The sequence below is a fragment of the Arthrobacter sp. Cza30 genome (assembly GCF_059090765.1).
The window spans coordinates 1-55,571 of the sequence record NZ_JBNHGA010000007.1 but is presented as its reverse complement, the minus strand read 5'-3'; the positions used below and the strand labels follow the sequence as shown (position 1 = coordinate 55,571).

Below are 55,571 nucleotides of genomic sequence, written 5' to 3'. Positions count from 1 at the left end.
CGGACGGATGGGCAGCGAGGCCGTCGCGGCCATCCAGGGTGCCCCAGACCTGGAGCTGGTGGCCGCGCTGAAGCGTGGCGACGCGCTGGAAGAGCTGGTGGCCGCGGGGACGCAGGTCGTGGTGGACCTGACCACCCCGGACAACACCGAGGCCAACGTCCGCTTCGCCGTCGAGCACGGCATGCACGCGGTGGTCGGCACCACCGGCTGGGACCAGGCCAGGCGCGACTCGCTGGCTGAGCTGCTGGAACAGCATCCCGGAACGGGCGTGCTGATTGCCCCCAACTTCGCGCTCGGTTCCGTGCTGGCCTCGGCCTTCGCCGCCACCGCCGCCAAGTACTTCGAATCGGTGGAGATCATCGAACTGCACCACCCGGACAAGGTGGATGCGCCCTCCGGCACCGCGGTCCGCACGGCGCAGCTGGTGGCCGCCGCCCGCACGGACGCAGGCGTTCCCGCGGGCCCCGACGCCACCACCACGGCGCTGGATGGGGCCCGCGGCGCCGACGTGGACGGCGTGCGCGTGCACAGCGTGAGGCTGCGCGGCCTGGTGGCGCACCAGGAGGTGCTGCTCGGCGGGCCGGGCGAACAGCTGACCATCCGGCACGATTCATTCGACCGCGCCTCCTTCATGCCCGGCGTCCTGCTGGGCGTCCGGACCGTCGGCGGGCGGCCCGGACTGACCTACGGACTAGACGGGTACTTGGAACTTTCATGAGCAACGCCGAACACACGGGTCCCGCAGCGGACGGCGGCAACGGCCGCATCGGCTGGTATGCCCGGCACGGAGCCAAGATCTGGGTCGGCGTGATCATCGTCCTGCTGGTGGGCTACCTGGGCGCCACGCTGCAGCGGGCCTGGCTGATGCTCAGCGAACCCGACCCCGTGGCCAAGGGCCTGGGCATCGCGCTGGTGGTCCTGCCGGTCATCGGGGCCTGGGCGCTCAGCCGCGAATTGCTGTTCGGCGCGCGGATGTCCAGGCTGGCCCGGACCCTCGAGGCCGAAAACGGGCTGCCCGTGGACGACCTGCCGCGCACGCCCGGCGGGCGCATCGTGCGGGAGGCGGCCGACCGGGAGTTCCTGGTGTACCAGGCCGAGGCCGAAGCCGCGCCGGAGGATTGGCGGAGCTGGTTCCGCCTCTCGTGCGCCTATGACGCCGCGGGAGACCGCAAGCGCGCCCGCGAGTCGATGCGCCACGCCATCAGCCTCAGCCGTTCCTGAACGGTTCAGCGGCCCCGGCTGCCCGCCGGCCGCAGCGCCTCCCGGGTCAGCCGCGCCGCGGTGGAGGTCACCAGCTCGAACGGTCCCCGCCACCCCAGGGCCAGGAAGGCCATGCCCACCGCCACCGCCGCCGCTGCCTGCCACAGGTAGGTTGGCAGTTCCGGTGTAGCCGGCGGCAACGCGCTGAGCACCCAGACATGCGCGGAGTAGAGCGTCAGCGTCATCGCCCCGGCGCCCGCGAGCGGCATCAGCAGCCACGGCAGCCGGGACGTCAGCAGCAGGCACACCGCCAGGACCACGGCCGAGGTGCCCACCGTGTGCAGCAGGTCAAAGGTCGTTCCGGCATGCGGCGACGAGCCGCCCAGCCACCACCACGAGCCGCGCTGCTCGATCCAGCTCATGTTCACCTGGTACACGAGATCGAAGTCCGGCCGCCGCGCCGCCTCGGTCGCCGCGACCTCCGCATACCCGCCGAGCCGCTCCATCAGGAACCAGGAACCGGCCTTGGCGGCCACGGCCAGCACGGCGCCCGCCGCCAGCAGCCCCAGTTGCACGCCGGTGCGCTGCAGTTCCAGTCGCCCGATCAGCAGGCCCGCCAGCAGATAGCCCAGCCACTGCACCACGGGATAGTAGCCGGTGAGGAAAACATCGCTGAGCAGCGTGGCCGGCGTCAGCAGGTCGTAGACCATGGGGTTGTGGCCCAGCTCGGCCGGCTGCACCGCCGCTTCCGCCCAAGGCCGCAGCAGGTGGGCCAGCACCGGCGAGACGACGATCCAGCCGGCCGCCCACAGCGCCAGCACGCCGCGGCGCAACTGCAGGAACGGCAGCGCACACAGGAACAGCACGCCGTAATGGACCAGGATCACCGCGACGTTTACTTCCAGCGCGCCCAGCATCATGCCGACCGTGGCAATGAGCAGCGCCCGCACGGCAATGCCCCCGCGGTCCGCGGCAAGGCTCCCGCCCCGGTGGCCGCGGCTGCCGCCGGTGAGCAGCGCCAGCCCGACCCCGGCCAGGACCGCGAACAGCGCCGAAGAGCGCCCGGAGAGGACCAGGCCCACGAAGTTCGGCTGCGGGTCCGTGCCGGCGGTCCACGGCGCAAAGATGTGGGTCGCCATCATGCCCAGCAAGGCGATGCCGCGGGCGGCATCGATCCCGGCAATCCGCGGGCGGGTGGAACCTGGGCGCATGCACCGATAATCTCACAGCCGGCGTGGCGGCGGCCGTGAGACCAGCGGCCGGCACACGATACCGTGAGGGAATGAACAGGTTGGAGAACGCGGCTGCCGCACCCGTGGAGCGGCCATGATGGGATTTGCCGTCAACGGGGACGACGGCGTGCGGCTGGCCTTCGAGGACACGGGCACCGGGGAGCCGCTGCTGCTGGTCCATGGAACCGCCCTGTCCAAGGCCACCTGGCGGGGGCTGGGCTACCAGCGTGCCCTCAAGCCGCGGCACCGGGTGATCTCGCTGGACATGCGCGGGCACGGCCGCAGCGACAAACCGCACGACGAGGGCGCCTACACGATGGAGCGTTTCATGGGCGACGTCGAAGCGGTGCTGGACGCCTGCGGCCTGGACAGCGTGAACTACTTCGGCTATTCCTTCGGCGCGCGGGTAGGACTCGCGATGGCGGTTTACCGACGGCAGCGCCTGCGTTCGCTCACCATGCTGGGCGGAACGCACCGGAGCATGGCCGGCCAGGTCGGCAAGCTCTTCTTCCCCGACTACCTGGACGCGCTGGAGACGGGCGGGATGGAAGAGTTCCTCCGCCGCTGGAACGAGCGCCGCGCCGTGCCGGTGGACGCGGCCACCCGGCAGGCCTTTTTGGCCAACGACCCGGCGGCGCTTGCCGCCTACTTCCGCGCCGGCGAAGAGCTGCCCGGCCTCGATCCCCGCCAGGTCCAGCGGATCCGCTTACCCGTCCTGCTGATCGCCGGCAGCGAGGACCACCCACGCGCCGCGGAGTCGCGCCAGGCCGCCGCCTTGCTGCCGGACGGACACTTTGCCGAGCTGCCGGGCCTGGACCACGCCGGCTGCCTCGCCGCCCAGGACGAAGTGACCGCCTTGCTGACCGGTTTCCTGGGCCGCCTCCCTGCGCCCCGCTGACACGCCCGCCGGCCCCGGGCGCTGACGGCGGGCGGGAGCCGCCGCGCGTGACGTGAAACTCTGTGTCGCGCCTTGTACGCCATTGCCGATAGGGCCGACGGACACGGTAACGTTTTCCCTATGGTTGAGTCTGACGTTCGTGAGTATCCCTTTGGCACCATGGTCACCGCAATGGTCACCCCCTTTACCGAGGAGGGCGAGGTTGACTACGGGAAGGCAGCGGAACTGGCGGACAAGCTGGTCCAGGACGGATGCGACGGGCTCGTCGTCACCGGCACCACCGGCGAGACCTCGACGCTCACCGACGACGAGAACGAGGGCATGTTCCGGGCCGTCGTTGAGGCAGTGGGGGGACGGGCCAAGGTGATTGCCGGGTCCACCACCAACGACACCCGCCACTCGGTCAGTCTCTCCCGGCGCGCCGCCAGCGCCGGCGTGGACGGACTGCTCATCACCGCCCCCTATTACAACAAGCCGAGCCAGGCCGGCGTGCAGGCCCACATCGAGACCATCGCTTCGGCCATCGGCCTGCCCGTCATGGTCTATGACATCCCCGGCCGCGCCGGCATCAACATCGAGACGGAAACCCTGATCCGGCTGGCCGAGCATCCACTCGTCGTCGCGCTCAAGGACGCCAAGGCGGACTACGCCGCGACCACCCGCGTCCTGGCCGCCACGGACCTCGACGTCTACGCGGGCGACGACGGCCTGACCCTGCCGCTGATGGCGGCCGGCGCGGTCGGCGTGGTCAGCGTGACCGCGCACGTGGCCACCCGCCAGTTCCGGGAGCTCGTCGACGCCGCACTGGCGGGGGACTTCGCCACCGCACGCCGGCTGCACTTCGAACTGGACCCGATCATCCGGGCGGTGATGACACACATCCAGGGTGCGGTCGCCGCCAAGCAGATCTTGAAGTGGCAGGGCGTCCTGCCCAATTCGGTGGTCCGGCTCCCGCTGGTGGAACCGACGGAGGCCGAGCTCGCGCCGATCCGCGCCGACCTGGCCGAGGCCGGCCTGGCGCTGGGGGTCTGACCGCCCGATGAGCGAATCCACCATCACCCAGTTGCGCACGCCGCCGCTGCTTGAACCGGGGACGCTCCGGATCGTTCCGCTCGGCGGGCTCGGGGAAATCGGCCGCAACATGGCGGTCTTCGAGATCGACTCCAGGCTGCTGGTGGTTGACTGCGGCGTGCTGTTCCCGGAAGAGCACCAGCCGGGGGTGGATCTGATCCTGCCGGACTTCTCGTACATCGAGGACCGGCTCGACGACGTCGTCGGGGTGGTCCTGACCCACGGGCACGAAGACCACATCGGCGCCGTCCCGTACCTGCTGCGGATGCGGCAGGACATCCCGCTGATCGGTTCCCAGCTGACCCTGGCCCTGGTCGAGGCGAAGCTGGCCGAGCACCGGATCAAACCGCAGACCCTCACCGTCGCGGAGGGCCAGGTCGAGCAGTTCGGTCCCTTCGAGTGCGAATTCGTGGCGGTCAACCACTCGATCCCGGACGCCCTGGCGGTCTTCATCCGCACCGCGGCCGGCACCGTGCTGCACACCGGCGACTTCAAGATGGACCAGTTGCCGCTGGACGGCCGGATCACGGACCTGCGCGCGTTCGCCCGGCTGGGGGAGGAGGGCGTGGATCTCTTCATGGCCGACTCCACGAACGCCGACGTCCCCGGCTTCACGACGGCCGAGAAGGAAATCGGCCCGGTGCTGGAGCGCCTGTTCGGCCAGGTGCAAAAACGCATCATCGTCGCCTCCTTCGCGTCCCACGTGCACCGCGTGCAGCAGGTGCTCGACGCCGCCGCGGCCCACGGCCGGCATGTGGCGTTCGTCGGCCGCTCGATGGTGCGGAACATGGGCATCGCCGCCAAACTGGGCTACCTGAACGTTCCCGAGGGCATCCTCGTGGACCTGAAAAACGTTGAGGACTTCCCGGACGACCGGATCGTGCTGATGTCCACCGGATCGCAAGGCGAGCCGATGGCGGCGCTGTCGCGGATGGCCAACGGCGACCACCGCGTGCAGGTCGGTGCGGGGGACACCGTGATCCTGGCGTCGTCGTTGATCCCGGGCAACGAGAACGCCGTCTTCCGGGTGATCAACGGCCTGCTCAAGCTGGGCGCCGACGTCATCCACAAGGGCAACGCCAAGGTCCACGTGTCCGGCCACGCCGCGGCCGGGGAGCTGCTGTACTGCTACAACATCCTGCGGCCCAAAAACGCCCTGCCGGTGCACGGCGAGACCCGCCACCTGATTGCGAACGGGCGGCTGGCCGAGCAAACCGGCGTGCCCGCCGGGAACGTGCTGCTGGCGGACGACGGGTCGGTGGTCGACCTGAAGGACGGCACGGCCCGGATCGTCGGCCAGGTCGAATGCGGCTACGTGTATGTGGACGGATCCAGCATCGGTGAAATCACCGACGCCGACCTCAAGGACCGCCGGATCCTGGGCGAGGAGGGCTTCATCTCCGTCATCACCGTGGTGAACCGCAGCACCGGCCAGATCGTCTCCGGTCCCGAAATCCATGCGCGCGGGTTCGCCGAGGACGATTCGGTGTTCGACGACATCAAACCCAGGATCATCGCCGCCCTCGAAGACGCCGTGGTTAACAACATGGACCACACGACCTACCAGCTGCAGCAGGTGGTGCGCCGGGTGATCGGCACGTGGGTGAACAAACGGCACCGCCGCCGGCCGATGATCGTTCCCGTGGTCCTGGAGGCCTGATCCCGCACCCGGCGCAGCCGATCCGCAGGCGCCAAATCCCGCGGATCACGCCGGGCAGCCGGTAACCTAGCCACTATGGCGACTCGTACTTCCCCTGCCCGAAAAGGCACCCAGCAGTCGCGCGGTAAGGCTACAGGCACCACTGCGCGCTCCTCCTCGGGGCGTTCCAGCAAGACCAAGGTGCTCGAGGTGCAGCCCCAGGAAGAGCAACTGCCGCTGCTGGCCCGGCTGATCCAGGGGCTGTGGATGGCCGTGGCGCGTCCGGTGGCCGCGGGCGTCCGGAAGCTGGGCCCCGATGTGCGGCCCGACCCCGCACTGCGCCGCGACGGCACCGGCTTCTTCCTGCTGCTGCTGGCCGGCTGCGTGGCCACCGTCGAGTGGTGGGCGCTCGACGGCTGGTTTGGAGACGCCGTGCACGCCATGGCCGGCGGGACCTTCGGCTGGATGGCTTTGGTGTTGCCCGTGCTGCTGCTGATCATGGCCGTGCGCCTGATGCGCTGCCCGGAGGACTCTCCCGCCAACAGCCGCATCTCCATCGGCCTCATCCTGGCGCTGGCGTCCGGTTCCGGGCTGGCCCACGTGATCGGCGGCCAGCCCGCCCTCGCCGACGGCTTCGATGCCCTGTGGGCGGCCGGCGGCATGGCCGGGTTCCTGCTTGCCGCGCCGCTGGCAGCGGTCAACACCTGGCTGGCGGTGGCCTTCTACGCACTGCTGGCCTTCACCAGCATCCTGATCGTGACCGCCACGCCGTTCCGCCACATACCGATGCGCCTCCGGATGCTCTACGAGCACCTGATGGGCCAGGACCCGTCGGCGGAAGCCGGGTACCGGCCGGCCGCCGACGGGCATGACCAGAGCTACCTCTACGCCGACGACGCCCCGGCCAAGGAACCCAAGCCGCGGCGCAAGCTGTTCGGAAAGCGCAAGGCCGAAGAGGCGGACGGCGGCGACGACGAGGGTTTCTTCTTCGACGAGGCGTTCGAAACGCCGGTGATCGAGGACGGCGAGCCGGAGGAAGAAGCCGGAACGGAGCAGGCGGCGCCGGCCGTGCCGCCGGGCGTTCGCAGGCCCACCCAGGCCGAGCTCGCCGTCGAAAAAATCAAGCGCAACCAGGGGCTGGTACCCGAAGGCGCCACCGAAGCGCTGCCGGTGCTGCCTGCCGCCGCGCCGGCGACCGCGGCACCCATCGTCCCGTCCACCCCGGTCCAGCCGCAGCCGCCGACCACCCCGATCCCGCAGCGCACCGAGCAGTTGCAGCTGGCCGGCGACGTCGCCTACACGCTGCCGCCCTCGGATTTCCTGCCGCCGGGCCCGCCCTCGAAGGAACGCTCAGAGGCGAACGACGCCGTCGTCAAGGCGCTGACCGAGACCCTGGACCAGTTCAAGGTGGACGCGAAGGTCACCGGCTTCTCCCGCGGCCCGACGGTGACCCGGTACGAAATCGAGCTGGCGCCGGGCACCAAAGTCGAACGTGTCACCGCGCTGTCCAAGAACATCTCCTACGCCGTGGCCAGCTCGGACGTGCGCATCCTCTCGCCGATTCCCGGCAAATCGGCCATCGGCATCGAGATCCCGAACACCGACCGGGAAACGGTCTCCCTGGGCGACGTGCTCAGGTCGAACAACGCCCGCAAGACCGAGCACCCCATGGTCATGGGCGTGGGCAAGGACGTGGAGGGCGGCTTCGTGCTGGCCAACCTGGCCAAGATGCCGCACCTGCTCGTCGCGGGCGCTACCGGCGCGGGCAAGTCTTCGTTCGTGAACTCGATGATCACCTCGATCCTGATGCGCTCGACGCCGGACGAAGTGCGGATGGTCATGGTGGACCCCAAGCGCGTGGAACTGACCGCGTACGAGGGCGTGCCGCACCTGATCACGCCGATCATCACCAATCCGAAGAAGGCAGCCGAGGCGCTGCAGTGGGTGGTCCGGGAGATGGACACCCGCTACGACGACCTCGCCAACTTCGGCTACAAGCACATCGACGATTTCAACAAGGCCGTGCGCAACGGGAAGGTTGTGCCGCCGGCCGGGTCCAAGCGCGTGATCAAGCCCTACCCGTACCTGCTCGTGATCGTGGACGAGCTCGCCGACCTGATGATGGTCGCCCCGCGGGACGTCGAGGACTCCATCGTCCGCATCACCCAGCTCGCCCGCGCCGCCGGCATCCACCTGGTGCTGGCCACCCAGCGGCCGTCGGTGGACGTGGTGACCGGCCTGATCAAGGCCAACGTGCCGTCGCGGATGGCGTTCGCCACCTCGTCGGTGACCGACTCCCGCGTGGTGCTCGACCAGCCCGGCGCGGAGAAGCTCATCGGCCAGGGCGACGCCTTGTTCCTGCCGATGGGCGCCAACAAGCCCATCCGGGTCCAGGGCGCCTGGGTCTCCGAATCGGAAATCCACAAGGTCGTGGAACACGTCAAGGGACAGCTGCAGGCCGTCTACCGGGACGACGTCGCCGTCGAGGCGCCGAAGAAGCAGATCGACGACGACATCGGCGACGACCTGGACGTGCTGCTGCAGGCGACCGAACTCGTGGTCACCACGCAGTTCGGCTCGACGTCGATGCTGCAGCGGAAGCTGCGCGTGGGCTTCGCCAAGGCCGGCCGCCTGATGGACCTGCTGGAGTCCAGGGGCGTGGTCGGCCCGTCCGAGGGCTCGAAGGCACGCGACGTGCTGGTCAAGCCGGACGACCTGGCTTCGACGCTTGCCGCCATCCGTGGCGATGAGCCGCCGGCGGCCGCCCCGGGCGCGGCGGGCGAGGCTGATTCGCTGACGGAGGCGCTGGCGGAGAACGCCAACGCGAACCACGGATTCGACGGCCCGCGTGACCTGGTCGCCGAAGACCTGGACTCGCGGCCGCAGGCGGAGGACTACCACGACGGCGACGATTCAGGGTCCGAGGACGCCTGGAGCCTGACCGGGCGCTGACGTGCGTGCCGCGTACCCGCCGGCGGCGGCCGAAGGGCCACGGCGGGCGGGTAGCCTTGAAACCGTGACTGATTCAGTGTCCCGGCCCGTGCCCCTGCTCAATATCGCCAACGTCCTCACCACCGTGCGGATCCTGCTGGTCCCGTTTTTCATCTGGTTCCTGCTGGCGGACGCCGGGGCAGGGCAGGTGTTCCGCTGGCTGGCGGTGGCGGTTTTTGCCGTCGCAATCTACACCGACAAGCTTGACGGCGACCTGGCCCGGTCCCGGGGCCTGATCACCAACTTCGGCAAGATAGCCGACCCGATCGCCGACAAACTCCTGATTGGTGCGGCCCTGATCCTCCTGTCGGTGCTGGGCGACCTGCCGTGGTGGATCACCGTCGTCATCCTGGTCCGGGAGCTGGGCATCACCTTGCTGCGTTTCGTCGTCATCCGCTACGGCGTCATGCCGGCCTCGCGCGGCGGCAAGTTGAAGACCGTGCTGCAAACCCTGGCGATCTTCCTGTACCTCCTGCCGCTGGAGGCGTGGCTCGGGTCCTGGGCCGTCTGGGTCGCCTTTGCCGTCATGGCGGTCGCCGTCGTCGTGACCGTGGCAACCGGCATCGACTACGTGGTCAAGGCAGTGGCGCTGCGCCGCGCCGCCCTCGCGAAGCCGCAGGGCCGGCCGTGACCACGCCCGCCTCCGTGGTCGTAGGAGCCGCCATCGCGCGGAAGGTGACCTTGGCCACGGCCGAATCACTGACGGCGGGAATGGTGGCGGCGGAGCTGGCCACCGTTCCGGGAGCTTCGGGCACGCTCCGCGGCGGCGTGGTGTCCTACCAGAGCCTGATCAAGACGGCGGTGCTCGGCGTCGACGCGGGCCTGCTCGAGCGCGAGGGCGCGGTCACGGAAGCGGTTGCCTGCCAGATGGCCGACGGCGCCAGGCGCGTGTTGCAGGCCGAGATCGCGGTGTCCACGACCGGGGTGGCGGGACCGGAACCGCACGGTGGACGGGAGGCGGGAACCGTGTGGATCGGTGTAGCGTCTCCGGAAGGCACGCGCGCCGTCGAATACCGCTTCGAGGGGGACCGCGCCCGCATCCGGCGGCTGGCGTGCGAAGCGGCCATCGAACAACTGGGCCTCGCGATCGACGCGGCCCCCGGTCCCGCCGGCACCGGAGATTCGGGCCCGGGAACAAAAACTTTGATTCAGTAGTTATCAAAGGGTGTCAGCAACTGTTACGTTGTTGGCCTAGGCTTGGAAGACAGCGGCGCGAGCCGCACACCTCATGAGGGAGCAAGGCGATACAGATGGTAAAGCAGCCCGTGTCCGTAAACGGTGTAGTCCGTTGGCGTGATGTGGGATTGGCCGAAGAACCGCGTACGGAGCAGAAGGAGCGCAAGATGGTGGTGCTACGACACGAGATTGGCGACGTCCTCCGCGATGTCCGGCAGCGTCAGGGACGCACCCTTCGAGAAGTGTCGCACAGCGCCCGCGTCTCCCTCGGATACCTGAGCGAAGTCGAACGCGGCCAGAAGGAAGCATCGTCGGAACTCCTGTCCTCGATCTGCTCGGCTTTGGACGTTCCCCTGTCGCACATGCTCCGGGAAGTCAGCGACCGGGTCGCGGACGCCGAGGGCGTCGTCATTCCCGACACCGTTCCGCAGGAACTGTCCCGGGAGTTTGTCGGGGCCATTCCGGACGAGCTGCCCGACGAGCTGCGCGGACTGGCTTCCGCCCGCTACTGACCCGAAAACGTGAACCGGCCGGTTCCGCCCCGTGGCGGACCGGCCGGTTTTTGTTGTGCCAGCCGTTGCCCGGCCGCGCCTGCCCGTCCCGGGAGGCTGCGGTTAGTGGACGGGCGGCTCGTTGGCGTACGAAGCGTTCAGCCGGTCCAGCAGCTGTCCCAGCGTGGACAGGTCCTCGACGGACCAGTCGCCAAGGCGCTCGTGGAAGGCGACTTTGCGGGCGGCCTGTGCCTCGGCCAGCTTTTCCAGCCCGGCCGGAGTCAAGGTGATGGATTGGGCCCGTCCGTCCAGTGGATCCGCCTCCTTGCCAACCAGTCCCAACTGCTCAAGCATGGCGATCTGGCGGCTCACGGAGGGTTTGCCGACGCCGATGGCGGCCGCCAGTTCGGTCAGCCGCATGGAGCGCTCCCGCTGCAGGATCAACAGCAGTCCGTAGGCGGCAGGCTCCATGTCCGGGTGGACGTTTCGTGCCACCCGGTGCGAATTCGCCCTGGCCCGGCGCCAGAGCAGGCTCAGCTGCCGTTCCAGTGCTTCGATGGCCGCATCGAACCCTGCATCTGCGCTGCCTGTGGCGTGGTCTGTCATGGGCTCATTGTAATGAGCAGCATGCACACGCAGGGCAACGGCGGCCTGACGCGCCGACGCGTATTCCGATGGCGCCGAATCTCCGCCCGGTCCGGTTGAGGCCGGACGGACACGTGAGAAGATGGACGCGTGCGAACCAGTGACTTCTGGCGGTTGATGGACGATGAATTCGGTCCCGCATACTCGCATGTCCTGGCGGCCGACCTGGTGCTGGGTCAGCTCGGGGGCCGCACCGCGGCCGAAGCGCTGTCCGCGGGCATCCCGCCCAAAACCGTGTGGCTAGCCCTCTGCGACGTCCAGGACGTTCCGCCCGAGCGGCGCTGGGGCAAGGACCGTGAGCCGCGCGGCTGAACAGACACGCCGCGCCAAATGCCGATATGTTCGAAAGTGTGTTCGGATCCCGCTAAGCTTCTACACAGACCCCCGAGTGGACGGATCATCCACACGCTCCGCTGCCGATCCCATTTTGTCCGAACCGGCGGTTACGGTCGGAAGACGTCAAGAAAAAAAGGCCCGAGGGCCGCAAGAGACTGAGGTGAACAATGGCCGCACCAGCTGACCGCGAGAAGGCACTGGAAGCTGCGCTGGCGCAGATCGACAAGCAGTTCGGCAAGGGGTCGGTGATGCGGCTCGGCGACGACACGCGCGCCCCCATCGAAACGATCTCCACCAGTTCGATCACCTTGGACGCGGCGCTGGGCATCGGCGGCCTGCCGCGGGGCCGCGTGGTGGAAATCTACGGTCCGGAATCTTCCGGTAAGACCACCGTGGCGCTTCATGCCGTGGCCAGCGCGCAGAAGAACGGCGGCATCGCAGCCTTCATCGACGCCGAGCACGCCCTGGACCCCGAATATGCCAAGAAGCTTGGCGTTGACACCGACGCCTTGCTGGTATCGCAGCCGGATACCGGTGAGCAGGCCTTGGAAATCATGGACATGCTGATTGGCTCCGGCTCGCTGGACATCATCGTGATCGACTCCGTCGCGGCCCTCGTGCCCCGCGCGGAAATCGAGGGCGAAATGGGTGACAGCCACGTGGGGCTCCAGGCGCGCCTCATGAGCCAGGCCCTGCGAAAGATTACCGGGCGGCTCAACCAGTCCAAGACCACGGCCATCTTCATCAACCAGCTGCGCGAAAAGATCGGCGTGTTCTTCGGCAGCCCGGAGACCACCACCGGCGGTAAGGCGCTGAAGTTCTATGCCTCCGTGCGCATCGACGTCCGCCGCATCGAGACCCTGAAAGACGGCGCCAACCCGGTGGGCAACCGCACCCGCGCCAAAATTGTCAAGAACAAGATGGCTCCGCCCTTCAAGCAGGCAGAGTTCGACATCCTGTACGGCCATGGCATTTCCCGCGAGGGCAGCCTGATCGACATGGGCGTGGAACATTCGCTGGTCAAGAAGTCGGGCGCCTGGTTCACCTACGACGGCGACCAGCTGGGCCAAGGCAAGGAAAACGCCCGTAAGTTCCTGATCGACAACCCGGACCTGGCCGACGAGCTGGAACGCAAAATCCGGCAGAAGCTCGGGATCGACCCCGTTCCGGACAGCGGAGAAGAAGGCGGGCCGAAGCTCAAGGCAGTCGACGGATTCTAGGTGGCCCGCAGGAACGGTCCGGCCGCCGGGCCAACGCCGGGCAGCCCGGCCGACCTGGCGCCCGAGGCGGATCCCCACGCGGTGGCACGTTCGATTGTGCTGGGCGCGCTGACGCGGTCCCCGAAAAGCCGCGCGCAGCTGGCCGCAAAGCTGGCTGAGCGCGGCGTCCCGGACGACGTCGCCGAGGCGGTGCTCGACCGATTCGAAGAAGTCAATCTCATCGACGACGCCGAGTTCGCCGAAATGTGGGTGCGCAGCCGCTCCCAGACCCGTTCCTTGGCACGCGCTGCCCTCAGGCGGGAACTCGCGGAGAAGGGGATCACCGGCGACATCGCCGAGCAGGCACTTGACCAGCTTTCGCCCGACGACGAGCTGGACGCCGCGCGGGAACTCGTTCGCCGCAAGATCCGTCCCGACTGGGAACTGAACGACCGGTCGGCCAGGGACAAGCATCTGCGGCGGTTGGTTTCGATGCTGGCCCGGAAGGGCTATCCGCCCTCCCTGGCCTACCGGGTCGCGGACGAGGAACTCGGCAACGCCGCCGACCAGGGGTACTGAGCCTTCCGTTATGGAATTGTGACTTTCTGAAATTGAACGTATCATTCTGGGACTGTGAGCCCATCGCAGAATGAACGTCGCCAATCCACCCAGCTACGCCGGAGCACCCGCAGGCGGCGCCGCCTTCGGATCGCGGCGGGGCTGACTCTCGGCTCTGTCGCTGCCCTCGGCGCCACCGGGGCAGCGGGTGCCCTTCACGACGGCCAGAGCCCGTCCGCGGCGGCGGGGTTCATCGCAGACCCGGTGAAGCAGCTGATGGGTTGGAGCGACCCGGACGAGGGGCAGCGGCCGGTAACGCGTGCGTCCCAGAGCCAGCAAACGGAACGAGCTTCCACCGACGCGGCCGCGCAAAAGGACGCGCGGGCATCGGAGCCGCGCAAGGCGGACGAAAACGAAACTGCCGCCGGTCAGGCAGCCGCAACCCCTGCAGCAGAGGTTGCGGAGACGGGAGCCTCCGGACCAACGAGTCCAGGCCAACAAGGCGCCGCCGGGGCGCAGCCGGGTGCGGCCCGGGACGGCGCGTCGACGGACCCGGCCGGGAAGGCAGCTGCCGGGCGCGCGGCCGAAGAACAAGCTGCACCGGGCGCAGCCAATCAACGGGCTGCAGCCGGCCCGGACGAAGAACAGGATCCGGCGGCCGGCGCCGCGGCAAACGAGGGGGGCTCCCGGCCGCCTGCTGAAGCACCGACGAACGACCCGGGGCCGGCCGACGACGACGCCGGAGCCGCAATCCCGGCCCCCGGCTGGGGTGCCGGGGAGTTGGCCTGCCTCGAAGAGCTCTGGAACAAGGAATCGGAAGGAAACGCCGGCGTCGAGAAATCGACCGGCGGCGGGTACGTTTTCCGGATCCGGCTCGACCGCGGCCTGGATTACATCGAGTCCCGGTACGGTTCGCCGTGCCTGGCCCTGGACTTCCAGCTAGACAACAGCTGGTACTGATTTACCCGCCCTGCGAATTGTGGCCGGTCTCGCCACAGGCCGTACCCTTGTAACGTGAGTTTGACTGCCCCAGCCCCGCCCATCGAGACGCAGCACGAAGCCCGCACCTACCAAGTGCGCACGTTCGGCTGCCAGATGAACGTACACGATTCCGAGCGGCTTGCCGGGCTCCTCGAAGCAGCCGGCATGGTCGAGTCCCAAGGCGGGCAGGCCGACGTCGTGGTGTTCAATACCTGTGCGGTGCGGGAGAACGCCGACAACAAGCTGTACGGCAACCTCGGCCAGCTCGCCCCCGTGAAGGAACGCAACCCCGGCATGCAGATCGCCGTCGGCGGCTGCCTGGCGCAGAAGGACCGGGAGACGATCCTCCAGAAGGCGCCCTGGGTCGACGTCGTGTTCGGCACCCACAACGTGGGCTCGCTTCCCGCCCTGCTGGAGCGTGCCCGGCACAACAACGAAGCGCAGCTGGAAATCCTCGAGTCGCTCGATGTCTTCCCCTCGACGCTGCCCACCAAGCGCGACGCGGTGTACTCCGGGTGGGTTTCCATCTCGGTCGGTTGCAACAACACCTGCACGTTCTGCATCGTGCCCTCGCTGCGCGGCAAGGAACGCGACCGCCGGCCGGGGGACATCCTGGCGGAGGTCCAGGCCCTGGTCGACGACGGCGCCATCGAGGTCACCCTGCTGGGGCAGAACGTGAACTCCTACGGCGTGGAATTCGGCGACCGCGGCGCCTTCGCGAAGCTGCTGCGCGCCTGCGGCAACATCAGCGGCCTCGAGCGCGTCCGGTTCACCAGCCCGCACCCGGCTGCGTTTACCGACGACGTCATCGACGCCATGGCCGAAACACCCAACGTCATGCCGCAGCTGCACATGCCGCTGCAGTCCGGGTCGGACAAGGTCCTGAAGGACATGCGCCGGTCCTACCGGTCCACCAAGTTCCTCGGCATCCTTGAAAAGGTCCGGGAACGGATTCCGCACGCCGCCATCTCCACCGACATCATCGTCGGATTTCCGGGGGAGACGGAGGAGGACTTCCAAGCCACGTTGGACGTGGTAAAGCGGGCCCGCTTCGCCAGTGCCTTCACCTTCCAGTACTCCAAGCGGCCCGGCACGCCGGCCGCGGAACTGCCGGACCAGCTGCCCAAGGCCGTGGTGCAGGAACGCTACGAGCGCCTGATTGCCCTGCAGGACCGGATTGCTGCCGAAGAGAACGCCAAACAACTGGGCAGCAGGCTCGAGGTCATGGTGACCGCGCAGCAGGGACGCAAGGCGGAGGCAACCCACCGGCTCTCCGGGCGGGCCCGGGACCAGCGGCTGGTGCACTTTTCCGTGCCCGCGGGTGCGCCGGCGCCGCGGCCGGGCGATCTGGTCACGGTGACCGTCACCGAGGCGGCACCGTTCCACCTGATCGCCGACCCGGCCTCCGAAGCGGACTACCAGCTGCGCCGCTCGCGCGCCGGTGATGCGTGGGACCGCTCCCAGGCGGATTCCTGTGCGGTACCGGCCGCCCCGGGCAAGCCCTCCCAGGTGTCGCTGGGCATGCCCGCGCTGCCCGGCCGAACCGCCTGACGGCGATGCCGGTCCACCCACCAGCGCCGGCCGGCCCGGCGGTCATCGCCGTCGTCGGTCCCACCGGCTCCGGAAAATCGGATCTCGCCGTCGCGCTGGCCCGGCGGCTGGGCGGGGAGGTGATCAACGCCGACGCCATGCAGTTTTACCGCGGCATGGATATCGGCACGGCCAAAATGGATCCGGCCGAGCGGCAGGGAATCGAGCACCACCTGCTGGACATCCTCGACGTGACGGAAGAGGCGAGTGTCTCCGCCTACCAACAACAGGCCAGGGAAGCGATCGACGGCGTGCACGGACGGGGGCACCGGGCCATCCTCGTCGGTGGTTCCGGACTGTATGTACGGGCCGCCCTGGATGCGATCGAGTTTCCGGGTACCGATCCGGTCCTGCGCCGCGGCCTGGAAGAGGAGCTGGAAAGGCTCGGCCTCGCAGCGATGCGGGAGCGGCTGCGGCAGGTCGACCCGGTGTCCGGCGGGCGGCTGGCCGACGCCCGCCGGGTCATCCGGGCGCTGGAAGTGCGGCAACTGACCGGGCGTCCGTTCAGCTCCTACATGCCCGAGCGGGAGTATGTCCGCCCGACCGTGCAGATCGGCCTCCGGGTGGACCGCGAGCGGCTCAAGCACCGCCTGGCCGGCCGCGTCCATACGATGGTGGAACGCGGGCTGCTGGAGGAAGTCGCGGCACTGGACCGGCAGGGCCTGCGCCACGGCCGGACCGCCTCGCGCGCGCTCGGCTACGCCCAGTTCCTGAAGGTGCTGGACGGTGAATGGAACCGGGACGAGGCCGCCGAGGACACCATTGCCGCCACCCGCAGGTTCGCCCGGCGCCAGCTGACATGGTTCCGCGCCGATCCAAGGATCCACTGGCTGGACTGGGAGGATCCGCTGGCGGCGGACAAGGCGGCGGCGCACATCGCTAAGCTTGAGCCGTGAACAACCCCATGCCTGATCATCTGTCGGCCCTCGCCGGGCTGCCCTTTGCCAAGGGACACGGCACCGGCAACGACTTTGTGCTCATTGCCGATCCCGATGGGGCCAAGCACCTCGGGGCCGAGGCGGTCGCCGGCCTCTGCCACCGCCACCTCGGCATCGGCGCCGACGGGCTCATCCGTGCGGTCCGGTCCCGGCACCTGCCCGAGGGCCGTGAGCTGCTGGAGAGCGCGCCGGAGGCCGAGTGGTTCATGGACTACTACAATGCCGACGGCTCGACCTCGGAAATGTGCGGCAACGGGGTCCGCGTCTTCGTGCACTTCCTGCTGGCCGAAGGACTCGTCCAGCTGGGGGCGGGGGAATCGCTGACCATCGGGACCCGGGCGGGAACCAAAATCGTCAGCCGGTCAGCCAACGGCTACGCCGTGGACATGGGGCCGTGGGAGTTCATCTATCCGGCGGAGGCTGCCGCCAGGGCGATGGATTCGACGGTCAGCGCAGGCGGTCTCCAGGTGCCGCGGCCGGCACTGTCGGTGAGTCTGGGAAACCCGCACACCGTGGTCGCCCTCGCCGGGCTCGAAGAACTGGCCGCCACCGAGTTGTTCCACGCGCCGGCGGTGGATCCGGTTCCGGAGAACGGAACGAACGTTGAGTTTGTCGTGCCGGCGGAACCCCTCGTCGCCGACGGCGCCGGGCACATCAGCATGCGCGTGCACGAGCGCGGGGTGGGGGAGACCCAGTCCTGCGGGACCGGCGCCTGTGCTGCAGCCGCCGCCATCCGCTACTGGGCGGGTGCTGGCGCGCCGGACGACTGGCAGGTCGGAGTTCCGGGCGGCGTTGTCCGGGTCCGGTTCATCCCCGCAGCCGACGGGCGGGAACATGTGGAGCTGAGTGGCCCCGCCGTGCTCGTGTCCCGAGGCGTGGTGGCCTGACCGAAGCCGCTCAGCCGGCCCGCCGTACGCAGAGCACCCGGAACGTCTTAGCGGTGCTTTCACGGCTGACGGTGTAGTCCGACGGCAGTTCGGCCGCGAGCCAGCGCTGCAGCGAGTCCGACCCGAGGTTCTTCTGGACGACCAGCCAGGCGGTGCCCCCCGGTGCGAGGCGGGGCAGCCACATCAACAACAGTTCGTGAAGCTCGCTCTTGCCGATCCGAATCGGAGGATTGGACCAGATGGTGTGGAACTGCAGGGCCGGGTCAACGTCTTCCGGGCGGCAGGCACGGACATTGGCCAGCCCCAGGGACGCGGCGTTGTCGTTGGTCAGCGCGATGCTGCGTTCATTCACATCCACGGCCAGCACCGTGGCATCGGGGGACTTCAGCCCCATGGTGAGCGCGAGCGGTCCCCACCCGCAGCCGACGTCGAGCAGGTTGCCTTCCGGAGCAGGCGGGGGGACCTCATCCAGAAGCACGGCCGTGCCCTTGTCGAGGCCGTCCGGACTGAAGATGCCTCCAGCTGTTTGCAGCTGCCGCATGCGGCCATCCAGCTCGACGGCGAGGGTGCGGCGAACCTCGGGATTGCCTGGTTGCGCGCTGAAGTAGTGCTCTGTTCCCATAATCGGCCAGATTAGTGCGCCGACCGCGGAATCGGTATCTAGGCCCACCTAAGCAACGTCGGCTCTGATACCGTGGGAGGCATGAAAAACCTGTGATTGCGCCGTAACCTGCTGTCCCCGTTCGCACCCGGACAGCGCGTGCCGATGGTTGAGGCCTTGACCTCCCCGGCCGCCGGGCAATCACCGTTCCCGAAGGCTCTCTCGAGTCCCTTCTGATCCGGTGCCGCAGCCGCCGCAAGGGCTGCGGCGGTCCCCGGCACCCGCTGTTTGCCCTGCCGCCCGGCCGGCGCCGGCAGCCCGCATTTCCCGCCCGGCAGTGCCCGGGCCCATGCCAGGAGGACTTTTGGCGAATCATCCACAAACTGCATCTTCGGGCTCTGCCGGTCGCATCCCGGAGGACTACGATAAGACCACGGACATTTCGAAGGAGAGCATGACCACCAACCACCCCCAGCCGACACCGGAACCGGAAATGACGCCTGATGAGATCCAGGCGGTCATCGACCGTATCCTGGCCCGCGACACCGCGGCGCGAGGCAAACAGGGCGTCGGCGGCAGAGCCCAGGCACTCTCCGAACTTGATGCCGAGCATTCCGAATTCGACGGCGACCAGCAGGATCTCGCAGAACGCCGCGCCCTGCGGCGCGTGGCCGGCCTGTCCACCGAGCTTGAAGACGTCACCGAGGTTGAGTACCGGCAGCTGCGCCTGGAGCGGGTCGTCCTCGCCGGTCTCTGGACCGAAGGCACGGCCGACGACGCGGACAATTCCTTGCGCGAACTGGCAGCGCTGGCGGAGACAGCCGGTTCCGAGGTGCTGGACGGTATTGTCCAGCGCCGGTTAAAGCCGGATCCGGGGACTTTCCTGGGCTCCGGCAAGGCCCAGGAACTACGCGACATTGTGATGTCCACCGGCGCCGACACGGTCATTGTCGACGGCGAGTTGTCGCCGTCGCAGCGCCGCGGTTTGGAAGACATCGTGAAGGTCAAGGTCATTGACCGCACCGCGCTCATCCTGGACATTTTCGCGCAGCATGCCAAGAGCCGCGAAGGCAAGGCCCAGGTAGAGCTGGCCCAGCTTGAGTATCTGCTGCCCAGGCTCCGAGGCTGGGGCGAGTCCATGTCCCGGCAGGCCGGCGGCCGCGTGGGGGCGGCCGGCGGCGGCATCGGTTCCCGCGGGCCCGGTGAGACGAAGATCGAGCTGGACCGCCGGCGCATCCGCACCCGGATGGCGAAGTTGCGCCGGGAGATCACCGCCATGAAGCCCGCACGGGAAACCAAGCGCGCCAACCGCCGCCGCAATGCCGTGCCGTCGGTGGCAATCGCCGGCTACACCAATGCCGGCAAGTCGTCGCTGCTCAACCGCCTGACGGATGCGGGCGTGCTGGTCGAGAACGCGCTCTTCGCCACCCTGGATCCGACCGTCCGCCGGGCGGAAACACCGGACGGCATCGGTTACACGCTCGCCGACACGGTAGGGTTCGTCCGGTCGTTGCCGACGCAGCTGGTGGAAGCCTTCCGCTCCACCCTGGAGGAAGTTGCCGACGCCGACGTCATCCTGCACGTCGTCGACGTCTCGCATCCCGACCCGGAGGGCCAGATCGCCGCAGTGCGCGAGGTGCTGACCGAAATCGAAGCACGGCACATTCCGGAAATCGTCGTCTTGAACAAGGCCGATGCCGCCGATCCCTTCGTGGTCGAGCGACTGCGCCAGCGCGAACCGCGGCACGTCGTGGTCTCGGCGCGGACCGGGCAGGGCATCGATGAGCTGCTTCGGCTCGTCAGCGAGACGATCCCGCGGCCCAGTGTGAAGCTGCAACTGCTGGTGCCCTACGACCGTGGCGAAGTGATTAGCCGCCTGCACAACGAAGACGCCGAGATCCTCTCCATGGAGCATGGCGGGGACGGCACGCGGCTCGACGTGATGGTGCGCGAGGGCCTGGCATCGGAGCTGGAACAGTTCCTCCGGCATGACTGACCTCCAGGTTCCCGCCGGTGAGGCGTTGCGGCTGCTTGATGTCGCCGTTCAGGAGATGGGCGGGCAGCACCGTGCCGGCCAGCACGAGATGGCGGCGAAAGTAGCCGAGGCCTTCGAGCGCCGGCAACACCTGCTGGTGCAGGCGGGCACGGGCACCGGCAAGTCGCTGGCCTACCTGGTGCCGCTCATGGTCCAGGCGCTGGAGGGGGAGAAGCCGGCCATCGTCTCCACCGCAACGTTGGCGCTGCAATCGCAGATCGTCAAGCGGGATCTGCCCCGGCTGTTGGAGGCCGTCGCCGACGAGCTTCCCAGGCCGCTGGACGTCGCTTTGCTCAAGGGCAGGAACAATTACCTCTGCCTGCACAAGCTCGCGGGCGGCTTTCCGGACGAGGACGCGCCGGCGGCACTGTTCAGCCTCGGCGAGGACGCGGTTCCGCATCCTGCTCCGGCCGGCGCAGTGTCCGCTTCCGGCGCCTCGGGCGCGCTGGGCAAGGAAGTCGTGCGCCTGCGCGAGTGGGCACAGGAGACCGAAACCGGGGACCGGGATGAACTGGTGCCCGGTGTCAGCGACCGGGCCTGGCGGCAGGTCTCCGTCGGCTCGATGGAATGCCTGGGCGCCCAGAAGTGTCCCCTGGCCGCCGAGTGCTTCAGCGAACTGGCCCGGGGCCGCGCGGCAGAGGCTGACATCGTGATCACGAACCACGCCATGCTGGCCATCAACGCCTTCGAGGGCGTCGCGGTACTCCCGGACTATGACGTGGTGGTCATCGACGAGGCCCATGAGCTGCAGGACCGGGTCACCAGCGCCGTCGCGGGGCAACTCTCCGCCGCCATGGTGCGTACCGCCGCCTCGACGGCGCGCAAACACACGGGGATCAGCGTGGAGCCTTTGAACTCCGCCGCCGACGCCCTGGAGGACGTCCTGCAGTCGGTGCCGACCGGCTTGTTGGCGGCCGGCCTCCGCGAGGAGCATGAGCTGGTGCTCGCGCAGGTACGGGAAGCGGCCCGCGCGGCGCTCTCCGACTCCAAGCCCGAGGGTGCGGGGGCAGCGGACGGCGGACGGCAGATGGCGCGCTCACGGCTCTCGGCCGTGCTGGAGCTGGCTGAACGGCTGCTGTCCGCACCGGACTCCCGGGAGGTCATCTGGGCGACCCGTCCCAGCACCTATGGCGAGACCGGCGACTACGCCGCGAATGACGACCAGCCGGCAACGCTGAACGTAGCACCGCTCTCGGTGGCGTCCCGGCTGCGTGAGGGCTTGTTCGACGAACATACCGTTGTGCTGACATCGGCGACGTTATCGGTCGGGGGAACCTTCGACGCCGTCGCCGGGTCGCTCGGACTGCTCGGAGCCGGCGCGCCCGCCTATTCCAGCGTGGACGTGGGCAGCCCCTTCGATTACCCCAGGCAGGGCGTGCTCTACGTGGCGTCGCATCTGCCCAAGCCGGGCCGGGGCACCAGCCCGGAACAGCTCGATGAACTCGAGGAGCTGCTGCTGGCCTCGCGCGGCGGCGCCCTGGGCCTGTTCTCCTCGCGGCGTGCGGCAGAAGAAGCCGCGGCCGAAATGCGCGCGCGCACCGACCTGACCATCCTGTGCCAGGGCGAATCGTCGATGGGCGCGCTGGTCCGCCAATTCGCCGAAGAGCCCGACACCTGCCTGTTCGGCACGATGACGCTCTGGCAGGGCGTCGACGTTCCCGGTTCCGCGTGCCGGCTCGTGGTCATCGACCGGATCCCGTTCCCCCGGCCGGATGACCCGCTCACGACTGCCCGCACCCGGTCCGTGGCGCAGTCCGGGGGAAACGGTTTCATGACCGTCTCGGCGACCCACGCGGCCGTGCGACTGGCCCAGGGAGCCGGCAGGCTGATCCGCGCCTCCAACGACCGCGGGGTGGTGGCCGTGTTGGACTCCCGGCTGGCGACAGCGCGCTACGGGAACTTCCTCCGCAGCGCCCTGCCGCCCTTCTGGAGTACCAAGGACGGCGCCACGGCCCGCCAGATCTTGGAAAGGCTGGCGTCGGCCGCAGCCTGAACGTGCTGTGGGGGCACGCCCATCCCGGAGCGAGCGGGGCCCACCCGGCCGGGAACCGCCCGTGCGCGCAGGGATCCCGGGGTGGCGGCAGCGGGGGACCGGAGACGAGGGCGCGTCAGAGGGCCCGCATCACCGAGACAACCTTGCCCATGATGGTTGCGTGGTCGCCCAGAATGGGTTCGTACTGGGTATTCTGCGGCAGCAGCCAGGTGTGGCCGTCGCGCTGCCGGAAGGTCTTGACCGTTGCTTCGTCGTCGAGCAGTGCCGCCACGATGTCGCCGTTCTCGGCCGTGTGCTGCTGGCGCACCACGACCCAGTCGCCGTCACAGATGGCCGCATCGATCATGGAATCGCCCGAGACCCTGAGCATGAACAACTCGCCGTGTCCCACCAGTTGCCGCGGCAGGGGCATGACGTCCTCGACCGCCTGGTCCGCCAGGATAGGCCCGCCCGCTGCGATCCGTCCCACCAGCGGCACCATCGCCGTGTCGGATGACGTGGTCAGCTCGGATACTGCGACGCCGCTGGAGCTGCGCAGCTGTTGCGGTTCATCGACTCCGACGATTTCCACACCCCCGTGCTCGAGTTTCAGCGGGGTCAGGATTTCCATGGCACGGGGACGCTTGGGGTCGCGCCTGATGTAGCCCATCTTCTCGAGCTGGGCCAACTGGTGCGTGACGCTGGACAGGCTTGCCAGACCGACGGTGTCACCGATCTCGCGCATGGACGGAGGGTATCCGTGGGACATGACGGAGCGCTGGATCGTTTCCAGGATCTTCTTCTGCCGCGGCGTCAGGCTGCGTCCCACTTTGACGGGCCGGCCGCGTCGCTTCGCTCCGGCAGTGGTGGTGGTCTCTTCCGACATGTCCGGCCCCGGTCTCCCCGTAGTGGTCCCTGCGCCGGCGCCGTAGCGGAACCGCACATGGGCTGTTGTCTCAACTGTTTTGTCGGTGGCGGCTGATGCACTGCTCTTACTGCCGCTCGACGCTTACAACGCTAGGCGAGGCGGTAGCGAATTTCAAACATTTGTTCGACTGAGTCTCGACAATGTTCGATCACCAGTGCTAAAACTGTAAGAGACGCATTCGAAGATACGTTCGAATGCGGTCGCACAACGATCGAAACCAGCCGAAATAGATCGAATATCGGAAAGGTGGCACCATGTCCGCCCAGCTCGCACCGCAGCCCGCCGGCGTTCGCACCAGCACAGGCCTGCGGCTGACCCGCCGGGGCCGTTTGTTGCTGATCGGCCTGCCGCTGATGCTCGCCGCGGCCGCAGCCCTGACCCTGATCGGTTTCTTCACGGCTCCGGCAATGGCCGCCGCCGGGGGGCTGGGACCGGGGCCGGCGGCAACTGTCACGGTCGGCAGCGGCCAGACACTGTGGGACATAGCAGTGCAGTCCGCCCCGGACCGCAACCCTCACGATGTCATTTTCGAGATCGCGCAATTGAACGGCCTCCAGGGGGACATCGTCCACGCCGGACAGCAGCTGCTGGTCCCGTCGGCGCGCTGAGACCAGCCGTAATATGAGCTGCTTCGGCCCGCCCGATTCCTGCCCCGGGCGGGCCGAAGCTTAAACTGGACCGGTGAGTGAGCAGTTAGAACGCCTGAACCGCCTGCCGTTGCGGGAAAATCTCCGGGGCTTGGAGCCCTATGGTGCGCCCCAGCTGGAGGTTCCCGTCCTCCTGAACGTCAACGAAAACACCCATGGCCTCCCCGATGCTGTCCGCCGGGCCATCGTCTCGGCCGTCAGTGAGGCGGCCGCAGGCCTGAACCGGTACCCGGATCGCGAGTTCACGAAGCTGAGAACGGCGCTTGCCCGCTACTTGGGGCACGGCCTCACCGCAGAGAACATCTGGGCCGCCAACGGATCGAACGAAGTCCTGCAGCAAATCCTCCAGGCCTTCGGCGGCCCCGGCCGCACCCTGCTGAGCTTCCCGCCCACCTATTCCATGTACCCGCTGCTGGCCAGCGGAACGGATACGGATTACGTGGCTGTTCCGCGGGGGGCAGACTTCACGTTGTCCCCGGACGCCGCCGCCGCTGCGGTGGCCGACTCCGCGGCAAATGTGGTCGTTCTATGCTCCCCGAACAACCCGACGGGCACCGCCCTGGGCCTTGACGTCGTGGAGGCGGCGTATGAGGCGGGGGAGGCCTCCAATGCCATCGTGATCGTGGACGAGGCCTACGCCGAGTTCGCCCACGCCGGAACGCCGAGCGCGCTGACGCTGTTGCCGGGGCGGGAGCGACTCATTGTTTCCCGGACCATGAGCAAGGCCTTCGCGCTGGCAGGCGCCAGGGTCGGGTACCTCGCCGCCGCACCGCAGATTACCGATGCGCTGCGTTTGGTCCGCTTGCCCTATCACCTCTCCGCGGTCACCCAGGCAACGGCCCTGGCCGCGTTGGAACATGCTGATGCGCTGCTGGCCAACGTCGAAGACATCAAGGCGCAGCGGGACCGCATTGTCGACGGGCTGGCCGGACTGGGACTTGACCCGGCGCCGTCCGACTCAAACTTCGTGTTTTTCGGTGGGCTGGAGGACCCCCGCTCGGTGTGGCAGGGGCTGCTGGAAGCCGGCGTGCTGATCCGCGACGTCGGGATCCCGGGCCATCTGCGGGTAACCGCCGGCACTGAGGCCGAGACCACAGCCTTCCTCGACGGCATCAAGGCCCTGGTGGCGAGCCCAGTCTCCTAAACTAGTAAGAGCGAACCGGCTCGTGCCGGTCGACCAATTCGTCAAAGGACTCCCATGACCGTGGAAACCACCACCGGACGTACCGCACGCCTCGAACGCATCACCAGCGAGTCGTCCGTGCTGGTTGAACTGGACCTCGACGGCACCGGCCGTTCCGAGATCAGCACCACCGTGCCGTTCTACGACCACATGCTCACCGCCCTGGCAAAGCACTCGCTCGTCGACCTGACCGTGAAGGCCAGCGGGGACACGCACATCGACGCGCACCACACCGTCGAAGATGTCGCCATCACCATCGGCGACGCCCTGAAGGAAGCGCTGGGGAGCAAAGCCGGGATCCGCCGTTTCGGCGAAGCCACGGTGCCCCTGGACGAGGCGCTGGCCCACGCCGTCGTGGACATCTCCGGCAGGCCCTACCTGGTGCATACGGGGGAACCGGCGGGCCAGGAGTACCACCTGATCGGCGGACACTTCACCGGATCGCTGACCCGCCACGTCTTCGAATCGATCACGCTGCACGCCCAGATCTGCCTGCACATGCGCGTGCTGGGCGGCAGGGACCCCCACCACATCGTCGAGGCCCAGTTCAAGGCCTTCGCCCGGGCGCTTCGCGCCGCCGTCGAAGCCGATCCACGTGTCGAGGGCATTCCCTCGACGAAGGGAGCCCTGTGACGGCTGCGCCCAAGGTCACGGTACTGGACTACGGCTCCGGGAACGTCCGCTCGGCAGTCCGGGCGCTGGAGCATGTGGGTGCCGACGTCACGCTGAGCCATGCCTCCGACGACGTCCTCGACGCCGACGGCCTGCTGGTTCCCGGCGTCGGGGCCTTCGCGACGGTCATGAAGGGGCTCAAGTCCGTGGACGCGCTCCGCTGGATTGGGCGGCGGGTGGCCGGCGGCAGGCCCGTGCTGGGCATCTGCGTGGGCCTGCAGGTCATGTTCGAAGAAGGCGTGGAACATGGCGTGCGGTCGCAGGGCATCGGGGAATGGCCGGGAACCGTGGAAGCGCTGCCCGCTGAGGTCGTACCGCACATGGGGTGGAACACCGTGGACGCCGCGGAGGGCAGCCGGCTGTTTGCCGGGATCGAAGACGAGCGCTTCTACTTTGTACACTCCTACGGTGTGCAGCACTGGAACTTCGATGTCACCCAACCCGCGATGACACCGCCGCTGGTGACTTGGTCCACGCACGGCGCCCCGTTCATAGCGGCCGTTGAAAACGGTCCGCTGAGTGCTACCCAGTTCCATCCGGAAAAGTCCGGAGACGCCGGCGCGGAGCTGCTGCGCAACTGGTTGAAGACGCTGAGGTAGTCATGGGCAGCATCCTCCTGATGGGCCTGGCCGGGCTGCTGGCCGGCGGCGCCATCTCGTTCCGACAGCAGCGGCTGCCCAAGTGGTTGGTGATCGTCTTCTGGATCCTGGCCGGCCTGTCGCTGCTGGCTGCCTACTTGCTCACCCTCGGCCCGGCCGAGTAACCACACCCATCCCGCGCCCGCTGACGGCGCGCAGAAAGCGGAAGAACCATGACGAACGAAACCACCATCCTTGAACTTTTGCCCGCAGTCGACGTTGCCGACGGCCAGGCCGTCCGGCTGGTCCAAGGCGAAGCCGGCAGCGAGACCGGCTACGGGGATCCGCTGGACGCTGCGCTGGCGTGGCAGAACGACGGGGCAGAATGGGTGCACCTGGTGGACCTCGACGCGGCGTTCGGCCGGGGCAACAATACGGAAGTGCTGCGCCGCGTCTCCGACGAACTGAAGATCAAGGTGGAGCTGTCCGGCGGCATCCGCGACGACGCGTCATTGGAGCGCGCGCTTGAGTTCGGGGCCGCACGTGTCAATTTGGGCACCGCCGCCCTGGAAAACCCGGAATGGACAGCACGCGCCATTGCCCGGCACGGTGACGCCATCGCCGTCGGCCTCGATGTCCGTGGCACCACGCTCGCGGCCCGCGGCTGGACGCAGGATGGCGGCGACCTCTGGGAGGTGCTGGCCCGCCTCGAAGACGCCGGCTGCTCGAGGTACGTGGTCACCGATGTGACCAAGGACGGGACGCTGCGCGGGCCCAACGTGGATCTGCTCCGGCAGATGTGCGAGCGGACGGACAAGCCGGTGGTTGCCTCGGGCGGAATCTCCAGCCTGGATGACCTGCGGACACTGCGTGAGCTGGTTACGGCCGGCGTCGAGGGAGCGATTGTGGGCAAGGCACTGTACGCGGGCAAGTTCACGCTGCCCGAAGCCCTCGATGTCGCCGGACGGCGCTGAGAGACCAGCATGGGCAAGAAGCAGCTGCCCGCCCATATTGCCGCTGCGCTGGCGGGAGCCGGCGGGGCGGGGGACTCGGCCGGCCAAAGCTGGGCCGGACGGGACCTGAGCGGTGAAGGAAATCCGCTTCATCAGTTCGACCAAGATGACGGCAGCGCGGATCCCGGCTACGAGGCGGCGCTGCAGTGGCTTGCTGCCGGAACCGGCGGCGAAGCGGAAGTAGTGGCTGCCCTGGCGAACGCCCGCGTTTTCGTGCCCATCGTGGCGACGCTGGGAGAAGAGGCCGAGGGCAGCCACGGCCTGACAGCGGATAAACAGGCCGACATGGCCGTAGTGACGTTGCAGGCGCCGGATGGGCGCCGGGCGCTGCCGGTGTTCAGTAACACGGCCGCCCTGGAGGCCTGGCATCCCCAGGCCCGGCCAGTCGCGGTGGAGGCGCCGCGGGCGGCCCTGGCGGCCGTGTCCGAAGACGCCGAACTGATGGTTATGGATCCGGGCGCCGCCCTGACGTTCGTGGTCCGGCGGCCGGCAGTGTGGGCGTTGGCCAAACAGCACGAGTGGGTGCCCTCCTACCGCGATCCGGCGCTGTTGGAGTGGGTGGCCGAGGCCACGGGCGGCGAGGAGGCGGTCATGGCCTCGTTCGTGGAGCCCGGGACCGGGATCGCGGTGCGGGCGGCAGACGGAGCCGTGGTGGCCGGCGGCGGCCACGGCCCGGAACTGCGCCTGGTCCTGCAGGTGCAGGACGGGCTGGGGCGCGAAGAGCTGGCCGCCCTGGCCGGACGGATCCAACAGCGGCTCCAGTCCCGGCAGGAGTTTGCCGAACGGGTGGATTCGCTGGAGCTGAAGTTCACCCGCTGAATCCCGCGTAGCGGCCGCCGCAACCAGAAGCGCAAAGACAAAGGACGACGCCGGTGCGGGGCACCGGCGTCGTCCTTTGTCAGTTCTGGAAGTCCGCGCCGGTCAGTTGACCGGACCCGTGAACTTCTCGCCCGGGCCCTTGCCCGGATCGTCCTGGATTACCGATGCTTCGCGGAAGGCCAGCTGCAGGGAGCGGAGGCCATCGCGCAACGGTCCGGCATGCTGGCTGCCGATTTCCGGCGCGGCAGCGGTGACGAACCCCGCCAGGGCGGTGATCAGCTTGCGGGCTTCGTCCAGGTCCTTGAGCTCTTCGGCGTCTTCTCCGGCGGCCAGGCCGCACTTAACGGCGGCGGCGCTCATCAGATGGACGGCGGCGGTAGTGATGACTTCCACGGCCGGTACTTCGGCGATGTCGCGCATCTGGCCCAGGACTTCCTGTTCCTGGCTGGAGGCAGAACCGGCGTCGGGGGCGAAGCTGTGGCGGTGGCCGTCGGTCTGCGGATTGTTATCTGAGCTGCTCATACTGGTAAGCTTGTCACAGACCAATTGGATCCCGTTACTTATGTGCCTCACGGCACGTGCGGAGCAGGATCCGATCTGCAAGCGGAGTCCTCTCCCACCCGTCGGTATGGCTAGCCAGAGCTGCCGGGTCCAGGTCGGCAGGCTGTAGCCGGAAACCCTCGCGTGAGGCGCCCGGGCCAGCCGGTGAAACTCCAGGGAGTTTCCGCCTGCCGCCACTTCGAGGCCTTCGATTGCGTTTGCAATGGGAGGCCTTCTTTCATTGCAAGCGGCAGCCGATTTTAGTGACAGGAGCCACACATTAGCGAGCCAAGAATCAATGATCGTATCCGCGTTCCCGAGGTGCGGTTAGTCGGACCGAACGGCGAACAGGTTGGGATCGTCCGTATTGAGGATGCCCTGCGCCTGGCCACGGAATCGGATCTTGACCTGGTTGAGGTCGCACCGCAGGCCAAGCCTCCGGTGTGCAAGCTTATGGATTTTGGCAAGTACAAGTATGAGGCTGCGGTCAAGGCCCGCGAGGCGCGCAAGAACCAGACGAACACTGTGCTCAAGGAAATCCGGTTCCGCCTGAAGATCGACAAGCATGACTACGAGACCAAGCGCGGCCACGCCCTGAAGTTCCTCGCGGCCGGCGATAAGGTCAAGGCCATGATCCAGTTCCGCGGCCGCGAACAGCAGCGCCCGGAAATGGGCATCCGCCTTCTGCAGAAGTTTGCCGAGGACGTCGCCGAGGTCGGCGTGATCGAATCGACTCCGCGCATCGACGGCCGCAACATGGTCATGGTGATCGGCCCGACCAAGAACAAGGCCGAAGCCAAGGCAGAGGCCCGGCGGGCCGCCCAGAAGGCTGACGCCAAGGCAACGAACGAGGCCAAGAAGGAGAAGGTGGATACCTCGGCCGACCAGGACCCGCTAACTCAGAGCCTGGGCGACTTGATGCCGGAAGGCCTGGCCGCAATGGCAAGCCAGCCGGAGGAAATCGCCGAAGCACCTGCCCAGGCCGATGCCGCGGCTGAGGTTGAGCCCGAGGTGGAGACCGAGCCCGCGGAGCAGCCGGAAGCCGAGGCTGCTGTTGCGGCCGAGGCGGAGCCCGAGGTTGAGGCGGAGCCCGAGGTTGAGGCCGAGGCCAAGCCTGCTGCCGAGCCGGAAGCCGAGGTTAAGCCGGCAGCTCAGGCCAAGCCGGCCGCTGTAAAGCCGGCCGCTCAGGCCAAGCCGGCAGCTGCAAAGCCGGCGGCCGAGGCCAAGCCGGCGGTTCCGGCGAAGCCCGCGGCACCTGCCACGGAGGCCAAGCCCGCAGCACCCAAGCCCGCCGCCCGGCCCAAGCCGGCAGCGCGGCCTGCAGCACCCAAACCTGCTGGCCGGTCCGGTTCCAAGAACTAAGACCGTACAGAGAGCATCCGGCAACCGCCGGGCACGGTTCTGTGCCCGGCGCCGGTAAACAAGTAAACCGCCGGTGCCCGTTTTGCGGCACCGCACGAGCCGACGGTCGGCAGCGACCCGAGGAGACGTAAGGAGAACGGCAGCCATGCCGAAGCAGAAGACCCACAGTGGCGCCAAGAAGCGCTTCAAGCTCACCGGCAGCGGCAAGCTCAAGCGCCAGCAGGCCAACCGCCGCCACTACCTGGAGCACAAGCCTTCCACGCTGACCCGACGCCTTGCCGGTGACAAGATCGTTGCTCCGGCCGACGTGCGCAACATCAAGAAGATGCTCGGCATCTGATTTTCTCCCCTCCGGTCCGCGCGGTGACGCCGCAAGGGCCATCCAGCTAGTTTTGCCCCCGGCCGCCGATTGCGGCGGCCTAACACCGGGCACCAATCATCAAAAGGAGTACGCACGTGGCACGTGTGAAGCGGGCGGTCAACGCCCACAAGAAGCGCCGGGTCATCCTGGACCGGGCTGCCGGATACCGCGGACAGCGGTCCCGCCTGTACCGCAAGGCCAAGGAACAGCTGCTGCACTCGTTCGTGTACAGCTACGGCGACCGCCGCAAGCGCAAGGGTGATTTCCGCCGCCTGTGGATCCAGCGCATCAACGCTGCGTCCCGCGCCAACGGCCTGACCTACAACCGCCTCATCCAGGGCCTGAAGGCCGCCGAGGTCCAGGTCGACCGCCGCATGCTGGCCGAGCTGGCCGTGTCCGACGCCGGCGCCTTCGCCGCGCTGGTGCAGGTAGCCAAGGACGCCCTGCCGGCCGACACTTCGGCTCCCGCAGAGCGCCAGGCCGCCGCCAAGCCTGCCGCCGCCGCCAAGGCCGCTCCGGCCGCCAAGGCTGCCGCGCCCGCCGCTGAAGCCGGAGAAGTTGCCGGCGCCGTGAAGGCTGTTGACGGCGAGGACGCTCCCGCCGGCTACACCATCAAGGGCAACCAGTCCAAGAAGTACCACGTCCCGGGCTCCACCTGGTACGAGAACACCACTCCCGTGTACTGGTTCGAGTCCGTGGAGGCCGCCAAGGCTGCCGGCTTCGAGCCCGCCGGCGGCGAGGCCCGCCAGAAGGTTGCCGAATAAGCACCGGATGCATCAACGCTTATGTGGCGACGTTATAGTCGCTGTATGAGCACTACCGGGCGCCCGCAAGCCGTCATGTCCAACCCCCGAGCTGATCGGGTCAGGGATGTGGCAAAGCTTGCCGGGCGCTCGGTGCGTTTAAAGCGCCGCCAATTCTTGGCCGAAGGCCCGCAGGCTGTCCGCGAGGCCCTGTCGGCCCACCGCGCGCATCTTGCCGCCGGCAACAGCGGCACCGTAGCCGAGGTCTTCGCCACCGAAGCCTGCCTGGACCGCTCGCCTGAACTAGCCGACCTTGCCGACGGCGTGCCGCTGCGGCTGGCCACCGATGCGGTTCTGGCCGCAATGGCAGACACCGTAAACCCGCAGGGGATCGTGGCCGTCTGCCACTACCTGGACCGGCCGCTGAACGAGGTCCTGCAAAGCAAACCCCTGCTGCTGGCGGTCATGGTCCGGGTGCAGGACCCGGGCAACGCGGGCACCATCCTGCGGGCGGCCGATTCAGCCGGCGCCGATGCCGTGATCCTGACCAACTCCAGCGTGGATATCTACAACCCCAAGGCCGTGCGTTCCACGGCCGGATCGATCTTCCACCTGCCTGTGGTGAACGGTCACGATTTCGGTGACGTGGCGGCGGCCGTACGCGCCGCCGGCGCAACCATGCTCGCAGCCGACGGCTACGGCACCATCGATCTGGACGATTTGCAGGACCGCAGTGCCCTGGCCCGGCTGGGTGAAACCCCCGCAGCCGGGGACGAGGGCGTGGCCGGCCTGCCGGATCTGGCGGCGCCTACCGCCTGGCTCTTCGGCAACGAAGCCCAAGGGCTGTCGTCGGAAGAACTGGCTGCCGCGGACCACCGGGTCGCCGTGCCGGTTTACGGCCAGGCCGAAAGCTTGAACGTCGGCACGGCTGCCACCGTCTGCCTGTACGCCTCCGCGAGGTCCCAGCGTCGACGCGGGCCTGCAGGGTAGCTGGTTAACCGGCCGGCCCGCCGCACGATGCGCCTCAGGCGAGGCTGCGCCGTTTCTCGAGCGCCCCGCTGAGAGCGGCGATGACCAGCCCCAAGGATGCCAGCCCGGCACCGACCAGCGCCGGCGCGGCATATCCCCAGCCCCAGGAGATCACGAGGCCACCCAGGAAGGCGCCGAGGGCATTGGCCATGTTCAACGCCGCATGGTTCAGCGACGCGGCCAGGGTCTGGGCGTTGGGGGAGGCGTCCATCAGGCGCGTCTGCAGGGCCGGGATCAGGCTCGATCCTGCGGCCCCGAGGAGGAACACGAGGGGAATTGCCAGGGCGGCAATGGATGAGGCCGCCCAGAAGAACACCAGGATCACGATGATCGCCGTCATCACCTGGTAGATGGTCCCGATCACGGAGCGGTCCGCCAACCTGCCGCCGATGAAGGTGCCGACGACCATGCCCAGGCCGTAGAGGCCGACAATCAGCGGCAGGGCGGCCGGGGCCAGGCCTGTCACCTCGGTCATGGTGGGGCTGATGTAGGAATACACCGCGAAGAATCCGCCGAAGCCAACCACGCCGATCAACAGAGCCAACCAGACCTGTATACGCTTCAGGGCGCCGAGTTCCCGACGGATGCCGGCCTCCGCATGCGCGGGGGTAAAGGGGACCAGACGCTGGAGCATCAGTATCGTCACCGCGCCGACGATGCCCACGGCCACGAACATCAGCCGCCAGCCGTACTGCTGGCCCAGCCAGGTCACCAACGGTACGCCGACGACGTTGGCCACGGAGAGCCCGAGCATGACCATGGCGACCGCCTGCGCGCGGCGGGTCGGCGAAACCAGCGAGGCAGCCAGAACGGCGGCCACGCCGAAGTAGGCGCCGTGCGGAAGGCCGGAAATGAACCGGGTGACCAGCATGGTGGCGTAGTCGGGCGCGAACACCGACGAGAGGTTCCCGAGCGTGAACAGGACCATCAGCCCCAGGACCATGTGCTTGTGCGGAAGCTTGGCTCCGAGGGCTGCGAGCAGCGGCGCGCCGACCACCACGCCCAGGGCATAGGCGGAAATCAAGTGCCCGCTCTCCGGGATGGAGACGTTCAGGCCGGCCGCCACATTCTGCAGCAGGCCCATGATGGCAAATTCCGTGGTACCGATGCCGAAACCGCCCATGGCCAAGGCGACGATGGCCCACGCCGTCCGGCGGTTTTCGGTCTGCCTCCGTGCGGTGACGAGTGTGGGGGAATTCATGATCGGCTTTCGGTCGGACGGACAACTGGGCGCCGGCACACGCCTGCACGCCATGGCAATACGGGCGGCAGCTGCGGGCACCGGCTGTCACTGTACGGCAACGCGACGGCGCGGCATCCCATTCCGGACCCGTGTGGCCTGTGGTCTGCGGCATAGTCCGGGCCGTGGGAGCCGGGCAAGGCAAGCACCGTAGACTGATCCGCGTGCACACGAGCCTGAAACAGATTGTCGGGGCAGCCATCCTCGACGCCCGCGACGCCCCGAGCAGATTGCTGGCCGCCCGGCGCACCGCACCCGAGGCGCTGGCCGGCCTGTGGGAGTTCCCCGGCGGCAAAGTGGAGCCGGGGGAGAGCTGCGAAGACGCCCTGCGCCGCGAACTCCGCGAAGAGCTTGGGGTCGGAATAGAGCTGGGAGCCGAAGTCCCCGGTCCGCTCCCGCAGGGGTGGCCGCTGAACGAGGCGGCGGCCATGCGCGTATGGTGTGCCTACATCACCGACGGGCAGCCGAAGCCGCTGCAAGACCACGACGAATTGCGCTGGGTCCCGCTGGGGGCGGCAGAAGCTGCTGCCCTGCCGTGGATCCCCGCAGATTTTCCAATCCTCGAAGCCGTGCTCGCCGCTGCAGGCCACACCGCCGGCCGTCCCGCGTAACGGCGCCACCCCGAAGCCCCGCGGAGGCCGAGGCCTTGCCGGCCACTTAGAACAACGTCACCTGTCCCGCTGCGGCCGGGGTGACGGACGGTGCTGCCGGACTTTCCGCCGCTGGCCGCATGGGCACGTCGCGCAGCCGGGCAGCGTTTTCCAATCCGTGCCGGCGCTTGGCTGCCCGGACCCGGTCCGCCAGCCAATGCCGGTAGTCCTTGGCGGCATACGTGCCGCCGTCGTAGAGGCGGCGGTACTTGCCCAAAAGTTGCGGGTATTCCTTGGCCAGCCACTGCAGATACCATTCCCTGGCGCCGGGACGAAGGTGCAGCGCGCCCGCCGTCATGCTGGTGGCCCCGGCTGCAGCCACGGCCGCGCAGAGCTCGTCGAGCGCCTCCTCCGAGTCCGTCAGCCAGGGCAGGATCGGCATGGCCATCACCGAACACGGCAGGCCGGCGTCGCTGAGCTTGGCGATCAGCTCGAGCCGGGCCCGCGGGGTCGGTGTTCCCGGCTCCACCCGGCGCGCCAGTCCGGCGTCGGTCATGGCGAGCGAAATCCCCATGCCGACTTCAACGTCCCCGGCCGCCGCACGCAGCAGCGGCACGTCACGGGCCAGCAAGGTGCCCTTGGTCAGGATCGAAAAGGGGGTTCCTGACCCGGCCAGGGCCTTGATGATCTCCGGCATCAGCTTGTAGCGGCCCTCGGCCCGCTGGTAAGGATCAGTGTTGGTGCCCATGGCCACGTGTTCGCGCTTCCACGACGGCTTGGCAAGCTCGCGGCGGAGCACCTCGCCCACGTTCACCTTGACCACCAACTGGCTGTCAAAATCCAGCCCGGTGTCCAAATCGAGGTAGCTGTGCGTCTTGCGGGCGAAGCAATACACGCACGCATGGCTGCAGCCACGGTAGGGGTTGATGGTCCATTCGAACGGCATCCGCGAGCCGGCGCCTACGCGGTTCAGCGCCGACTTGGCCATGACCTCATGGAATGTGATGCCGGCGAAACCGGGGGTCTGGACGCTCCGGACGAGTCCGGACAACGGGAGCAGTGCGCCTGGTTCCGCTTGCTGGGAGGACCACCTCATGCTTTAAGTAGAACACATCTTCGAACTGCGCGACAGGGCCGGAGGGGAGTTCCGCGGGAAAGCTAGCCGGCCGCCCGCACGGGACGCGAGCCGCGCGGCCCAGGCCCGCGCCGTCCAGGCCCCCGCCGCACCGGCCGCTCCGCGTAGCCGCCCGACTGCAGCCCGGCCAGCCGCTCGAAGACGTTCCGGGACGCCGGGTCGCCGGTCCGCCACCACGACCACGCGGCAGCGAAGCCGTACAGCGGCAGGAACGGCAGGCCCAGGCACCAGGCATATTGGCTGCTGTGGCGGGATTCGTGGCCCAGCAGCACCGGATTGCCGGCCAGCCCGGCCGCAGCGTCGCGGAACAGCACCACGTTGCCCACGGTAAAGGCAGCGGCCTTCGGCAGCCCGGGCCGATAGCCGTGGGCCAGGATCAGGCCATGGGGTCCGGGATGCAGGCTGCAGCGGACCGCGGCGGCGAGGGTCAGCCCCAACAGGGTGGAGCCGTTGAGCAGGTTCCAGGCGGCACGCAGCTTCTCGGACGGCGTCATGGGCCCATCGTAAGCGTTTCGGGTCGGTGCCAGCCCGTGAACTAGACTGGACTGGTTGCCCGTATGCGGGCGGAAACCCTATAACCTATTCCGAGGTCCCCACAGCACATGTCTGACGTGACACCCCCAGCCCAGGAGCCACCCGTGCCGAGCCCCCTCGACGAAGCCGCGGTAGCCGCCGCCGTCGAGCAGGCGGTGATGGCATTCAAGGCTGCCTCCGACCTGGACGGGCTCAAGACTGCCCGGCTCGCCCACGCCGGCGAAAAATCCCCGCTGAGCCTGGCCAACCGCGAAATCGGCAAGCTCGCCAAAGAGGACAAGGCGGCCGCGGGCAAGATCGTGGGTCCAGCCCGCGGGCGCATCAACCAGGCGCTGGCCGCCCGCACCGCCGAACTGGAGGCCGAGCGGGAGGCGCAGATCCTCGTCGAGGAGGCCGTGGACGTTACCGCGGCTCCGCGCCGCCGCCGCGCCGGTGCCCGGCACCCGCTCTCCACGCTGCAGGAACGGGTCAGCGACATCTTCGTCGGCATGGGCTGGGAGATCGCCGAGGGGCCGGAGGTGGAATCCGAGTGGTTCAACTTCGACGCCTTGAACTTCAAGCCGGACCACCCCGCACGGGAGATGCAGGACACCTTCTTCGTGGAACCGCCCGAGGCCCACTTGGTGCTGCGGACCCACACCTCGCCGGTGCAGGTCCGCTCCATGCTGGACCGCGACCTGCCCGTGTACGTGCTGTGCCCGGGCCGGACGTTCCGCACCGATGAACTGGACGCGACCCATACGCCTGTCTTCCACCAGTTCGAAGGCCTGGCCGTGGACAAGGGGCTCACGATGGCCGACCTGCGCGGCACATTGGAGCACTTCTCGCGGCAGATGTTCGGCGCCGAGGCCAAGATCCGCCTGCGCCCGGCCTACTTCCCGTTCACCGAGCCCTCCGCCGAGATGGACATCTGGCATCCGGGCGCCAAGGGCGGCCCCCGCTGGATCGAGTGGGGCGGCTGCGGCATGGTCAACCCCAATGTGCTGCGCGCTGCCGGCATCGATCCGGAGGTCTACTCCGGATTCGCCTTCGGCATGGGGATCGAACGGACCCTCATGTTCCGCAACGACGTCCCGGACATGCACGACATGATCGAAGGCGACATCCGCTTCAGCCAGCACTTCGGGATGGAGATCTAGAACTATGCGTATTCCCCTTTCCTGGCTGCGCGAGTACGCGCAGGTTCCCGCAGACGCCACCGCCGAGGACGTCATGGCCGACCTCGTCAAGGTCGGGCTCGAAGAAGAGGACGTCCACCGTCCGTCCGATTCGATCTCCGGGCCGATCGTGGTGGGACAGGTCCTCGACCTGGTCAAGGAGCCGCAGTCGAACGGCAAGACCATCAACTGGTGCCAAGTGCGTGTGGCGCCGGAAGGCGCCGGCCAGCCGCTCACCGGCGACGGCATCGACCCGTCCGGCGTGCAGGGCATCGTCTGCGGAGCCCACAACTTCGAGGTGGGCGACAAAGTCGTGGTGACGTTGCCCGGCGCCGTGCTGCCGGGGGATTTCCGGATCACCCCCCGCAAGACCTACGGGCACACTTCCGCCGGCATGATCGCCTCCGCCCGAGAGCTCGGCATCGGCGAGGACCACGACGGCATCATCGTGCTGTCCCGGCTGGGCCTCGACCCGGACATCGGCACCGACGCGATGGAACTGCTCGGCCTGACCGACGAGGCAGCCGAGATCAACGTGACGCCGGATCGCGGCTACTGCTTCTCCATCCGGGGCGTGGCCCGTGAATACGCGCTGGCCACCGGCACCGAATTCGTCGACCCGGCCAGCCGCATCGATGTTCCCGAGGCGACCGGCGAGGGCCACCCCGTCCGGCTCGAAGACCGGTCCCCGGTCTACGGCAAGCCCGGCTGCGACCGCTTCGTGGCGCGCACGGTCCGCGGCGTCGACCCGTCGCGGCCCACGCCCCAGTGGATGGCCTCCCGGCTGCGCCTGGCCGGCATGCGCTCCATCTCGCTGGTGGTCGACATCTCCAACTACGTGATGCTGGAACTGGGCCAGCCGCTGCACTTCTACGACGCGGACAAGCTTCAGGGCCCGATCGTGGTCCGCCGGGCCTACCCGGACGAGACCCTGGTGACCCTGGACGGCAAGGAGCGCCGGCTCTCCACCGAGGATCTGCTGATCACGGATGACCGCGGCGCCATCGGCCTGGCCGGCGTGATGGGCGGTGCCGAAACCGAGGTCGGGGACGGAACCGCCAATGTGCTGATTGAGTCCGCCCATTTCGACGACGTCTCCATGGGCCGCACCCGGCGCCGCCACAAGCTGCCGTCCGAGGCATCCAAGCGCAATGAGCGCGGAGTGGACTGGGAAATTGCGGATGAGGCGGCGCAGCGCGCCGTGGACCTGCTGGTCGAACTCGCCGGCGGCACGGCCGACACCACCGCCACGGATGTCGGGGCACGTCCGGCGCCCGTCGAGATCGACCTGCCCGACGGCTTCGCCTCCCGCCTCATCGGCTTCGAGTACACCGCAGGGCAGATCGAATCCGCCCTGACCGGCATCGGCGCTTCCATCGAACGGTACGACGGCGGCCTGCGCGTCACGGCGCCCAGCTGGCGTCCCGACCTGGCCATCAAGGAGGACCTGGTCGAGGAAATCGCCCGGCTGGTGGGCTATGACCGGATTCCGGCCACCCTGCCGGTGGCTCCGCCGGGGCGCGGCCTGTCCCGTGGCCAGCAGCAGCGCCGCCGCGTGCTGCAGTCCCTGGCCGACGCCGGCCTGACCGAGGTGCTCAGCTACCCCTTCGTTTCCACCGGGCATAACGAAACGTTCGGAACTCCCGAGGCCGGCTCCGGGGTTGCCGCCGTCAAGCTGGCGAACCCAATCTCCGCCGAATTCGGGTACCTGCGCACCAGCCTGCTGCCGGGCCTGCTGGAGACCGCACGCCGCAACCATTCCCGCGGCTTCCGCGACCTCGCGTTGTACGAAGGCGGCCTGGTGTTCCTGCCCGGCGACAAGACCGGGTCGCCGGTCCTGCCCCCGCTGGGCGCCAGGCCCTCGGACGAGGTGCTCGAGGAACTGCAGGCCGGGATCCCGGACCAGCCCTGGCACGTGGCCGCGGTCCTGATCGGGCACGAGGCGGCACCGGGCGCAGGGTTCACACCCCGCACCTGGGAATGGTCGGACGCGCTGGACGCCGCACTGACCGTCGGCGACGTCCTCGGCATAGAACTGGTCGTCGCCCAGGGGCAGCACCAGGCCTTCCACCCCGGCCGCACCGCGCAGTTGTCGCTGCGCACCGGCGAGGTCGTCGGCTACGCCGGCGAGCTGCATCCGAAGCTGCTCCAGGACGGGGACCTGCCGGCGCGGACTGCCGCCATGGAACTGAACGGCGAGGCACTCTTTGAGGCCGCCGCTGATGTGATCGTGGCCAAGCACCTGTCCACCTACCCGGTGTCCACCCAGGACGTGGCGCTGGTCGTCGATTCGTCGGTTCCGGCCGAAGCAGTCCGCGAGGCGCTGCGTGAAGGCGCGGGCGAACTGCTGGAAGATGTGGCCCTGTTCGATGTCTATTCGGGCCCCGGGATCGAGCACGGGAAGAAATCGCTGGCCTTCGGGCTCAGGTTCCGGGCGAATGACCGCACGCTGACCGCCGACGAGGCCTCCGCGGCACGGGCCCAGGCCGTGGAGCTGGCCGCAGCCCGCTGCGGTGCCGTTCAGCGGTAACCGGTTACTGCCATGAATGACGACGGCGGGGCCCACCGAAGCAGGTGGGCCCCGCCGTCGTGGGGGAAAGGGAAAAGGAACGCATGAAGGCCCAGGTGATACTGCAGTTGGTGCAGCTGCAAAACGGGTTCCCGGCCGCCAGCGGGCCGGACCGGCGTCCCAGCGTCCGCGCGCACACCCGCGAAGCAGTCCGCCTGCTGGCGGCGCGGGAACTGAACGTCGACCCCGACCGGATGCGGCTCGCCTTCGACTGCCGCCAATGCACGCGGGGCAACGATGGCCGGCATGGCCAGCCGCACCTGCTGCTGGACGGCGCTCCGGCGCCCGCCCGCCTGAGCTACGCCCGCTCGGGCCGCTGGCTGCTGGCCGCACTGTCCTTCCGGCCCGTGCTGCTCGGAGTCGACATCGAAGACGCCTCGGCGGACGCTTTCCGGCCGGAGGACAACATCGACGCCGTCATGCTCACGGAAGCGGAGCGGACCCTGGTGGAACAGGCAGCCGACCCGCGCCTGCTGCGGGCCCGGCTGTGGACCAGGAAAGAGGCCGTGCTGAAATCGACCGGTCATGGCCTGCGGCTGCCGCCGGATACGATCGGCGTCGCCGGTGCGGACGGTGAACCCCAGCTGTCCGGTTGGCCCGGGGAAGCAGGAGACCGTCCCGGGCTGCAACTGCTGGACCTCACGCTGGCAGATGCCGGCGGGGAAGTGCCTCCCGGTCTCGCCGCGGCGCTGGCGGTTGGCGGGTCGGCCGACCCGAAAATCACCTACCGGGAAACTGCGGCCGCCTAGGGCTGAACCGGGAGGGAGGGCAGGCGCTCCGCCCGCCCTCCCGTCCCCCCGAAATTTTCTCCGCCGGCGCCGGGCGCGCCGGCGCCGGCAACCAGCGAGGGCGTCGACGGCAACCCGGGCGGGCTACGGGGTCAGCAGCAGCTTGCCCGTGGTGCGGCGGGCCTGCAGGTCCTCGTGTGCCTGTGCTGCATCGGCCAGCGGATAGGTCCGGCCGATCCGGATGTCCAGGCGGCCCGACAGGACGGCATCGAACAATTCGCTGGAGCGCCAGCGCCGTTCCTGCGGCGTCAGCAGATGGTCGGCCAGCTTGGGGCGGGTGACGAACAGCGATCCGGCGTGGTTGAGCCGCTGCAGGTCGAACGGCGGCACCTGGCCCGACGCGCCGCCGAAGAGCACGAGCATGCCGCGGGTTCGCAGGCTGGCCAGCGAGCCGTCGAAGGTGTCCTTGCCGACGCCGTCGTAGACCACGTCCACCCCCGTCCCGGCGGTCAGTTGGTGCACCTGCCGGGCGAAATCGTCGTAGCGGAGGACCTCATCCGCCCCGGCGCTGCGGGCCAGGTCTTCCTTGTCGTCGGTGGACACCGTGGTGATCACGCGGGCGCCCTTGGCTTTGAGCAGCTGCGTCAGGATCAGGCCTACGCCGCCGGCACCCGCATGGGTGAGTACCGTCTGGCCCGGCTGGACCCTGAAGCTGGAGTTGATGAGGTAATGCGCCGTCATGCCCTGCAGCGGGATGGCGGCCGCCACATCGTCGGCCACGCCGTCCGGCACCGGGAGCGCCGCCTCGGCGGAGACCACGGTGTACTCCGCGTACGTGCGGTCTCCCTCGGCGAAGGCGACGCGGTCGCCGGGGGCGAAGCCGTCGACGCCGGCGCCGACGGCTTCGACCGTGCCGGCGGCCTCGGAGCCGGGCGTGTACGGAAACGGGACGTTGTAGACGCCGCTGCGCTCATAGGTCTCGACGAAGTTCACACCTGCCGCGGCAACTTTGACCAGCAGCTGGCCCGGGCCGGGCCGGGGGGTGTCGACCTCGCGCAGTTGCAGTACTTCCGGACCGCCGGGTGCGGCGGCCACGATCGCCTTGGCCATGTAGGGTCTCCTTAAGGTACTCGGGACAATCGGTGCCGGCGGCGGAATCCGGGCCGCTGAGGGCCTGCCGGCTCAGAACCCATCGTAGGCGCTAACGTCGGTCCGCCCGGCCCGCCTCATCCGCCGGCAGGGCACGCAGGAGGATGCATAAATATCCTCTCCGATGCATAGTCTTGCTGTATGCTGGATGCCATGACAATTAAGGTTGCAGTCTCCGGCGCCAGCGGTTACGCGGGCGGCGAGGTCCTCCGCCTGCTGGCGAACCACCCCGAGGTCTCGGTCGGAGCCGTCACCGCACACAGCAATGCCGGTTCGCGGTTGGGGGAACTGCAGCCGCACCTGCATGCGCTGGCGGACAAAGTCCTGGTCGACACAACCGTCGAGAACCTGGCCGGGCACGACGTGGTGTTCCTGGCGCTGCCGCATGGCGCCAGCGCGGAGATCGCCGCCGCGCTGCCGGCAGACACACTGGTGGTGGATGCGGGCGCGGACCACCGGCTGGTGGACCCGCTGTCCTGGGAGAAGTTCTACGGCACCGCCCACGCCGGCAGCTGGCCCTACGGCCTTCCCGAACTTCCCGGGCACCGGGACAAGCTGCGCGGCGCCCGCCGGATCGCCGTCCCGGGCTGCTATCCCACCAGTTCGCTGCTGGCGCTGGCCCCGGGCTTCGAGGCCGGGCTGCTGGAGCCCGAAGACGTGGTCATTGTCGCCGCGTCCGGCACCTCGGGGGCCGGCAAGTCCGCCAAGGTACACCTGATCGGTTCGGAAGTCATGGGCGGCATGAGCCCCTACGGGGTCGGTGGCGGCCACCGGCACACCCCGGAAATCGAGCAGGGGCTGTCGGCGGCCGCCGGCGAGGCGGTCACGATCTCGTTTACCCCCACCCTCGCGCCGATGAGCCGCGGCATCCTGACCACCGCCACCGCGCGCACCAAGCCCGGTACGGACGCCGAGTCGCTGCGCCGCGCCTGGGCGGCCGCCTACGCGGACGAACCGTTCGTGCACCTGCTGCCCGAGGGCCAGTGGCCGAATACCAAGTCGGTGCAGGGCAGCAACCACGCCGTCCTGCAGCTGGCCTTCGACGAGCACGCGGGCCGCGCCGTCGTCACCTGCGCCATCGACAACCTCACCAAGGGAACGGGCGGCGGCGCCATCCAGTCCATGAACATCGCCCTCGGCCTCGACGAGACCGCCGGCCTGACCCAGCAGGGGATAGCACCGTGAGCGTTACCGCACCACAGGGATTTCGCGCCGCCGCCGCCACCGCCGGCCTGAAAGCCTCCGGCAAGCCCGACGTCGCGCTGGTGGTCAACGACGGACCACAGCGGGCGGCGGCGGCAGTCTTCACCTCGAACCGAGTGGCCGCCGCTCCCGTGCACTGGTCACGGCAGGTGATCGGCGACGGCCGTGCGGACGCGGTGGTGCTAAATTCCGGCGGTGCCAACGCCTGCACCGGGGCCGAGGGCTTCCAGAACACGCACGCCACCGCCGAGAAAACCGCAGCCCTGCTCGGTATTTCCTCGGGCGACGTGGTGGTGTGCTCCACCGGGCTGATCGGCGAGCAGCTGCCGATGGACAAGCTGCTGCCGGGCGTCGAAGCTGCTGCAGCGGCGTTGTCCGACAAGGGCGGCGCCGACGCGGCCGAAGCCATCATGACCACCGATTCCGTTTCCAAGCAGGCCCTGTTCACCGGCGGCGGGTACAGCATCGGCGGAATGGCCAAGGGCGCAGGCATGCTGGCCCCGGGCCTGGCCACCATGCTGGTGGTCATCACCACCGATGCCGAACTCGCACCGCCGGCGCTGCAGGTGGCGCTGCGCGAGGCCACGCGGTTGACATTCGACCGGACGGATTCCGACGGCTGCATGTCCACCAACGACACCGTGGTGCTGCTCGCTTCGGGCGCCTCCGGGGTCATTCCCGCGCTGGACGACTTCACCGCCGCCCTGACCGGCGTCTGCGCGGATCTGGCCCGGCAACTGATTACCGATGCCGAGGGCGCCAGCCACGACATCGCGGTCACGACGATCAACGCCGCTTCCGAGCGGGATGCGGAAACCGTCAGCCGCGCAGTAGCCCGCTCCAATTTGTTCAAGACCGCCATCTTCGGCAAGGACCCGAACTGGGGCCGGGTGCTGTCCGCGGTGGGCACGACCGACGCCGCCTTCGAGCCGGACCAGCTCAACGTCAGCATGAACGGCGTGCAGGTCTGCCGAAACGGCGGCGTGGGCGAACCGCGCGACCTGGTGGACCTGAACGGCCGCGACGTGGCCGTGGTGATCGACCTGAATGCCGGCGGCGAGACCGCGACCATCTGGACCAACGACCTCACGCACGAATACGTGCATGAGAACTCCGCCTACTCTAGCTGAGGACCGAGATGAACACGATGCTGATGGCCCAGGACAAGGCCGCCACGCTGATCGAGGCCCTGCCCTGGATCCAGCGGTTCGCCGGCACCACCATGGTGATCAAGTACGGCGGCAACGCCATGGTCAATGACGAACTGCGGCAGGCGTTCGCCGAAGACATCGTCTTCCTCCACCACGCCGGCATCAAGCCGGTGGTCGTCCACGGCGGCGGACCGCAGATCAACGCCATGCTCTCCCGGCTGGGCATCGAGTCCGAGTTCAAGGGCGGGCTGCGGGTCACCACCCCCGAAGCCATGGACGTGGTGCGCATGGTGCTCACCGGGCAAGTCGGCCGGGAACTGGTGGGCCTGATCAATTCGCACGGGCCGTACGCCGTGGGCCTCTCCGGTGAAGACGGCGGGCTGCTGCAGGCGGTGCGCACCGGCACCGTGGTGGACGGCGAAGACATCGACCTGGGCCTGGTCGGCGAAGTCGTGGGCGTCAACCCGTCCGCCATCCTGGATTTGCTCGACGCCGGGCGCATCCCGGTGATCTCCACCGTGGCGCCGGAAATCGGCGGCGACGGCGAGGGCACCAACCAGGTGCTCAACGTCAACGCCGACACCGCGGCCGCCGCGGTGGCGGACGCCCTGCACGCCTCGCGGCTGGTCATCCTCACCGACGTCGAGGGGCTGTACGCCAACTGGCCGGACAAGTCCTCCCTGATCTCGTCGCTGACGGCGGGGGAGTTGCGCGAGCTGCTGCCGCGGCTGCAGTCCGGCATGATTCCCAAGATGGAAGCCTGCCTGAAGGCGGTCGACGGGGGAGTCGAGCGCGCCGCCGTCGTCGATGGCAGGATGGCGCACTCGATCCTGCTGGAAATCTTTACCGCGGCCGGCATCGGCACCCAGGTCGTCCCGGACAGAGAAGCAGCATGAACACCCCGGATACCGTTTCCCCGACCGCCGGCCTCGCCGGGCTGGAAGCACTGGAAGGCCTGGGCAACCGGCAGTTGCTGGAGAAGTACCGCGGGTCGCTGATGGGGGTCTTCGGAACCCCGCAGCGCGTCCTGGTGCGCGGCAAGGGCTGCATCGTTTGGGACGCGGACGGCAGGGAATACCTGGACCTGCTCGGCGGGATCGCGGTGAACGCGCTCGGCCACGCGGACGAGTTCCTGACCGGGGCCGTGGCCACCCAGTTGTCCACCCTCGGGCACGTCTCGAACTTCTTCACCAGCCCGGCACAGATCGCGCTGGCGGAGCGGTTGCTGCAGCTCGCCGCCGCCCCGGCAGGTTCCAAGGTGTTCTTCGCCAACTCCGGCACCGAAGCCAACGAGGCGGCGTTCAAGCTGGCCCGGCGAAACTCGAGCCCCACCCGGACCAAGATCCTGGCCCTGGAGGGCGCTTTCCACGGCCGGACCATGGGGGCTTTGGCGCTGACCGCCAAGGAGTCCTACCGCGAACCGTTCGAACCGCTGCCCGGCGGCGTGGTCCACCTTCCCTTCGGTGACGAGGAGGCCCTCCGCGCCGCCGTCGACGAGTCCGTGGCCGCCGTCGTGCTGGAACCAATCCAGGGGGAGGTGGGCGTCCGGCCGCTGCCCGCGGGCTACCTGAAGGCGGCCCGCGAAGCCACCGAGGCGGCGGGCGCGCTGCTGATATTGGACGAGGTGCAGACCGGCGTCGGCCGCACCGGCAACTGGTTCGCGTTCCAGGGCGGCGTGGCCGGCGGCGAGCGGATCGTCCCGGACGCCATCACCCTGGCCAAGGGCCTGGGCAGCGGGCTGCCGGTCGGCGCGTTGATCACCTTCGGCGCAACTACTTCCGAACTCCTGACGGCGGGCCAGCACGGAACGACCTTCGGCGGCAACCCGGTGGCGACGGCGGCGGGCCTGGCGACGCTGCAGTCCATCGAATCGCGCGGGCTGCTGGCCCACGCGTCCGGGCTGGGGGAGCGGATGCGCGCGGACCTGGCCGGCCTGGAACACGTCGCCGAGGTCCGCGGCGAGGGCTTGCTGATCGGGATCGACCTGGATGCCGACATCGCCGCTGCCGCGGTGGCTGCCGCCCTGGAAGCCGGCTTCATCATCAACAACCCGGGCCCGCGCACGCTGCGGCTGGCCCCGCCGCTGATCCTGACCGCCGAAGAGGCCGCCCGGTTCACCGCCGCGCTGCCGGACATCCTGACCACCGCGGCTGCCCTGGCCGCCGCTACCAGCAAGGACGCATCATGACCCGCCACTTCCTGAAGGACACCGACCTCAGCCCGGCCGAACAGGCGGAAGTGCTGCAGCTGGCCGCCGACATGAAGCGGTCTCCCTACCGCTACCAGCCGTACGCCGGAGACGGGGCGGGACGTAAGACCGTGGCCGTGATCTTTGACAAGACCTCCACGCGCACCCGGGTGTCCTTCGCCGCCGGGATCGCGGACCTGGGCGGGGTGCCTCTGGTCATCAATCCCGGCGAATCGCAGCTGGGACACAAAGAGTCCGTCTCCGACACCATCAAGGTATTGGAACGGATGGTCTCCACGGTCGTCTGGCGGACCTACGCCCATGCCGCGCTGGAGGAGATGGCGGCGCTGTCCCGTGTGCCGGTCATCAACTCGCTCTCCGACGACTATCACCCCTGCCAGTTGCTGGCCGACCTGCTGACGGTGCAGGAACACAAAGGCAGGCTGGCCGGCCTCACCATGACCTATCTGGGAGATGCGGCCAACAACATGGCCAACTCGTACCTGCTCGCGGGAGCGACGGCCGGGATGCACGTGCGGATCGCCGGACCGGCCGGGCACCTGCCGGCGGCTTCGGTCGTGGCCGAAGCCGAAGCACGCGCCGCCGAAACCGGCGGATCGGTTCTGGTCACCACGGATCCCGCCAAGGCGCTGGCGGAGGCCGACGTCGTCGCCACGGACACGTGGGTCTCGATGGGGCAGGAAGAGGAGAAGGCGGAGCGGCTGGAACTGTTCAAGGACTACGCCGTGGACCAGGCGGCCCTGAAGCTGGCAGCCGACGACGCCGTCGTGCTGCACTGCCTGCCCGCCTACCGCGGCTACGAGATCGCCGCCGAGGTCATCGACGGCCCCCAGTCGGTGGTGTGGGACGAGGCGGAGAACCGGCTGCACGCCCAGAAGGCGCTGATGGCATGGCTGATGGACCGGTCGTCGCTGGCTCCCTTGGCCGGGAGCTGACGGCGGTGAACACGATGCCGGCCACCAAGACCGCCCGCCAGGCAAAGATCACCGCGATCCTCACCGGCGAGTCGGTGCGCTCCCAGGCGGAACTGGCCGCCCGGCTAGCGGACGAGGGAGTCCAGGTAACCCAGGCCACGCTCTCGCGCGACCTGGTGGAACTGGGGGCGGTACGGGTGCGCGGCCAGGACGGCGGGCTGATCTATGCAGTGCCCGGCGAGGGCGGGGAACGCACGCCGCAGAGCGGTGTTACCCAGGAGATCCTGGACGCCCGGCTGGCCAGGCTCTGTGCCGACCTGCTGGTGACCGCCGAGGCCTCCGCAAACCTGGTGGTCCTGCGGACACCGCCGGGGGCGGCCAACTTCCTGGCGCTGGCCATCGACCACTCGGTCATGCCGTCGGTCTTAGGCACGATTGCGGGCGACGACACCGTTCTGCTGGTGACTCGGGATCCGGCCGGCGGAGCTGCGCTCGCTGCACGGTTCCTGCAGTTCGCCGACGAATCCTCGCGCAACGCCTGAACCCCATAACCTAGTCGCAGCAACAGCAGCTGCGGGCGCCGGCGCGGAAGCCGGCGCAACGAGCCATCTCCGCCGGCCGGCACGGCAGGGTGCGGAACCGTCACCAGGGCAACCTGGCGGAAAGGGAAGATACAACGTGACGCAGGAACCGAAGAGCCCCACCGGGCACACCAACGAAGGCGCCCTCTGGGGCGGCCGCTTCGCCGGTGGGCCGGCCGATGCCCTGGCCGCGCTGAGCAAGTCCACGCATTTCGACTGGCGCCTGGCACAGTACGACATCGCAGGTTCCCGCGCACACGCCAAGGTGCTGCACAAGGCCGGGCTGCTCGACGACGCCGAACTGCACGGCATGCTCGCCGCCCTGGACCGGCTCGACGACGACGTGCGGTCGGGCGCGTATGTGGCGGCCGAGTCGGACGAAGACGTGCACGGTTCCCTGGAGCGCGGGCTGATCGAACGGGCCGGCGCCCAGTTGGGCGGAAAACTCCGGGCCGGGCGGTCCCGCAACGACCAGATCGCGACCTTGGGCAGGATGTACCTGCGCGACCACGCTCGGATCATCGCGGGGGGAGTGCTGGCAACCATCGATGCGCTGCTCACCCAGGCCCGCCGGTATCCGGAGGTTGCCATGCCGGGCCGCACCCACCTTCAGCACGCGCAGCCGGTGCTGCTGTCCCATCACCTGCTGGCCCACGCCTGGGCGCTGCTGCGGGACGTCCAGCGGCTGGCGGACTGGGACAAGCGGGCCGCGGTCTCTCCCTACGGCTCCGGGGCCCTGGCCGGTTCGTCGCTCGGCCTGGACCCCAACGCCGTCGCGGCGGACCTCGGTTTTGACTCCGCGGTCTGGAACTCGATCGACGGAACTGCGGCGCGGGACGTCTTTGCCGAATTCAGCTGGGTCGCGGCCATGATCGGCGTGGACCTGTCCCGGATATCGGAAGAAGTCATCCTGTGGGCCACCAAGGAATTCTCCTTCGTGACGCTGGACGATGCCTATTCCACGGGCTCCTCGATCATGCCGCAGAAGAAGAACCCGGACGTCGCGGAATTGGCCCGCGGCAAGGCCGGCCGGCTGATCGGCGACCTGACGGGGCTCCTGGCCACGCTCAAGGGCCTGCCGCTGGCCTACAACCGTGACCTGCAGGAAGACAAGGAACCGGTCTTTGACGCGGCAGACACCCTGGAGCTGCTGCTGCCCGCCGTCGCCGGCATGATCGAAACGCTGGTCTTTAATACCGAGCGGCTGGAAGCGCTGGCCCCGCAAGGGTTCGCGCTGGCTACCGACATCGCCGAATGGCTGGTCCGGCAAGGCATTCCGTTCCGGGAAGCGCACGAGCTGTCCGGTGCCGCCGTGAAACAGGCCGAAAGCCGCGGAGTTGAACTCTGGGACCTGACGGACGAGGAATTCGCGGCCATTTCCCCGCAGCTGACTCCGCAGGTGCGTGAAGTGCTCACGGTTGAAGGTTCGCTGGCCAGCCGCAGTTCGCAGGGCGGCACCGCCCCGGCCGCCGTGGCCGCCCAGATTGCGGCGCTTGAGGCAGCGCTGGACGGCGCACGTGGATACGTCTCCGGCGGCCGCCCCTGAGCCGGCCGCGCCCCGGCACCGGTAAGTTACCGGCCGGTAGCAAATGGTGCTGCGGTAGTTTGTGAAGCGACGGGTCGAGAGCCACTGAGCCGAGGGAGCGAGCATGTCGACGCTGAGCCAGGACGAGGAAAAGCTGGTGCCGGAGGGCCGGATCGAGCGGGTTGACGGGGATTACGTCCTGGCCTTCGACCGACAGTTCGATTACCCGCGCAGCTACATCTGGAGCCTGCTGGCGGAAAAGGACAACGTCGCCAAATGGCTCGGCACGCTCGATGCCGACTGGCAGCTGGGCCATACCTATGAGTTGGATCTGGGCGGTGGCACCACCAGCGGCACGGTCCTGCAGCTGAATCCGCCGCTCAGCCTGCAGATCAGCTGGGAGGACGAGCTGGGGCAGGAAGCGGTCATCGAATGGCGGGTGCTGGAGAGCGACGGCGGTACCTTGCTGCAGTTCCGCTCGCGCGCCGAGGGGCCGGACTTCCTGACCGAAGGCAGCGCGGGCTGGCAAACAATCCTGGACGCACTCGCCGCCGTCGCGGGCGGACGGCCGTCGGACCCGGAGCCCGGTCGATGGGCACGGCTGCGGGAGGCCTATGCCCGCCACTTCCGGCTCTCGCATTCGATGGGCACCGCCCACAGGGATTCGGGGCGCACCAGCCTGCGTTTCGAACGGTTGCTCGACGCCGCCGCAACGGAGGTCTGGGCGGCCCTGACCGAGCCGGATCTGTTCGGCAAGTGGCTGGGCCCCGGCCGGGTGGAGCTGCAGACCGGCGGCGCCGTCGAATTCACCCTGCCGGAACGGACGGTTACCGGGGACGTTGAGTATGTGCTCGCCGGCAGCCGTCTCGACTACACGTGGACCGCTCCGGAGGGCAGCGGAACCGTGCACTGGATGCTGGAACCGGCCGACGGCAAGACCCGCCTGCTGCTGGTGCACAACATCGGCCGGGAGATATCGCCCGAAGCCCTGATGGCCCGCTGGCATGCGCGGCTGGATGCCCTCGCCACGGTCCTGAGCGGCGGCCATGTGCATGATTCGGCGCACCGGCTCGAAGCCCTGACGCGCTTCTACCAGCGGGTGCAGCCGGCCTAGTGGACGCAGCGTTACGTCACTGGCTCGCCCGGCCCGCCGTGGACGTCGCTCCCGGGCTGCTCGGCGCCCGCCTGACACACACCACGCCCGAGGGAACCGTAGCCGTGCGGCTCACCGAGGTTGAGGCCTACATGGGCGAGCACGACCCCGGATCTCATGGCTTCCGCGGCCCGACAAACCGCAACAAGGCGATGTTCGGCCCGCCCGGCCACATCTATGTCTACTTCACCTATGGCATGCACCATTGCGTGAATATCGTGTGCGGCCATGAGGGCCAGGCAACGGGAGCCCTGCTCCGCGCCGGTGAAATCACCCAAGGACTTGACCTTGCCCGAAGCCGGCGCGCTTCGGCCAAAAACGATGCGGAACTGGCTCGGGGCCCGGCCCGGCTGGCCACGGCCCTGGGGCTGACGCTGGCGGACAACGGCAGGGCCCTCACCCAGGGGGAACTGGAACTCGCACGGCCGGCCGTCCGGGCCTCCCATCAGCATGTGCGGAGCGGGCCGCGGGTGGGCGTGAGCGGCGAGGGCGGCACCGCGGCCTACCCGTGGCGTTTCTGGCTCGAGGGGGACCCGACGGTCTCGCAGTACCGGGCCGCGAAGCCGCGCCGGCGCGCCGGCAGCGGGTAGGGTAGACGGGTGAATGAACGTCCCCGCGAATCAGTTGAAGCCATGGTCAACCGTCTCTCGGAAACGGTTCGGGACTATCCGAAGCCAGGGATCATCTTCCGGGACCTTACCCCTGTATTCGCCGACGGCGAGGCGCTGCACGCCTTGGTGCACGCGCTGATCGATCCGTTCGAGGGCCAGTTCGACGCCGTGGCCGGTGTCGAGGCCCGCGGCTTCCTGCTGTCCGCTGCGGCCGCGTATGCCTCCGGCACCGGGGTCATCACCGTGCGCAAGAAAGGCAAACTGCCGCGCAGGACGATTTCCGAAGACTACGCGCTGGAGTACGGCACCGCCACGCTGGAGATCCATGCCGATGAACTGGTGCCGGGTTCGCGCGTCCTGATCCTGGACGATGTGCTGGCCACCGGAGGGACCCTCGGCGCGGCGTGCCGCCTCTTCGAACGGGCAGGGGTGCAGGTTGCCGGATTCGGCGTGGTCCTCGAGCTCTCGGCCCTGCGGGGCAGGTCTGCCCTGACCGGGCACCGCATCCGCTCGCTGGTGCGTGAATAGCCCCCGGCAATTGCGTCCTTGGCGAAAGGGCGCGTGCCCACCCGCCCGCCGTCGTTCCGACGGAAGAAAATTCGGCGCGCCGGTAGTAGAATGGACGGTCTGCCTTTTGGGGAGGGAAAACAAGTATGCCTGAATCGCCTTCGGCCCATGCCGAGCTTGAACTTGAGCGCGCCTACGTAGCGGGGCTGTACCGCCGGCTGGAAGAACTGCGCGCCGAGAAACAGGAACAGTTGGCCCGCGTCCGCAGCAGCGGGGCCGTGGGAAGCATGCAGAACATTTCCGAGCGCGACGCTTTTGCCACCATGTATGAAGACCGGCTGGCGCAACTGAACGCCGTGGACGACCGGTTGGTGTTCGGCAGGCTCGATCTGGACGACGGCGACCGCCGCTACATCGGGCGGATCGGACTCAGCACAGCAGACCTGCAGCAGCTGATGGTGGACTGGCGGGCCCCCGAAGCCGGGGCGTTCTACCAGGCTACGGCCTTCGAACGGCTCGGAGTCCGGCGGCGCCGGCACCTGATTTTGCAGGGGCACCAGGTCAAGGGCATCGAAGACGACGTGCTGGATCCGACCATGCTCTCCGAGGACGGGGTCCTGCAGGGCGAAGGGGCCCTGTTGGCGGCGCTGAATTCGAAGCGGACCGGAGCCATGTCCGACATTGTCGGCACCATCCAGGCCGAACAGGACCGCATCATCAGGGCCCCGATGCCGGGGATCCTCGTGGTGCAGGGCGGTCCCGGTACGGGCAAGACCGCCGTCGCCCTGCACCGGGCGGCCTACCTGTTGTATTCGCACCGCGAACGGCTGAAGTCCGCCGGCGTGCTGCTGGTGGGGCCATCGAACTCTTTCATGAAGTACATCGAGCGGGTGCTTCCCTCGCTGGGCGAGACCGGAGTGGTGATGTCCACCCTGGGCGGGCTGATGCCCGGCGTACGGACCGTGTCCGAGAGCAACCCGGCCGTGGCCGAGATCAAAGGCCGCCTGGCCATGGCCGGCGTCGTGGCCAACGCTGTGGCCAACCGGCAGCGGCTTCCGGCGGAACCGCGCAGGCTCAACGTCGAGGGCACCATGCTGACGCTGACACCGCGCCAAGTGGCACGGGCCCGCGACCGGGCACGGGCGACCGGTAAACCACACAACACGGCCCGGGTCACGTTCGTGAAGATCCTGCTGCGCGAACTGGCGGACCAGTTGGCGGAGGCACTGGAGAAATCGTCCGGACCGGGAAACAACGTGGACCGTGCCTATCTGATCGAAGACGTGCGCACCTCGCGCGATGTCAGGGTGGCGCTCAATCTCTGCTGGATGCCGCTGACCCCGGAACAGCTGGTCAGGGAACTGCTCAGCAAGCCGGCCCATCTGGAGGCGGCCGCTCCCGATCTGACGGAAGCCGAACGCAAGCTGCTGCTGCGCCCCGCGGACGCGCCGTGGACGGAAGCCGATGTGCCGTTGCTGGACGAAGCCGCGGAGCTGCTCGGGGACATGGATGCCTCGGCCGGGCGGGACAAGGCCCAGCGGGATGCCGAGCGGGCCCGCGACGTCGCCAATGCGGAGCAGTCGCTGCGGAACGTCGACCAGATGCTGCGTGATATCGGGATCGACGGTGTGGTCAGCGCCGAGGACCTGGCCGGTTACAACCAGGCGCAGCAGACCCGCTTCACCGCTGCCGAACGGGCCGCCGTTGACCGCACCTGGGCCTTTGGCCACATTGTGGTCGACGAGGCGCAGGAGTTGTCGGCCATGCAGTGGCGGCTGCTGATGCGCCGCTGCCCGCTGAAGTCGTTCACCGTCGTCGGCGATATCGCCCAGACGAGTTCGGCCGCCGGCGCGGAATCGTGGCAGCAGGCACTCGAGCCGTTCGCCGGCGACCGCTGGCAGCTTGAAGAACTCACCGTGAACTACCGCACGCCGTCCCAGATTGCGCAGGCCGCGGTCCGGATGGCCAACGCGGCGGGCCTGGTCGTGACGGCTCCGAAGGCCGTGCGCGACGGCCGCTGGTCGCCGGTCGTGGACCGGGTGCCGGAGGGCCGCATGGTCGAACGGCTTTTGGAGGTCATGCCCGAGGAGCTTGCCGCTGCCGACGGCGGTCTGTTGGCGGTTATTGCCTCCGACCACCGCCTCCGGGACGTCCGGGACGCGCTGACCGCAGCCTATGGTGCGCGGGTGGGCGGCGGTGCCGGGGGGATGGAACAGGACATCAGCGTGCTGGGTCCGCAGGAGGCAAAGGGCCTGGAGTTCGATTCCGTTGTAGTGCTTGAGCCGGGCGAGCTTCTCCACCGGGTCGGCGGCCGCGTCGGAGATCTCTACGTCGCCATGACCCGTCCGACCCAGCGGCTCCGGCTGCTGGCCGAAGGCGACGTCCCCGAGGGCATTGAAGGCTGATAATTTGGTATCCGTGAATAATACGTTTTTCGCTTCCCAACGCAACGACCCTGGTTTTGCCAATGTTTGGCAGGAACTGAAGTGGCGCGGCCTCGTCCATGTTTCGACCGATGAAGCCGAACTGGAGAAGGTGCTGGCGGGGGACCCGATCACGTATTACTGCGGCTTCGACCCCACCGCACCCAGCCTTCACCTGGGCAACCTGGTCCAGCTGCTGACCATGCGCCGGCTCCAGTTGGCGGGGCACAAGCCGCTTGGCCTTGTAGGTGGTTCCACCGGGTTGGTCGGCGATCCCCGACCTACCGCCGAGCGCACCATGAACACCAAGGAAACCGTTGCCGAGTGGGTGGACCGCCTGCAGGGACAGGTGCAGCGCTTCCTGGACTTCGACGGTACGAACGCCGCGCGCATGGTCAACAATCTGGACTGGACGGCCCCGCTGAGTGTCTTGGACTTCCTGCGCGACGTCGGCAAGCACTTCCGCGTCGGCACGATGGTCAAGAAGGACATCGTCGCGTCCCGGCTGAACTCGGACGAGGGGATCAGCTACGCCGAATTCAGCTACCAGATCCTGCAGGGCATGGATTACCTGGAGCTGTACCGGCAGTACGGCTGCATCTTGCAGACCGGCGGATCCGACCAGTGGGGCAACCTCACCAGCGGCATCGAGCTGATCCGCAAGGTGGAGGGCAAGTCTGTCCACGCCATCGGCACGCCGCTGATCACGAACTCCGACGGAACCAAGTTCGGCAAGAGCGAGGGCAATGCCATCTGGCTGGATGCGGACATGTGCAGCCCCTACGCCATGTACCAGTTCTGGCTCAACACGGCCGACGCGGACGTGGTGCAGCGGCTCAAGGTCTTTACCTTCCGTTCCCGCGAGGAGATCGAAGCGCTTGAGCGCGCCGTAGCCGAACGGCCGCATGCCCGTGAGGCACAGCGTGCGTTGGCCTATGACGTGACGTCGATTGTGCACGGCCCCGCAGCCACCGACAAGGTGATCGCCGCCTCCTCGGCCCTGTTCGGGCAGGGCGACCTGGCCGAGCTGGACGAAGCGACTCTTGTCGCCGCCACTGCCGAGCTGCCCAGCGCAGTGACCGGTGCAGCTACCACCGGCATCATTGACCTGCTGGTCCAGTCCGGTCTGGCCGCCAGCAATTCCGCGGCGCGACGGACCGTAGCCGAGGGCGGCGCCTACGTTAACAACCAGAAGATCACCGATCCGGACGCTTCGGTCGGGAGTGAACAGTTCCTGCATGGCAAGTACCTGTTGATGCGCCGCGGGAAGCGCACGCTCGCCATGGTCGAAGTGTCTGCCTGATTCCGTCGGCGTTCGCACGTCAGCCGGCCACGTCGAAGGGCCCGCAGTCCCCCCGGTCAGGGGAGGCCGCGGGCCCTTCGGCATCAGTGGCGGGCATCACCCGCCGGCGATTTGCGGGCCCGTCCGGTGCCGTGTAATGTTTTCTGAGTCGCCGCCGCTGGTTGTGAAACAGCCGGCCGGAACGCGACAAGCCCCTTCGATAAAAGACAGCGACTGTCATGCGCCCGAGTGCGCAGGCAAATTAGCTGGGTTTTTGTGATGGGTTCCTTTTCTCGAGGTAAATGAAGCGGAAACGCGGATTTGACAGAAAGAAAAGGAATGAAATAAAGTAGAAACATCGCAGCGAAGAAAAGCAAAGCGAATTTCGGAAGAAATTGTTTTGGGAAGTATTCGTTTGCTCCTGTTGTTTGAGAACTCAATAGTGTGCCAAGTTTGTTGATACCAATTATTTATTGGTTGAAAGTGCCGTGGCGTGCTGCCCCTGTGGTGTGTCGCGGTTTTATCAGCCTGGTTTGAATTTAGTGCAGTGTCTTCGGTCGTTTTCCCGGCCGTTGGTGCTGTGTCTGTTTGAAAC

General features: G+C 68.4%; 55 protein-coding genes (1 of these 55 running past the window's edge). 45 read left to right on the top strand and 10 right to left on the bottom strand.

Annotated features, from left to right (window positions below; genetic code table 11):
• Window positions 1-718, top strand: partial view of a 4-hydroxy-tetrahydrodipicolinate reductase gene (gene dapB, locus AC5RVZ_RS23075; RefSeq protein WP_494067982.1) — the 3' portion only. 38 nt of this gene lie to the left of the window's left edge; 718 of the gene's 756 nt are visible here — the last part of the coding sequence; its start codon lies beyond the left edge, outside the window; the stop codon is at window positions 716-718.
• Window positions 715-1,221 (top strand): tetratricopeptide repeat protein, encoded by a 507-nt coding sequence (locus tag AC5RVZ_RS23070; RefSeq protein ID WP_494067981.1) that lies wholly within the window; start codon window positions 715-717, stop codon window positions 1,219-1,221. The genes dapB and AC5RVZ_RS23070 overlap by 4 nt, the downstream gene beginning before the upstream one ends.
• Window positions 1,222-1,226: 5 nt before the next feature.
• Here AC5RVZ_RS23070 and AC5RVZ_RS23065 read toward each other — a convergent pair whose 3' ends face one another.
• The gene (locus tag AC5RVZ_RS23065; protein WP_494067980.1) at window positions 1,227-2,411 is read right to left on the bottom strand and encodes a heparan-alpha-glucosaminide N-acetyltransferase domain-containing protein; all 1,185 of its coding nucleotides are present in this window, start codon (window positions 2,409-2,411) and stop codon (window positions 1,227-1,229) included.
• Between the two features lie 115 nt (window positions 2,412-2,526).
• Here AC5RVZ_RS23065 and AC5RVZ_RS23060 point away from each other — a divergent pair, with 115 nt between their 5' ends.
• The 7 genes from AC5RVZ_RS23060 to AC5RVZ_RS23030 all read left to right on the top strand — a co-directional run bounded on the left by AC5RVZ_RS23060 (window position 2,527) and on the right by AC5RVZ_RS23030 (window position 10,719).
• Entirely contained in the window at window positions 2,527-3,330 is an 804-nt protein-coding gene (locus AC5RVZ_RS23060; RefSeq protein WP_494067979.1) for an alpha/beta fold hydrolase, read from the top strand.
• Between the two features lie 120 nt (window positions 3,331-3,450).
• Complete coding sequence (gene dapA, locus AC5RVZ_RS23055; RefSeq protein WP_494067978.1) at window positions 3,451-4,362, top strand: 4-hydroxy-tetrahydrodipicolinate synthase; 912 nt, start codon at window positions 3,451-3,453, stop codon at window positions 4,360-4,362.
• 7 nt (window positions 4,363-4,369) lie between these two features.
• Complete coding sequence (locus tag AC5RVZ_RS23050; protein ID WP_494067977.1) at window positions 4,370-6,061, top strand: ribonuclease J; 1,692 nt, start codon at window positions 4,370-4,372, stop codon at window positions 6,059-6,061.
• A gap of 75 nt (window positions 6,062-6,136) precedes the next feature.
• Window positions 6,137-8,992: an FtsK/SpoIIIE family DNA translocase gene (locus tag AC5RVZ_RS23045; RefSeq protein WP_494067976.1), complete on the top strand. Its 2,856-nt coding sequence runs from the start codon at window positions 6,137-6,139 to the stop codon at window positions 8,990-8,992.
• A 64-nt stretch (window positions 8,993-9,056) separates the two neighbouring features.
• Window positions 9,057-9,662 (top strand): CDP-diacylglycerol--glycerol-3-phosphate 3-phosphatidyltransferase, encoded by a 606-nt coding sequence (gene pgsA, locus AC5RVZ_RS23040; RefSeq protein ID WP_494002402.1) that lies wholly within the window; start codon window positions 9,057-9,059, stop codon window positions 9,660-9,662.
• A complete protein-coding gene (locus AC5RVZ_RS23035; protein WP_494067975.1) occupies window positions 9,659-10,186 on the top strand; it encodes a CinA family protein in 528 nt (175 codons plus the stop codon). The genes pgsA and AC5RVZ_RS23035 overlap by 4 nt, the downstream gene beginning before the upstream one ends.
• Window positions 10,187-10,281: 95 nt before the next feature.
• Window positions 10,282-10,719, top strand: coding sequence for a helix-turn-helix domain-containing protein (locus tag AC5RVZ_RS23030; RefSeq protein ID WP_493977754.1), 438 nt, complete (start codon window positions 10,282-10,284; stop codon window positions 10,717-10,719).
• A 102-nt stretch (window positions 10,720-10,821) separates the two neighbouring features.
• Here AC5RVZ_RS23030 and AC5RVZ_RS23025 read toward each other — a convergent pair whose 3' ends face one another.
• Window positions 10,822-11,304: a MarR family winged helix-turn-helix transcriptional regulator gene (locus tag AC5RVZ_RS23025; protein ID WP_493977755.1), complete on the bottom strand. Its 483-nt coding sequence runs from the start codon at window positions 11,302-11,304 to the stop codon at window positions 10,822-10,824.
• 129 nt (window positions 11,305-11,433) lie between these two features.
• Here AC5RVZ_RS23025 and AC5RVZ_RS23020 point away from each other — a divergent pair, with 129 nt between their 5' ends.
• The 7 genes from AC5RVZ_RS23020 (at window position 11,434) to dapF (ending at window position 17,832) form a co-directional block, all read left to right on the top strand.
• Window positions 11,434-11,655, top strand: a complete 222-nt coding sequence (locus AC5RVZ_RS23020) for a DUF3046 domain-containing protein (RefSeq protein ID WP_494067974.1) — start codon at window positions 11,434-11,436, stop codon at window positions 11,653-11,655.
• 191 nt (window positions 11,656-11,846) lie between these two features.
• Window positions 11,847-12,899 carry a recombinase RecA gene (recA, locus tag AC5RVZ_RS23015; RefSeq protein ID WP_494067973.1) on the top strand — a complete coding sequence of 351 codons (1,053 nt, stop codon included), beginning with the start codon at window positions 11,847-11,849 and terminating at the stop codon, window positions 12,897-12,899.
• Window positions 12,900-12,980: 81 nt separating this feature from the next.
• Window positions 12,981-13,457 carry a regulatory protein RecX gene (locus AC5RVZ_RS23010; RefSeq protein WP_494067972.1) on the top strand — a complete coding sequence of 159 codons (477 nt, stop codon included), beginning with the start codon at window positions 12,981-12,983 and terminating at the stop codon, window positions 13,455-13,457.
• Between the two features lie 54 nt (window positions 13,458-13,511).
• Window positions 13,512-14,396, top strand: coding sequence for a hypothetical protein (locus AC5RVZ_RS23005; protein ID WP_494067971.1), 885 nt, complete (start codon window positions 13,512-13,514; stop codon window positions 14,394-14,396).
• 54 nt (window positions 14,397-14,450) lie between these two features.
• Window positions 14,451-15,968: a tRNA (N6-isopentenyl adenosine(37)-C2)-methylthiotransferase MiaB gene (gene miaB / locus AC5RVZ_RS23000; RefSeq protein ID WP_494067970.1), complete on the top strand. Its 1,518-nt coding sequence runs from the start codon at window positions 14,451-14,453 to the stop codon at window positions 15,966-15,968.
• Window positions 15,969-15,973: 5 nt separating this feature from the next.
• On the top strand, window positions 15,974-16,903 hold the full coding sequence (gene miaA / locus AC5RVZ_RS22995; RefSeq protein WP_494067969.1) for a tRNA (adenosine(37)-N6)-dimethylallyltransferase MiaA: 930 nt from the start codon (window positions 15,974-15,976) through the stop codon (window positions 16,901-16,903).
• 8 nt (window positions 16,904-16,911) lie between these two features.
• Window positions 16,912-17,832 (top strand): diaminopimelate epimerase, encoded by a 921-nt coding sequence (gene dapF, locus AC5RVZ_RS22990; RefSeq protein ID WP_494068281.1) that lies wholly within the window; start codon window positions 16,912-16,914, stop codon window positions 17,830-17,832.
• A 10-nt stretch (window positions 17,833-17,842) separates the two neighbouring features.
• Here dapF and AC5RVZ_RS22985 read toward each other — a convergent pair whose 3' ends face one another.
• Window positions 17,843-18,454 (bottom strand): class I SAM-dependent methyltransferase, encoded by a 612-nt coding sequence (locus tag AC5RVZ_RS22985; protein WP_494067968.1) that lies wholly within the window; start codon window positions 18,452-18,454, stop codon window positions 17,843-17,845.
• A 433-nt stretch (window positions 18,455-18,887) separates the two neighbouring features.
• On the opposite strand from AC5RVZ_RS22985, the gene hflX reads away from it, so the two are divergent.
• Window positions 18,888-20,429 carry a GTPase HflX gene (hflX, locus tag AC5RVZ_RS22980; protein ID WP_494067967.1) on the top strand — a complete coding sequence of 514 codons (1,542 nt, stop codon included), beginning with the start codon at window positions 18,888-18,890 and terminating at the stop codon, window positions 20,427-20,429.
• The gene (locus tag AC5RVZ_RS22975; protein WP_494067966.1) at window positions 20,422-22,461 is read left to right on the top strand and encodes an ATP-dependent DNA helicase; all 2,040 of its coding nucleotides are present in this window, start codon (window positions 20,422-20,424) and stop codon (window positions 22,459-22,461) included. The genes hflX and AC5RVZ_RS22975 overlap by 8 nt, the downstream gene beginning before the upstream one ends.
• A gap of 115 nt (window positions 22,462-22,576) precedes the next feature.
• On the opposite strand, the gene lexA is transcribed toward AC5RVZ_RS22975, so the two are convergent.
• Complete coding sequence (gene lexA, locus AC5RVZ_RS22970; RefSeq protein ID WP_494067965.1) at window positions 22,577-23,326, bottom strand: transcriptional repressor LexA; 750 nt, start codon at window positions 23,324-23,326, stop codon at window positions 22,577-22,579.
• Between the two features lie 296 nt (window positions 23,327-23,622).
• Here lexA and AC5RVZ_RS22965 point away from each other — a divergent pair, with 296 nt between their 5' ends.
• The 7 genes from AC5RVZ_RS22965 to AC5RVZ_RS22935 all read left to right on the top strand — a co-directional run bounded on the left by AC5RVZ_RS22965 (window position 23,623) and on the right by AC5RVZ_RS22935 (window position 28,280).
• On the top strand, window positions 23,623-23,976 hold the full coding sequence (locus AC5RVZ_RS22965) for a LysM peptidoglycan-binding domain-containing protein (RefSeq protein ID WP_494067964.1): 354 nt from the start codon (window positions 23,623-23,625) through the stop codon (window positions 23,974-23,976).
• Between the two features lie 73 nt (window positions 23,977-24,049).
• The gene (locus AC5RVZ_RS22960) at window positions 24,050-25,159 is read left to right on the top strand and encodes a histidinol-phosphate transaminase (RefSeq protein ID WP_494067963.1); all 1,110 of its coding nucleotides are present in this window, start codon (window positions 24,050-24,052) and stop codon (window positions 25,157-25,159) included.
• A 54-nt stretch (window positions 25,160-25,213) separates the two neighbouring features.
• Window positions 25,214-25,831: an imidazoleglycerol-phosphate dehydratase HisB gene (gene hisB, locus AC5RVZ_RS22955; RefSeq protein WP_493977765.1), complete on the top strand. Its 618-nt coding sequence runs from the start codon at window positions 25,214-25,216 to the stop codon at window positions 25,829-25,831.
• On the top strand, window positions 25,828-26,469 hold the full coding sequence (gene hisH, locus AC5RVZ_RS22950) for an imidazole glycerol phosphate synthase subunit HisH (RefSeq protein ID WP_494067962.1): 642 nt from the start codon (window positions 25,828-25,830) through the stop codon (window positions 26,467-26,469). Before hisB ends, hisH begins: the two co-directional genes overlap by 4 nt.
• 2 nt (window positions 26,470-26,471) lie before the next feature.
• A complete protein-coding gene (locus AC5RVZ_RS22945) occupies window positions 26,472-26,633 on the top strand; it encodes a hypothetical protein (protein ID WP_494002387.1) in 162 nt (53 codons plus the stop codon).
• Between the two features lie 48 nt (window positions 26,634-26,681).
• The gene (priA, locus tag AC5RVZ_RS22940) at window positions 26,682-27,422 is read left to right on the top strand and encodes a bifunctional 1-(5-phosphoribosyl)-5-((5-phosphoribosylamino)methylideneamino)imidazole-4-carboxamide isomerase/phosphoribosylanthranilate isomerase PriA (protein ID WP_494067961.1); all 741 of its coding nucleotides are present in this window, start codon (window positions 26,682-26,684) and stop codon (window positions 27,420-27,422) included.
• Window positions 27,423-27,431: 9 nt separating this feature from the next.
• Window positions 27,432-28,280: an SseB family protein gene (locus tag AC5RVZ_RS22935; RefSeq protein ID WP_494067960.1), complete on the top strand. Its 849-nt coding sequence runs from the start codon at window positions 27,432-27,434 to the stop codon at window positions 28,278-28,280.
• A 102-nt stretch (window positions 28,281-28,382) separates the two neighbouring features.
• On the opposite strand, the gene AC5RVZ_RS22930 is transcribed toward AC5RVZ_RS22935, so the two are convergent.
• Window positions 28,383-28,802 (bottom strand): DUF1844 domain-containing protein, encoded by a 420-nt coding sequence (locus tag AC5RVZ_RS22930; protein ID WP_494067959.1) that lies wholly within the window; start codon window positions 28,800-28,802, stop codon window positions 28,383-28,385.
• A 339-nt stretch (window positions 28,803-29,141) separates the two neighbouring features.
• Between AC5RVZ_RS22930 and infC the strand changes: the two genes are divergently transcribed.
• The 4 genes from infC (at window position 29,142) to AC5RVZ_RS22910 (ending at window position 32,276) form a co-directional block, all read left to right on the top strand.
• Window positions 29,142-30,182, top strand: a complete 1,041-nt coding sequence (gene infC / locus AC5RVZ_RS22925) for a translation initiation factor IF-3 (protein ID WP_494067958.1) — start codon at window positions 29,142-29,144, stop codon at window positions 30,180-30,182.
• A 145-nt stretch (window positions 30,183-30,327) separates the two neighbouring features.
• Entirely contained in the window at window positions 30,328-30,522 is a 195-nt protein-coding gene (gene rpmI, locus AC5RVZ_RS22920; RefSeq protein ID WP_127511693.1) for a 50S ribosomal protein L35, read from the top strand.
• A 116-nt stretch (window positions 30,523-30,638) separates the two neighbouring features.
• On the top strand, window positions 30,639-31,307 hold the full coding sequence (gene rplT, locus AC5RVZ_RS22915; protein WP_494067957.1) for a 50S ribosomal protein L20, sunset domain variant: 669 nt from the start codon (window positions 30,639-30,641) through the stop codon (window positions 31,305-31,307).
• A gap of 45 nt (window positions 31,308-31,352) precedes the next feature.
• Window positions 31,353-32,276 carry a TrmH family RNA methyltransferase gene (locus AC5RVZ_RS22910; RefSeq protein ID WP_494067956.1) on the top strand — a complete coding sequence of 308 codons (924 nt, stop codon included), beginning with the start codon at window positions 31,353-31,355 and terminating at the stop codon, window positions 32,274-32,276.
• Between the two features lie 34 nt (window positions 32,277-32,310).
• On the opposite strand, the gene AC5RVZ_RS22905 is transcribed toward AC5RVZ_RS22910, so the two are convergent.
• On the bottom strand, window positions 32,311-33,516 hold the full coding sequence (locus AC5RVZ_RS22905) for an MFS transporter (protein WP_494067955.1): 1,206 nt from the start codon (window positions 33,514-33,516) through the stop codon (window positions 32,311-32,313).
• A 203-nt stretch (window positions 33,517-33,719) separates the two neighbouring features.
• Between AC5RVZ_RS22905 and AC5RVZ_RS22900 the strand changes: the two genes are divergently transcribed.
• Complete coding sequence (locus tag AC5RVZ_RS22900; RefSeq protein WP_494067954.1) at window positions 33,720-34,166, top strand: (deoxy)nucleoside triphosphate pyrophosphohydrolase; 447 nt, start codon at window positions 33,720-33,722, stop codon at window positions 34,164-34,166.
• 46 nt (window positions 34,167-34,212) lie between these two features.
• On the opposite strand, the gene AC5RVZ_RS22895 is transcribed toward AC5RVZ_RS22900, so the two are convergent.
• Both AC5RVZ_RS22895 and AC5RVZ_RS22890 read right to left on the bottom strand, forming a co-directional pair.
• Window positions 34,213-35,241 carry an Rv2578c family radical SAM protein gene (locus AC5RVZ_RS22895; RefSeq protein ID WP_494067953.1) on the bottom strand — a complete coding sequence of 343 codons (1,029 nt, stop codon included), beginning with the start codon at window positions 35,239-35,241 and terminating at the stop codon, window positions 34,213-34,215.
• Window positions 35,242-35,303: 62 nt separating this feature from the next.
• Complete coding sequence (locus AC5RVZ_RS22890) at window positions 35,304-35,774, bottom strand: hypothetical protein (protein WP_494067952.1); 471 nt, start codon at window positions 35,772-35,774, stop codon at window positions 35,304-35,306.
• Between the two features lie 108 nt (window positions 35,775-35,882).
• On the opposite strand from AC5RVZ_RS22890, the gene pheS reads away from it, so the two are divergent.
• The 3 genes from pheS (at window position 35,883) to AC5RVZ_RS22875 (ending at window position 40,289) form a co-directional block, all read left to right on the top strand.
• On the top strand, window positions 35,883-36,953 hold the full coding sequence (pheS, locus tag AC5RVZ_RS22885; protein ID WP_494067951.1) for a phenylalanine--tRNA ligase subunit alpha: 1,071 nt from the start codon (window positions 35,883-35,885) through the stop codon (window positions 36,951-36,953).
• 4 nt (window positions 36,954-36,957) lie between these two features.
• Window positions 36,958-39,501 carry a phenylalanine--tRNA ligase subunit beta gene (pheT, locus tag AC5RVZ_RS22880; RefSeq protein ID WP_494067950.1) on the top strand — a complete coding sequence of 848 codons (2,544 nt, stop codon included), beginning with the start codon at window positions 36,958-36,960 and terminating at the stop codon, window positions 39,499-39,501.
• 83 nt (window positions 39,502-39,584) lie between these two features.
• Entirely contained in the window at window positions 39,585-40,289 is a 705-nt protein-coding gene (locus AC5RVZ_RS22875; protein WP_494067949.1) for a 4'-phosphopantetheinyl transferase family protein, read from the top strand.
• 123 nt (window positions 40,290-40,412) lie between these two features.
• Here AC5RVZ_RS22875 and AC5RVZ_RS22870 read toward each other — a convergent pair whose 3' ends face one another.
• Window positions 40,413-41,378, bottom strand: coding sequence for a quinone oxidoreductase family protein (locus AC5RVZ_RS22870; RefSeq protein ID WP_494067948.1), 966 nt, complete (start codon window positions 41,376-41,378; stop codon window positions 40,413-40,415).
• A gap of 192 nt (window positions 41,379-41,570) precedes the next feature.
• Here AC5RVZ_RS22870 and argC point away from each other — a divergent pair, with 192 nt between their 5' ends.
• From argC to tyrS, 12 genes are all read left to right on the top strand, one after another.
• Window positions 41,571-42,602 carry an N-acetyl-gamma-glutamyl-phosphate reductase gene (gene argC / locus AC5RVZ_RS22865; protein ID WP_494067947.1) on the top strand — a complete coding sequence of 344 codons (1,032 nt, stop codon included), beginning with the start codon at window positions 41,571-41,573 and terminating at the stop codon, window positions 42,600-42,602.
• Complete coding sequence (argJ, locus tag AC5RVZ_RS22860) at window positions 42,599-43,750, top strand: bifunctional glutamate N-acetyltransferase/amino-acid acetyltransferase ArgJ (RefSeq protein WP_494067946.1); 1,152 nt, start codon at window positions 42,599-42,601, stop codon at window positions 43,748-43,750. The genes argC and argJ overlap by 4 nt, the downstream gene beginning before the upstream one ends.
• A gap of 8 nt (window positions 43,751-43,758) precedes the next feature.
• Complete coding sequence (gene argB, locus AC5RVZ_RS22855; protein WP_494067945.1) at window positions 43,759-44,667, top strand: acetylglutamate kinase; 909 nt, start codon at window positions 43,759-43,761, stop codon at window positions 44,665-44,667.
• Entirely contained in the window at window positions 44,664-45,959 is a 1,296-nt protein-coding gene (locus AC5RVZ_RS22850) for an acetylornithine transaminase (protein ID WP_494067944.1), read from the top strand. Before argB ends, AC5RVZ_RS22850 begins: the two co-directional genes overlap by 4 nt.
• Window positions 45,956-46,915, top strand: coding sequence for an ornithine carbamoyltransferase (gene argF, locus AC5RVZ_RS22845; protein ID WP_494067943.1), 960 nt, complete (start codon window positions 45,956-45,958; stop codon window positions 46,913-46,915). Before AC5RVZ_RS22850 ends, argF begins: the two co-directional genes overlap by 4 nt.
• The gene (locus tag AC5RVZ_RS22840) at window positions 46,870-47,436 is read left to right on the top strand and encodes an arginine repressor (protein ID WP_494067942.1); all 567 of its coding nucleotides are present in this window, start codon (window positions 46,870-46,872) and stop codon (window positions 47,434-47,436) included. The genes argF and AC5RVZ_RS22840 overlap by 46 nt, the downstream gene beginning before the upstream one ends.
• A 136-nt stretch (window positions 47,437-47,572) precedes the next feature.
• A complete protein-coding gene (argH, locus tag AC5RVZ_RS22835) occupies window positions 47,573-49,021 on the top strand; it encodes an argininosuccinate lyase (protein ID WP_494067941.1) in 1,449 nt (482 codons plus the stop codon).
• Window positions 49,022-49,124: 103 nt separating this feature from the next.
• Entirely contained in the window at window positions 49,125-50,114 is a 990-nt protein-coding gene (locus AC5RVZ_RS22830; RefSeq protein ID WP_494067940.1) for an SRPBCC domain-containing protein, read from the top strand.
• Window positions 50,114-50,743, top strand: coding sequence for a DNA-3-methyladenine glycosylase (locus AC5RVZ_RS22825; RefSeq protein WP_494067939.1), 630 nt, complete (start codon window positions 50,114-50,116; stop codon window positions 50,741-50,743). Before AC5RVZ_RS22830 ends, AC5RVZ_RS22825 begins: the two co-directional genes overlap by 1 nt.
• Before the next feature lie 42 nt (window positions 50,744-50,785).
• Entirely contained in the window at window positions 50,786-51,292 is a 507-nt protein-coding gene (locus AC5RVZ_RS22820; protein ID WP_493977814.1) for an adenine phosphoribosyltransferase, read from the top strand.
• Between the two features lie 125 nt (window positions 51,293-51,417).
• Window positions 51,418-53,676: a HelD family protein gene (locus AC5RVZ_RS22815; protein ID WP_494067938.1), complete on the top strand. Its 2,259-nt coding sequence runs from the start codon at window positions 51,418-51,420 to the stop codon at window positions 53,674-53,676.
• Window positions 53,677-53,680: 4 nt separating this feature from the next.
• Window positions 53,681-54,997, top strand: a complete 1,317-nt coding sequence (gene tyrS, locus AC5RVZ_RS22810) for a tyrosine--tRNA ligase (RefSeq protein WP_494068280.1) — start codon at window positions 53,681-53,683, stop codon at window positions 54,995-54,997.
• A gap of 216 nt (window positions 54,998-55,213) precedes the next feature.
• Here the strand turns inward: tyrS and AC5RVZ_RS22805 are convergent.
• Window positions 55,214-55,571 (bottom strand): hypothetical protein (locus AC5RVZ_RS22805; RefSeq protein WP_494067937.1); only part of this gene is annotated, 358 nt, incomplete at its 5' end.

What these genes read in the sequence shown, in the direction of transcription:
- AC5RVZ_RS23070 (WP_494067981.1), top strand. Translation starts at nt 715, where the DNA reads ATGAGCAACGCCGAACACACGGGTCCCGCAGCGGACGGCGGCAACGGC.
- AC5RVZ_RS23065 (WP_494067980.1), bottom strand. Translation starts at nt 2,411, where the DNA reads ATGCGCCCAGGTTCCACCCGCCCGCGGATTGCCGGGATCGATGCCGCC.
- AC5RVZ_RS23060 (WP_494067979.1), top strand. Translation starts at nt 2,527, where the DNA reads ATGATGGGATTTGCCGTCAACGGGGACGACGGCGTGCGGCTGGCCTTC.
- dapA (WP_494067978.1), top strand. Translation starts at nt 3,451, where the DNA reads ATGGTTGAGTCTGACGTTCGTGAGTATCCCTTTGGCACCATGGTCACC.
- AC5RVZ_RS23050 (WP_494067977.1), top strand. Translation starts at nt 4,370, where the DNA reads ATGAGCGAATCCACCATCACCCAGTTGCGCACGCCGCCGCTGCTTGAA.
- AC5RVZ_RS23045 (WP_494067976.1), top strand. Translation starts at nt 6,137, where the DNA reads ATGGCGACTCGTACTTCCCCTGCCCGAAAAGGCACCCAGCAGTCGCGC.
- AC5RVZ_RS23030 (WP_493977754.1), top strand. Translation starts at nt 10,282, where the DNA reads ATGGTAAAGCAGCCCGTGTCCGTAAACGGTGTAGTCCGTTGGCGTGAT.
- AC5RVZ_RS23025 (WP_493977755.1), bottom strand. Translation starts at nt 11,304, where the DNA reads ATGACAGACCACGCCACAGGCAGCGCAGATGCAGGGTTCGATGCGGCC.
- recA (WP_494067973.1), top strand. Translation starts at nt 11,847, where the DNA reads ATGGCCGCACCAGCTGACCGCGAGAAGGCACTGGAAGCTGCGCTGGCG.
- miaA (WP_494067969.1), top strand. Translation starts at nt 15,974, where the DNA reads ATGCCGGTCCACCCACCAGCGCCGGCCGGCCCGGCGGTCATCGCCGTC.
- dapF (WP_494068281.1), top strand. Translation starts at nt 16,912, where the DNA reads ATGCCTGATCATCTGTCGGCCCTCGCCGGGCTGCCCTTTGCCAAGGGA.
- AC5RVZ_RS22985 (WP_494067968.1), bottom strand. Translation starts at nt 18,454, where the DNA reads ATGGGAACAGAGCACTACTTCAGCGCGCAACCAGGCAATCCCGAGGTT.
- hflX (WP_494067967.1), top strand. Translation starts at nt 18,888, where the DNA reads ATGACCACCAACCACCCCCAGCCGACACCGGAACCGGAAATGACGCCT.
- AC5RVZ_RS22975 (WP_494067966.1), top strand. Translation starts at nt 20,422, where the DNA reads ATGACTGACCTCCAGGTTCCCGCCGGTGAGGCGTTGCGGCTGCTTGAT.
- lexA (WP_494067965.1), bottom strand. Translation starts at nt 23,326, where the DNA reads ATGTCGGAAGAGACCACCACCACTGCCGGAGCGAAGCGACGCGGCCGG.
- AC5RVZ_RS22965 (WP_494067964.1), top strand. Translation starts at nt 23,623, where the DNA reads ATGTCCGCCCAGCTCGCACCGCAGCCCGCCGGCGTTCGCACCAGCACA.
- hisB (WP_493977765.1), top strand. Translation starts at nt 25,214, where the DNA reads ATGACCGTGGAAACCACCACCGGACGTACCGCACGCCTCGAACGCATC.
- AC5RVZ_RS22945 (WP_494002387.1), top strand. Translation starts at nt 26,472, where the DNA reads ATGGGCAGCATCCTCCTGATGGGCCTGGCCGGGCTGCTGGCCGGCGGC.
- priA (WP_494067961.1), top strand. Translation starts at nt 26,682, where the DNA reads ATGACGAACGAAACCACCATCCTTGAACTTTTGCCCGCAGTCGACGTT.
- AC5RVZ_RS22935 (WP_494067960.1), top strand. Translation starts at nt 27,432, where the DNA reads ATGGGCAAGAAGCAGCTGCCCGCCCATATTGCCGCTGCGCTGGCGGGA.
- AC5RVZ_RS22930 (WP_494067959.1), bottom strand. Translation starts at nt 28,802, where the DNA reads ATGAGCAGCTCAGATAACAATCCGCAGACCGACGGCCACCGCCACAGC.
- rpmI (WP_127511693.1), top strand. Translation starts at nt 30,328, where the DNA reads ATGCCGAAGCAGAAGACCCACAGTGGCGCCAAGAAGCGCTTCAAGCTC.
- AC5RVZ_RS22910 (WP_494067956.1), top strand. Translation starts at nt 31,353, where the DNA reads ATGAGCACTACCGGGCGCCCGCAAGCCGTCATGTCCAACCCCCGAGCT.
- AC5RVZ_RS22905 (WP_494067955.1), bottom strand. Translation starts at nt 33,516, where the DNA reads ATGAATTCCCCCACACTCGTCACCGCACGGAGGCAGACCGAAAACCGC.
- AC5RVZ_RS22895 (WP_494067953.1), bottom strand. Translation starts at nt 35,241, where the DNA reads ATGAGGTGGTCCTCCCAGCAAGCGGAACCAGGCGCACTGCTCCCGTTG.
- AC5RVZ_RS22890 (WP_494067952.1), bottom strand. Translation starts at nt 35,774, where the DNA reads ATGACGCCGTCCGAGAAGCTGCGTGCCGCCTGGAACCTGCTCAACGGC.
- pheS (WP_494067951.1), top strand. Translation starts at nt 35,883, where the DNA reads ATGTCTGACGTGACACCCCCAGCCCAGGAGCCACCCGTGCCGAGCCCC.
- pheT (WP_494067950.1), top strand. Translation starts at nt 36,958, where the DNA reads ATGCGTATTCCCCTTTCCTGGCTGCGCGAGTACGCGCAGGTTCCCGCA.
- AC5RVZ_RS22875 (WP_494067949.1), top strand. Translation starts at nt 39,585, where the DNA reads ATGAAGGCCCAGGTGATACTGCAGTTGGTGCAGCTGCAAAACGGGTTC.
- AC5RVZ_RS22870 (WP_494067948.1), bottom strand. Translation starts at nt 41,378, where the DNA reads ATGGCCAAGGCGATCGTGGCCGCCGCACCCGGCGGTCCGGAAGTACTG.
- argC (WP_494067947.1), top strand. Translation starts at nt 41,571, where the DNA reads ATGACAATTAAGGTTGCAGTCTCCGGCGCCAGCGGTTACGCGGGCGGC.
- argB (WP_494067945.1), top strand. Translation starts at nt 43,759, where the DNA reads ATGAACACGATGCTGATGGCCCAGGACAAGGCCGCCACGCTGATCGAG.
- AC5RVZ_RS22850 (WP_494067944.1), top strand. Translation starts at nt 44,664, where the DNA reads ATGAACACCCCGGATACCGTTTCCCCGACCGCCGGCCTCGCCGGGCTG.
- argF (WP_494067943.1), top strand. Translation starts at nt 45,956, where the DNA reads ATGACCCGCCACTTCCTGAAGGACACCGACCTCAGCCCGGCCGAACAG.
- AC5RVZ_RS22840 (WP_494067942.1), top strand. Translation starts at nt 46,870, where the DNA reads ATGGCTGATGGACCGGTCGTCGCTGGCTCCCTTGGCCGGGAGCTGACG.
- AC5RVZ_RS22830 (WP_494067940.1), top strand. Translation starts at nt 49,125, where the DNA reads ATGTCGACGCTGAGCCAGGACGAGGAAAAGCTGGTGCCGGAGGGCCGG.
- AC5RVZ_RS22820 (WP_493977814.1), top strand. Translation starts at nt 50,786, where the DNA reads ATGGTCAACCGTCTCTCGGAAACGGTTCGGGACTATCCGAAGCCAGGG.
- AC5RVZ_RS22815 (WP_494067938.1), top strand. Translation starts at nt 51,418, where the DNA reads ATGCCTGAATCGCCTTCGGCCCATGCCGAGCTTGAACTTGAGCGCGCC.